The following is a 54,056-nucleotide window of genomic DNA, read 5'->3' as shown; positions in this document are numbered from 1 at the left end:
CCAGTTCTTCTAACGCTTCTTGCTCGACAGTCTTTTCAACAGGTGCAGCAACGACCGCAGGTGTTTGCGGCTGTGTAATTTGCTTCTTAAAAGATTTCAGCAGGTTGTACTGATCTTTAGATAATGAAGAATCGTGTTTACTCATAATGTAAAAACAAGGGAGATGCGGAATTTACAAGAATTATAGTCTGAAAATAGACAAAGGAGAACTGAATTGCGTTCATGACATTGCTGAGGATTTTAAATACGCTCGAGAATCTATGATCTACTTTTCAATATTGAAAATAAAAAAGCCCAATCCTGAGATTGGGCTTTTTTAATGCTTAGGTGAGCATTTACATTTTAAACCGCTTCAGGCTCACCAAACAGATCGCGGAAAGCATGATCCGGACGTGGTTGTTTCATGAAGCTTTCGCCGACCAGAAAGGCGTGAATATCATTTTTCTGCATCATCGCAACATCCGCAGGTGTGGCAATACCACTTTCAGTCACCAGCAGGCGTGAAGGGTCCAGTAATTTTTTCAAACGTAATGATGTGTTTAAATCCACATCAAAGGTTTTTAAATTACGGTTATTTACACCGAGCAGACAACGATCAGAAAGTTTTAAAGCACGGGATAGTTCTTCTTCATCGTGAACTTCAACCAGTACATCCAGATGATGTTCAAATGCAGTTTTAGACATTTCTTCTAACTGCTGGTCAGACAGGCAAGCCACAATTAGCAAGATACAGTCTGCATGCAGGGCACGTGCTTCGATAACTCCATAAGGATCGATCAGAAAGTCTTTGCGCAGTGCAGGCAGGTCGCAATGTGAACGGGCAATCTGAATGTTGTCATCGTGACCCTGGAAAAAGTCTACATCGGTCAGCACCGATAAACAGGCTGCACCTGCCTCCTGATACTGTGCTGCAATTTCCGCAGGGTTAAAGTTCTCGCGAATAATGCCCTTGGATGGCGAAGCTTTCTTAATTTCAGCAATGACACCCGGACGTTTCGACACTAAAGACTGGGCAAAACCACGCACAGGTGATGCACCTTGTGCCAGTTCTTCCAGATCTTTATAGCTTTTCTGCTTTAAACGTAGGGCAAATTCTTCTTTTTTACGGTCAACAATTTTGCCTAAAATTGTATTTGCGATATCCACCATGATCAAAATCCCTGACCGAATTAAGCTTCGTAATGTTTAATAGTTTTGGTAAATTCAGACAGTACACTCATTTTCTCAAGTGCCTGACCGCCATAGATAATGTCATGTGCCAGCGCAACACCTTGCTTATAGCTGCTGGTCAAACCGGAGACATAAATACCTGCGCCGGCATTCAGCGCGATCATATTGGCGGCTTTATCGCCGATGTCTGATTTTTTCTTGCCCAGTGCATCTTTGATTAAAGCCAGACTTTGCGCAGAATCTTCCACAATCAGTCCGGTCAGAGTTTGCGATTCAATATCGACCGATTCAGGAATAATTTCCCATTCGGTGACTTCGCCATTTTTCAGTTCAGCAACATGAGTTGAAGAGGCTATACTGATTTCATCCAGACCATCACGTGAATGTACTACCATCACATGTTCAGCACCGAGCTGTTTCATAACTTCCGCAATCGGACGGCAGAGTTCATTGGAAAATACGCCAATGACCAGACGTTGTACGCCAGCCGGATTGGTTAAAGGACCGAGTAGGTTGAAAATACTGCGAATCCCCAATTCTTTACGTGGGCCGATTGCATATTTCATGGCTTGATGATGATTCGGTGCAAACAGGAAGCCGACACCGACATCACGGATACAGCGTTCAGTCTGCTGCATATTCAGGTCCAGGTTAATCCCGGCCTGTTCCAGTAAATCCGACGAACCTGATTTGGTCGAAACGCCGCGGTTACCATGTTTGGCAATGGTTGCGCCCGCTGCTGCAATTACAAATGCAGAAGCAGTAGAAACATTAAACAGGTTCTGGCCATCACCACCTGTACCCACGATGTCCACTAAATATGGAATATCACTGACATCAATTTTGGTAGCCAGTTCACGCATAACACGTGCAGCTGCAGTAATCTCATCAATGCTTTCGCCTTTTAGGCGTAAGCCCATCAGCAGGGCACCAATCTGGGCATCGGTCGCTTCACCTGACATGATGGCACGCATCACGTCTTGCATTTGATCCTGAGTCAGGTGAATGTTTTTAGTAATATTGCTTAAAGCTTGTTGAATATTCATAAGATGTTCTTAGGCATAAATTTCGAGAAAGTTTTTAAAGATTTGATGACCATGCTGGCTCAGAATCGATTCAGGATGGAACTGCACGCCTTCGACCGGCAATGTCTTATGTTTCACACCCATAATTTCTTCCATAGAGCCATCCGCTTCATTGGTCCAGCAGGTGACTTCCAGACATTCGGGCAAGGTAGCTTGATCAATCACCAGTGAATGATAGCGCGTTGCAGGAAATGGAGAAGGAAGATTGCTGAAAATCCCGGTATCACTGTGGTACATATCAGACAGACGGCCATGCATGACACGTTTGGCACGCACGATATCACCGCCAAATGCCTGCCCCATACTTTGATGACCAAGACAAACGCCCAGTAAAGGAATTTTGCCAGCAAAATGCTGAATGGCAGGAATAGAAATTCCTGCCTCACTTGGCGAGCACGGGCCGGGGCCAATCACTAAATACTTAGGTTGCCATCGCTCTATATCTTCCAATGTCACGGCATCATTACGGACTACTTTTACTTCTTGATTCAGTTCGCCAAAATATTGGACGATGTTATAAGTAAAGGAGTCATAGTTGTCGACCATGAGAAGCATATCGCACGTAACCTCTTGAGAATTATGAAAATGAGTATCTTTATTTCTAATCGTTACTCACTATGTTACTCACTTTTAGAAAAGTGACTGATTTTGCAGGCATTAAAAAGCCGCTAATCAAGCGGCTACTTTACCAGTTTTTGAATGCCTTGTGACAACTTCGTTCACATAACTATTTAGGTAGTAACTTCGTGGACCATCTTTGCTTGGCTGGTCAATTTCTCCTTTTTTGATCCTGTCATATAAAGTCGGCTCACTCATATTCATCCGCTTCGCAAATTCCTTGATACTCACTCGGCGCTCATCTTGATTTGCCATTGCTCTTTTAAGCTCCTGCATTTCATCAAAAATGGCTTGGAGTAGATTATGCTCAGATTCAGTTCCCATCTAAGACACCTCCTTTAAGCTTTGAACTACTGATTCCGGCAACCCAAAAAAATCATTTAGAGTTTTATCAAATTCACCGCTTTCAATGAATTGATCCATCAGATTTACTTGCTTATCAATAGTATTCTTAGGTTTAGCCCACCAAGCTACTGGACCATCCTCTGTGTCGTTAATAGATACCAAGAACCAGTCACCATCTCCTTTAGGTTTACTTGGATTCCAGTAAGCGACTGCTTCAAGCTCCTCCTGATCCCAGTAGCGCTCAGCAACATCTTCCGGAGCATCGAACTCCATCTCAACTTTTGAGAAATCTACATTAAAGTGAAGCTTTAATTCTTCAAATTGCTCACTGGTCATTCCTTCCGAATCACCAATTACACACTCCAGATATTTACTGAATACCGGGTGAGTCCAGAAGCCATATTGATCACGAATAATTTCTGCCGGTTCTAATTGCTTAATCATCCCTTTCTCTCCTTGGCTTCATGAGCCTTCAAGTATTCAAATTTTGCATCTGCCCAGTTCTTAGAATCATATGGGCTTAATCCTTTTTTCTTGCACCAATCAGCGCACCAGAGCCATTGCGCATCGTCATATGGGGTGGGTTCAATTATTTGGTTATTGCTATCCATCACGCCACCTCATAGAAGCGCTTAGCCTCATCAAAATCAGAAGTAATTAACTCAGCACTATCTTTGTAGCAGTGCACGATTTCACCGTACTTAAAAACTTGTTCGGCTTGCTGCATGTTTTTGCATTGATACATCGGCTCTTTAAACCAGTCTTTTGTATAAAACATTTGTTCCTGGTGTTCTTCAGCTGTGCCTTCCCATTCTTGAACCTGAAAGTATTCATCAAATGATTCGATCATGAACTGATTACCTTCAGCTTTAGTCATAGCTCTGTAGCGAGCCAAAGCACGTTCAGCAATTTCCTTGGATGCAGCAGGTGATTGCTCATGAGGACTATCATCTTCAGGACAAATACCTACGCACCACAATTTGTTATCTTCCATCACGCCACCTTTACATCTAAATAATCAGGGTTATCCAGGTGCTCTTCATATTCACCAAATAGCACCTGGCATGCTGCATTGCCTGTTAAATCTTTCTTTAAAAGCACATAACTTAGTGTCTTGCGTGTGCCTTTTCCGCTAAATGTCGAGCTACCATCCGCAAGTTCATTTTTGGTATAACCCAATTTTTCTAGCCAAAGCTTAAAGCCAACTTCATGCTTCTTTTTAATTCTGAAGATCATCTGTACCCCCAGGTGTTCGCAAAATTTCGAAGGCAATCATCAATACCGAATAGGTTGATGTTGCGGTAAGTTCTAACCCGACCTTTGTGCTGCACAAGCAGCACGCGGGTCATAGAAGAGTAGGAATAACTCATGAAGCCTCCCCAGTTTCAGCAGCTTGAATCAAGGCATCTTTGCGCTGTGCATACAGGCTAAGTAGTTCCTGATGATCAGCTGGAAGTAATTTAGCTGCAGGTATTGCTGGTGCCAGTCGTTCTAAAGTTTCAACTGAATCCATGTCATAGATTCGATTGATCAAAACCTGCTTCTTCTTTTTGTCGAACAGATCGATAGAGGCACTACCATGCTCAGCACTTTCCACTGCTGCTTGTTTGCGTGCAGTGTTTTCAATTTGATCAATCAAACTAGGTTGCACGACTTCAATGACTTCATCTGCGATTGGTTCAGGTTCAACCTTCGGCGTGTATTGCTCTGGATCCAGCTCAAGCAATTTATCTTCCGTAAGCTTGCACAAGTGCTGTTGATCTTTTTGATCTAAGTGTCCATTGGCCAGAAATACGTGACGGAATGAAAGAACGTCATCCTCCTTAGTAAACTGATCAATTTGTGCAGTGAACTTTTCAACAAGCTTTACCCGGTCGGTTTCAACTGAATCCGCTTCAATTTCTGTAACTGGAGTTTCAGTATTAATAGTGGCTTCTTGCTCTATGGCTTCAATAGGCTGAATCAGCTCTGGCTCAGGCTGTTTTTCAATATCTGGTACAGCATCACCTGGGCTAGCTGGAATGCTAGCCTGTTCAGTCTCATTCTTAGCTTTGGTTGAGCGTCTCTTTTTAGGTTTGCCTGTATTGTCTATAGTTGGGGGATAGACAATAATTCGACCAAATAGCTCACCCATTGCCACTAATTGTAATTCGGCATTTTCTTTATCCGCCTGAGCAAAACCATTGTCGACAGCTTTGAAATACTCCATGCACTGTTTGCTGTATTTAACCTGTGAGATATGGTCAGGATGAATAATAAAGATTTCCTGATCTTCCACGACATCATCAAGAGTTAAAGGCTTGGTGAAGGTAATACCAGCCAGCTCCATTGTTTCAACCTTGATGCAGAACTCATAGCCTGGCATAGCGAAAATCGTAGCCGGGAATTGAGACAGGTCATCAAAATCCATTAACTCACCAGCTGCACGACACATGATATTTCGGCCAGCCATCATTGCTTCAAAAGCTTCTTTGCTATTTAAAATTTTCATGCTGTCATTGCTCCCTTCGCTACTTGTTCTATTTCATTTTTTACAGCTTCAAATTTAGAAGCTTCTATTTGGTTGAGAGCATCAAGCCCTAAGTGTTCACATACTGTTTTTGCATCAAGGCCACAGGTGTCGATGAAATCCTGTAGATCAGCCAACTGCTCATCAGAAATACCTTTGAATTGAGGTGGATTGAACCAGCGCTTTTTCTCTTTTTCGTAGGTGCATTGCATTTCAGCGCCACGTGCCTTAATAGCAGCCCACATTTCTTTTACATACTTATGCTCAGGCATAAGTGACTCAGTAAGCTGATTTAGATCACCGGCATGACTGGCTTCTTCGCAGACTTGCTTACAATGATTAAGGTCAGTGATATTTTTTAACTCTTCAGCTTGTACTGGAGTAAGAGTATTGATGTGGTCCTTGGCTTGTTTAAGCAGATCTGCAAGGAAAGTAGGGGAATGAGCCAGATCTGGAACAGTAACTTGGCCAGAGCAAACTTCCACACCATTCCCATTTGTATGTATTCGACCTAAGCGACCTGAGTTTTTGCCATGGTGTGACTCAGATGGGTTGAAATAGATCGTACGGAGATCATCTCCGTTCTCATCGGTAGAAGCGTGTAGATAGCCCATAATGTCTGACATGCGATAAAGCATCGCGCTATTTTTGCCAGCCAGATCTGGACGCACAATTTTGATCTTATTCTTACCAGCTTCCTGCTCTACAGCATGAGCAATAAAAACAATATCTTTACCTAGGTTTTCCCACTTACGAACCATTTTCATAAATAGGTTTCCAGCTAGACCCTGCGCCTTTAATGTCAGTGATTTATCACGTTGCAGGTTGTCACTATTCTTGGAAAGATGATCTTTAATTGCATCCAGCATTGCACCTACAGTATCTGAAACAATAGTTTTATAGGGTGCATAGAAGTCATCCTTAAGATTCTCAAGGTCAAGCCAGCTATCAATACGAACAATTGCGCCACGACGCAGCTCAGCAGATACACGATGCTGACCTTTATCAAAGTCAAAAATTAAAGGCTTTTCTGCGGTATGAGCAATGGTACTTTTACCCATACCAGGATCGGTATACAGGTAGCACTTAATACTTTCTACAAGCAGGGTGTTTTCTGGTGTAAATACTTGAATAGCCATCTCAACGTGCTCCTGCAGGACGGTTATTACGCTTAAAGTTCTTATAGTCTTCCGATGCAAAGAAGCCGGTACTTTCTAAAACTTGATGACGCTTGTTTTTGCGCATAGCAACACGCGCATTTTCCAGTCCATCTAAAATCCATTTCGGAGTAAGGGATTTATCCATCTTCCTCAATGAGCCGTCCGGCTGAATGGAATAGATAGTTGTGTTGCAGAAATAGTCAGCAATAGTTCCTGAGCTTTTTACACGTAGGGCAAAATAGCTCACCCGGGTTTTACCCACTCGATAGATTTCAAGTCCTTCAAAGGTCTTGATGTATTCAGAGAAATAACGATGAGTTGAGTTGAACTCAATCGGCATTGGCACTACAGGTAGCTCATCTGCTTTGAATTGCAGGAAACCAGTGTAAAGGTCCACAAAATTAATTTGAGTTCGATCATTTAAAGGAGACCAGTCATCAGAGCCGCATTCACACCAGTAGACCGATTGGCCATTCAAGAGTGCTTCAAAAATTTGATCAGCAGAATTTAAAATCATGACTGAACCTCCACCAAGCGGTGCTTCATGATGTAGCCGGCGATCATTGAATTAATTTCGCGGTGATCCTGGTAGTCTGTGAAGTCTTTATACGGATTGCCATTAGCATCGAATACCTTGATTTCACCTAGTTCAACGACTTCTATATTTGTGAATTCGGAACCTGGTACACCGTAATCATCCGGGTATGCTTCAACTTCAAACGAAGTTATTTCCAAACGGAAACCATCCAGATTTACGACTGCTTCACCGCGCATATCGTCGAGCATCTTTAAAGAGACGATTCCATATTCAGATTGAATATTTTGAGTTGGTGCCACCTGGTCAGTACCAAAGTCAGCAAGATGAGCAAACGCTAAGGCGCTTACAGTTAAGGCAGCGGTAAACAGAGTTACCTTGAAGCTATTGTGTGGAGTTAATTTTGTGTTCATAATTACTTTACTCACAGAGAGAGTGTGGGTCATGCCCCAGGTAGTTACCGCTACGTTGGGGCTTTTCTTTGTTTGTGAGATAAAATATACCTGTGAGGTAAAATAAAGTAAATACCTGTTAGGTAAAAATGGTAAAAATATTTTTACTCTTCAGGTGAAATAAGATTTAATAGACAAAAGAAAACCCATCACAGGGATGGGTTGTTTGGAGTTTGTTAAAATGAGCAAGAAGAAATTTCGAGCTGAATTATATAAAGCTTATGTTGCCTCAGGCATACATGACCATGCCCTTATACAGGAATATATTAAAGTTGCCGAAGCTTTTGTGCTTGATAACCAAGAGATTACTGTTAGCGGTTTTCGTGCACTTACTGAAAAAATTAGCACCAATAACGGCCACTCTAATGGCTCTCGTGCTCTTGGTAGAGAGTAGTTATTTTTTACTCTTTTTTAATGAGCTTACAGACTGCATAGTTAAGCCAATTCCGGCCTCCAGATCATCTAATCGCTTAACAATATGATCTAGTTTAATACCAATATGGTTATGTTCCATTACCGCAATAGGAACCCCGCAATTGGAGCATTGTACAAACCAAAACAAAAGATCTGACTTGCCCAAGTTTTGGCTTGAAAGCTCAAAGCTGTGCGATCCACAGCTACCGCATTTTGTTTCTGCCATATTTTTCTCCACCCGATCCAAGAGCCGCTCGGGTATGCGGCAAGGTATTTTTATGAAATTAGAAACGCTTGTTTTAATAGAAGATCGGCTTCATCCCGGCTCAACCCAGATTTACCTGGAGCACATAAAAGAAGATGTGCCTGAATTTTTTGTGCCAGTAGGCGATTACAATAAGCCGATTGGTTATTTGAAATTTAAAAATATCGCTAAAAAAGGCTGCTTTGAATTAAGCTCATTAGAGAGCCTAGATTATCCCAACCCGCATCCACAATTTTCGTTGACAGGTGTTTTATATTCTCGGCAGGCAGCTCTTGAAGCGCACCACGCAATTTCTGCTTATCAACAGGCGATAAATCAGATTGATCCACCTTAAGTTGAAGTATTGTGCGTATGGTGTCAGCCTCAAATCTTACAGTTACCACACCTAAAATAGCTGAAAGACCACCATCATCTTTTAGAAAATCCAAGCCTTTTTCTGTGATTTCCGGCTTCATGATAAGAATGGAGCCACCACCATCTCCAGATTTACTATGCACCACTTTGGTGGAGTTCTCGGTAAGAAGGCCATGACCCTTGAGATAGTTCAAATTGATAGCAATTTTATGATACTCAGCACTATCTGGCTTTCGCTCATAATCAGTCCATACAAATGGGTAGCACTCTGCGATCTTACTTAACAACTCAAGCTGTAATTCTCGATCCAATATCATATAGCTTCCTGCTTATTGAGCCGCGTCGGGTTCGCGTTTTTTATTAATTAGTCTCAGGTGATTTGCTTAGGGCTTTATCCTGATACATTTTTTCATCTGCCTCTATGATAGCTGCTGATAGACCGTATGCTGGATTTCGCATTGCAAAACCAATTGCAGCACTAATGCCAGCTTTTGCAATAGCAGTTTGAATTCTGGTTGCAAGTTTATCCGCATTTTCTCGGTTGGTTTCAATACTGAGTACAGCAAACTCATCACCACCTAGACGAGCGACAATATCATTATTGCGTACAGTGTTTTTGAGGGTTAAAGCCATTTTTTGAATGAGTTCATCACCTGCAGCATGCCCCAAAGTATCATTGGTGATTTTGAGGTCATTAAGATCAATCATGAGAATAGCAACAGGGTGACCATATCGCTTGCAGCGCTTTTCTTCTAATACAATTAACTGGTCCCAAGCACGACGGTTAAAAAGGCCAGTCATCGGATCGGACAATGCCTCCATTTCAAACCGTTCAGCTTTACGTATGTACTCAGCGGCTTTTAATTCAGCTTGAATATTATAGCTAAGCACTTGTGCTAGCAGCTCAAATAATGGAGCTTCCTCGACCAGATTTTTAGATTGAGGTTCAGGATCGATTGCACAGAGAGTGCCAAAAAGGGACCCATCTTCTTTATACAGAGGTTGGCCGATATAGGCTTTAATTGGGACTAAGTGATTTATAGGTGCGTCTACGTAAACTTGAATATCAGGTGAATAGGGGGCAATGCGGGGCGCATTATTTTGTACCATGTGTGAGCAGAACGAATCTGCCCATCGAAATACTTGTCCTGGCTTAACGTTATAGCCATTATCTTCACTTAGTAAGACAATCCAGTCATCACCTTCAGTACGGGTAATCATCCATAACTTAAATCCAAATCGTTGAGATAAGAATTTTAAAATAGCTTGGCCAGCCTCTTCGAAATTCTTAAAGTTAATATTATTCATTAAGTTAGTCCGTATTTGTGCTAAGAGAGATATGAAAAAACAATTTTTAGACTACAGCGTCATATATTATAATTTTAAACTGATAGGAATATTACTTCATATAATAAAAAGACAACCCACCACTGGGGTAGGTTGTCCTAGAACAATAATCTTATTTTTTGTATTCAGTAATACTGATAGGTTTGTCTTTCATAAACTCTACAATACCTTCACCAGCTTTGAAGTGAATTGAAACACCATCATTATTGGCTAAACGCATACCACTTCCTGAAATAGCTCGCTTAAGGTGATAAACCTTGCCAGAATTATCTGTCATTTCTGCAGTTTCAAAATTATCCGAAGATTTCAATTCAACTGTAAGATCCATTGGACCAGTAAAGTTAATTACCTGAGTTTCAGCCGGAGTATTGCTCACAACTTTTTCTTGTACCACTTCGTTTTTTGGATTTGAAGTACAGCCAGTAATTGCTAATCCTAACAATGCTGCACCTAACAAATATTTCATTGATACTTACCTTTCTATTTATGAATCATAGGTATCTTTATATTAATTGTTATAATGTAACATTTAAAGACAAGGTTACACTTACCTTACATAAAGAAAACCCGCGGATAGCGGGTTAGTGATGCTTTACTTAGTTATTACAGACCTGGTCATGAGAGGTCTTAAGTCCAATATAAAGATTTAATATTTCAGAAGTAAGAAAGCTTTAGCACTGAATAGCATCTTTCTCTTTGTAGTGATCCAAAACCAAATCCATATCAGCCAAAAGTGCAACTTCAGAGTATTCACCGGGTGATAGCTTCAACAAGTTAGGCATATAGTTCTTTTTATACTCACGCGGGTAATCCCTGCATAAAATTTTTATTCGTACATCTTGTGTGGTGAACTCTGAGTCTAACTTTTCTATGTATTTACTAAGAATATTATCTGAGTTTTCAAGAGCTGTTGCAGTTGTGATTGGATCTATATCTTCACTAAGTTGCTTCTCACAACCAGTGAAAGCCAAAGACAAAAGTAGGGTGATAAGCGCAATGTGTTTCATAGTTATAGTTTTATTGTTATTGGAGTTTGAATTATAAGCAAGTTTGTAAAAAAGAAAACCCACCGATAGGTGGGTTGTTTGGAGTTTGTTATGGATAAGAATCAAGAATTAGAACGTGGCATCATTCCTGCCGGAACACGCATCAGACTATATGAAGGCTCAATCACACTCTTGGAGGATGCTGTGGTGGAAGCAAACCAGGAGTGGATTGATAAAGCTATTCAGGATCAGAATGATTTTTATAGTGGAACGGGTCGCACTGGCAATTCACCTCTTACTTCAAGCGATTAACAGCATCAGCAATATTGGTTGGTAAATTTTGAGAGGCTTTATTGTTTAAATTAATCTCGGTGATAAACAACACATCATCATTATCAACATGTTTTGCTAAAAAATCCCTAATTTGAATCGCACTATATTTTGACTTAATAATGAATTGAGAGAGAGTCACCTTAACCCAGACGGTCTCTGATATTTTATCAATCCCCTCATTTAAAAGAGCGTAGTTTTTTACTTGATGTAAATCATAAGTGATTGAGTAGGTCTTCATTTTTTCTCCACCCGATCCAAGAGCCGCTCGGGTATGCAGCATTTGATTAACTGTTATTAATGTTTTATAATCTATACATGGACCGGGGATTCCCAGTCGGCGAAAGGCTCTAGCGTTATGTTAGGGCCTTTTGTTTATTTGTTATCTAGGAAATACTTTTAATCCATAACCGTGGTATCCAATTCCAGCCCCCTTACGGCCATTCGCGCTATAAAATTTATACTTCAACACATCAAATGCTCTATTAACTTGTTCAGGCTTTAGGACATGATTGCCTATAGGGCGTGCAACCAAATCAGCAATTTGTAGTCCTGATGAATTTACTTTTTTTGAAGCCATTTTGATTTCAAACGGGAGGCAAATTTTTTCGTAATTATTCCCGTCACAAACTCTCCTAAACTCAAGCTCTAAATCCCTGTCTTCCTGCAATCCACGCTGCTCAAAAACAATGAAAGTCTTCTTATCTTGTTGATTTTTCTCCACTAAAAACTTATAGATTCTTTCCAAGCCGAACTCTAAAGCAATAAAATATGGATTTTTGGGAACAGTATATCTTTGAATTAGAATATCTTTTCTAACAACACAAGAGATTAGAATAAAATTTGTTTCTTGCATCAGTTCAGTAAGGTCGCTTAAGAGAGCTTCTTTTTGGTCTTTGGATGAATAATTCTTAAAATCCCCCGTACCTTTGAGGATATCCCTTTCATGCATCACAATAATATCGTGACCAAAATGCTTAAATTTAAGTTGCTCTAATTTCTTGATTACAGTTTCTGTGTAATATCTTTTATGAAAAATACAAAAGGCTAGAACAAAGACAGGGTACTTTGTGTTGTAGCCATTTACGGTATGGTCACCACTTTCATCAACATAAACAATATAATCGCTAAACTCCATACCCCACTCCAATACCAACTAAGCCGCATATAGCGGCTTTTTTATTCATACAGCCAACAAAAATTGAGTTGGGATTTAGAGCGCAGAATACTTTTCTAAAAACTCATCTATCCATCCTTGTGCCACTTCAAGATTGGTTATGTCCGCCAACTTTAGATTAGTCTCTTCTGCTTCGTTAAAGCCCTCAATAATAGCTTCAAAGATATTTGCCTCACTAATGACCTCACGTGCTATTTCAGCAGCGTCATAGCTTTGCTTGGCCTTCTTAAGCGAAGCTATTTGCTTATCAACCCCTTCACCGATTTTACCTAATGCCAATTTAAATTCTTGACGATTAATTGTTAGCGCAGTTTTGGATTTATTAAGTGTTGCGATCATTGTGGTTTCCTTCTTAGAGATATTTTATTAAATATTTTCAATCAAAGAGCGGTGTCGGTTCGCATTTTAAAAAGCCATTGAGAACCATGCTATGGCTACTCCTGTAAAGAGTAACCCTAGTCATATTTATTCATCTTTCTTATTAACCATCTTTTGACCCAGTTTTCCTTCCTTGCAAAGTTGAACGATCTGATCATTGGTATACACAGGAATAAAACGGCCTTTCCCAAGTCCTTTAATTAGAACCTGAACATCGAAGGCGGAGAGGGTCACACCTTCATTGTTTTGCGCAGCTTCTTTAAGTCGGTCTACAACTTGATTAATAGGTAGTTGTGAATGATCCATTGTATTATCTCCTTAAGGTTTAACTAGAGCTGATTCCAGGCGACCAATAAAATCAATTTCATTAAGCTGCTCATTGGTAATAAATTCATCTGGATAGCGAATCTTGTCAGGATTATCGCTTGCAAGCCTTACAGTTGTGCTACCTGCATAACTGATGAAAATCCTTTTCATTCTTAGCTCGTAGTTATGTTTAAAAACATATACCGATCCACTTTTAAGCATGCTTGGATCTTTATCAGCCACATCAATAAAGAGAGGGCTATCTGGTGCCACAGTAGGCCACATGCTGTATTCGTCAGAATAAATTACCCGCAAGTTTTCAGGCTTGGCCTGAATACCTAAAATTCTTAATAGTGATGGGTCAATATCTAAATATTCACTTGGATCTTCTAAATAATTCTCTATCCCACTTCCACAAGAGGCCTTTACATCCCTATACACCGGTATTCTCACATTGTTTTTTTTAATCCCTTCAGCACCACGAAATTCAATGGGCGCAATTTGGATCCCGCTTTTATTTGAAATATCACTTAAAGGCATGGTGATGGCATTTGCCTGATCCAAAAAACCTTTAGGCTTACCAAAAGCTTCCTCTATTTTGGTTGCAGTCTCATCGCCAATATTTTTGGTCGGGTTTTTCCCGATGTATTGGCTAACCAAATTATAAGAAATCCCCACCTTTTCAGCAAAATCAGTACGACTCAACCCAGATTCCTTCATTAAGTCTCGAGCATTCTTAAGCCGTATTTCATGAATTTGCATCAAACCAGACATGCCAAACCCCATTATTAAATCCATTACTAAATTTACCTGTTAGGTAGAAAAAATAAATACCCTGACAGGTTGAATAAATTTTACCTAAAAGGTATATTTAATATTAATTTACCTATCAGGTGTATTTTCATGCGAAACCTATATGATTACTGGAAATCCTTAAGCGAGGATGAGAAGCATATTTTTTGTTCTCGTGTAGGGGTGTCTTACGGCTATATGGAATCACATTTGATTCATGGTCGTAAAAAACCCCGCATGGAAACTATCCAAGCAATTGTTGATGCTAGCAATAACAAGCTATCCCACAAAAATCTTTTTGACTTCTTCCTAAAGAAGACCCCAATAGCTGCTTAAACCAATTATCAATCAGTAATCGTTTTAAAGAAACGTGAACAAAAACAGGGATTCACATGATTCTAAAGAAAGAAACAAGAATAGCGATTCATCAGATGATTAATCAGTCCGAAGGATTTGATCCAAAGGATATTGCTCAAGTCACTGGTGATGCGCACAAGACGATTTGCAACTATGGCAATCCAAATATGGAGAACCATGATCCAAGTCTAAAGAAGTTTGAGGCGATCATGCTTTTGACCCAAAACCCGGTAGTTCTGAAAGTTTGGGCGCACATGCTAGGTTTTGTTCTTATGCCGGCAGGTGGAGAAGGCACACATCGTCAGATGACTATCGTAGAGGCATTACTTCAAATGAATTCTGAAACTGGAAAAGCCAATCAAAAGGTTTATGAGGTTTTAGAAGATGGCATGGTGACGCCACAAGAATATGCGGAAGCGAGCGAAATTCTTAATCGCATTATTGAAAACGCTAAAGCGGCGGATATGGCTTTAAGCAAGCAAATGCATAAATTCACACAAAAAGAAAAAGCCTGATTTCTGAGATCAGGCTTTTTAATTCGAATTCGATCGGAGAAAAGAATTGAACATGAAGTCAAATCTAGCACATGAACCACCGCTACCTCAAGGGCAAGTAGTTCATTTCCCAAAAAATGAGCGCAAAGCTATGTCGAATAAAGAAGAGCGCTACACCAAGATGCCTAACACGTTAATTGATAGCCAGATTATGGCTCAACTGAACGATAAGGCATTTAAGTGTTTAATGTTTGTCATGCGTCAAACCATTGGATTTGACCGCGTATCTCACCCAATCGCCATCACTCAATTTCAAAAATATTGCGGTATCAAAAAACGCGATACGGTTATGTCATGTATTCGTGATCTGGAAGAACTCGGCTTAATCAAAGTTGAGAGAACAACAGGCTGTCTAAGCGAATATCAATTTACTCCTGACCAGTACCGCGAAAAGGGACTAGTACCAAATGAAGGTAGTACCCTTAAAGGTGACGGGACTAGTACCACCAAACGGGACGGGACTAGTACCGCGAAAGGTGACGGGACTAGTACCGTTGAACGGGACCCTATTAAAGAAACACTTAAAGAAACATTTAAAGAAAACTTTAAAGAGAAAAACACGCAAGAAAATTCAGTTGATCAGGTTCTAAAACTTTGGACGCCAGATTTACATTCTTTGAATTCCTGGTTACAGCGATCAGGTGAAACTCCGATGACCCAAGAACTGGTGAATCAGATTTTACTTGAAGTGAATGCCCATTACGAACCACGTTTGAATGCAGGTCAGATTACAGACACCCAGATGTATTCAAACTTCGTGAAGTGGATCAAACGTAAATACACTCAAAAACAAAATTCACACTCTGCAGCACCCGCCCAAAACAACCGCAACGTAAATCAAAACTGGGGCCAGGTTCAACAGTACGCACCCGCAACCGATGACATCGACTTGGAGGGCTTAGTATGAATGCAGCAGCTCTACTTGGTTCAAAAATTCAGATCAGCTCTGAATACTGTGACCGCCACCAGATGCAAAAAGTTCAACTGGGTAACCAGTCAATTTGCAAACAGTGTGCATCTGAAATCTTAAATCAGGCCCATCAGGATCATGCAGCCTCTGTCAATCAGATGGTTCGTGAAAAGCATTTTGAAGGCGCGAAGTTACCAGGTCGTCATGCAAACAGTGGTTTTAAGGAATACATCACCACTAACGACGGCCAGAAACATGCCAAAGCTCAGTGTGTGAAATTCACTAAAGACTTTCTGGAAGGCATCACTCGCAATCTGATTATGGTGGGTCGTACTGGTACTGGAAAAACCCATTTGGCATGCGCAGTCGCTCGCAACGTTCTGGAGGCGCGTAAATACGCCCGCTACGTCACTTCTGAAGATATGGCTAATGAGATTGCCAACGCTTGGAAAAAAGCCGATGACAACGAAGCCAACGCAATCTGGCGCTATACCGATTATGACCTTCTGATTCTGGATGAATATGGATTGCATGATCGCCATGAAAACCGCCTGCAACTGGTTCACAAGGTTTTATATGCGCGTTATGACGCAGGTAAGCCGACCATGCTGATTTCAAATATGACCAAGGATGATTTGGCGACTGATTTGGGTGATCGACTATGGTCCCGGTTCCAGCATGACGGATTGGCTGTGGTTGAGTGCAATTGGATGGATCGGCGTGTAGGGGGTGGAGTGTGAATACAACAATTGAAGAATTTTTGAAAAATGGTGGCGAGATTAAGCAAATTGATTCTGATGATCAGTCAAAAATCCATAGGAAAGTTAGCTTTGAAGATCAGATAAGTTTGATGCTTTTTGCTTGTTATGCCACTACGCCATTTTCAGTGAAGGACGTGCAAGAAGCTGTTTTTGATTTCCATAGAACCACTATTTACAGCCTGCTTCAGGAGCATGTCAAAGGTGGTTATTTGGAGCGTGTATCAGAGAGTCATTACCGTGCAACTGCATATGCCAAAGACATTATGAATGTAAAGGGTGAAATTGCCGTATGAAGGATCTAAACAAAACATTGATGTTTATTTTCATGGCAATTGGCGCCGTCGTTTTGAGGATGTGGTGTGAATGACCAGCTACTCAATCGCTGAATACAAGAAGATGGTTAAAGCTACCAAGCCGAAAGGGCGCTCCAAACGCCCTAAGGTGAAAGGCGAAAAAGTACAAAGCGAAGGTGAAGTAAAACTGGCCACTGCGTTAAAAGCTTTAAAAATAGATTTTGAGCAGGAATTTAAATTTCACCCTGATCGTAAGTGGAAAGCAGATTTTCACTTAGTAGACAAAAAGATATTGGTTGAGGTTGAAGGTGGGATCTGGAGTGGTGGAAGACATACCAGAGGCAAGGGGTATATCGGGGACATGGAAAAATATAACGCCGCAACAATGATGGGTTTTCAGGTAATACGGTTTAGTACAGATCAAGTGAAGTCAGGTCACGCGATCCAGCAAATTGAGAAGATGGTAGGGGATTTGGGATGAATGCGATGGTTGAAAAATTTGAACAGTTTGAATGGTTGATTCGGGGTACTACAGCAAAGTCACCTAACTTTGAGCCTGTGGTGCATGGGACTAATGAGAAGCCTTTAACGTATCAGGATAAGTTGGGTGCCATTGCATCAATGGATACCGATCTGGCGAAGGCAATTGCTTCAGTCATCGTATTTGGCCCAGCAGCTAAAGCTGATTTTGATCATGTACAGGAACACCTGGCAAATATCATGATTTTAAATGCGGTCCAAGATAAACGTCGTGAACCAGATGGAATCAAGATTAAGGATTTAGCTAAACGTGTGGCCTTTATGGTGATTCAGTTTACTCTAGATCCGACGTTTGAAGAAAACTTCACAGCTAAAGGCCGTTTATACGCAGCTGGTATTGGTGCTCATCAGATGACACTAAAAGCCTATGATTGCACATGGAAACAGTATGAAAAGTTGATGGCACTAGCGATTGACTCTGCAATAGATGAGGCAGCTAAAGCTATTAGAAAGTACAAGAAAAATACCTACAAAGAATTTGAAGCATAAAGCTAGTAATATTTTTCTGATTCAGGTATTCTTTTTCTATACTGGTCGTATTACGGTTCAACCGAGACCAAGTGTTATCTGATAAAATGTTGACTGCTAGGAAAGACTAGTAAAGGCTCATCGAAAGGTGGGCTTTTTTGACATTATTTATTCATAAAATTAAGTGATAATGCCTTTTTGTTTTTGAGCTCTAATTGAAATGGCGATTTTAACTGTTAAAAAACTAGAAGATACTCTCGGTAAATTAGTGGCTGAAGGCAAAAAGCCTGAAAAGATTTTATTAGGCTATAAAGCGTATGGCGAGCTAATGAATGATCGTAGCTTTTTTGAGGAAGTGGCTGGCTCGGCAATGGATCCAAACAAACGAAAATATAAAAATATTAAAATTAAGGTCACTCAAGACGAATACCAGTTTAACGTGAAATGTCAAAAATAGGTTTAAGCATCAAGGAAAGCTCGCCAAATGGTGGGCTTTTTTAATATTTTCTTAATCAACAAGATGTCATACTTGGAACTATATTCAGAGCAAGTGAGTATAGTTGTGGAACGTAAAAATCTTATGTTTGTAGGCGGAATATTGTTCGCGTCCATATTTTTATTATTTTTCTGCTTCTATCAGTATAAGTCTGATAAAAAAAGACAGATTGAAAATCTTGAGAAGATAGTTGAAAAGATAGAGGCCTCCAAATAGATTTCTTGAGGCTAAACTGAAAGCTCATTTCAATATGGGCTTTTTTTGATGCTTAGAATTTATTACCTGAAAAGAAAATTAACTTAAGTTCAACATTTGAAAACAGTTTCTTAATATTCTCTATACTTTCTGATCAAAGCCTTAGTGCTATATTGTTTTTGCGATAAGAAGAAGACGTAATACGAAGAAAGTGACTACAGCACTGGCCCACTTATTTTGACGAGTAAGTGGGCTTTTTATTGCCTGTAAAAAGGCGACCCAAGCCTACTGGAGTGCTGACCAGCGGAACATGCCTTCGAGTAAACTTCCTTCGGGAATCTAGACTAGGGAGTAGCGTCCCGACCTAAAGAGGATTGAAAGCAAGTAAAGCAGACCGTGCATGTTAGGTGTGTGTGATTGTGAGTAGCGTCTGGCCCTGCGAAAAGGGCTTTTTTATTGCCCTGAGAAATACTAGTGTAATCACACCAAGTTAAAATGCTTGATTAACCAGGAAGGAATCTTGCTTAGTTCGACACAGTTAATGACATTATTTCAGCAATGAATATTATAAATTTATGTTTTATAAGTAAAAATAACTGACATTTCTTGCGACATGATTGCTTGATTGTCCAGGAGTAAAATCATGCTTAGATTACTGATGTGTTTATTCGGCCTACACGGTGCGACTGAGATCGACTACACGATTGATGATGAAGAAATCAAAGTGTGTCGGGATTGTTTGAAAGAAATAAAGTGACTTAATTCAATTTAATCGTTAAAATCACTTAGTAATTAATAGTTTATTTTTAAAACGAGTTAGATCTCAAATATAATACATATTATCTTACCGATTATTCAAAATCTCCACATTTTGGATTTCAAGTTTCGCCCACATCGACCCCAATGATGTGGGTTTTTTTTGACTAAAAATTGCCGAACGTATTACGGCGTATAAAAGCCCCTCGCATTCTAGATGTTGAGGGGTTTTTCTTTTCTTATTGGTGGTACCCATGACAGATAAAGTACAAGCTAAACAAGACTTAGAATTTTGCAGTGCTGAGCTGTCTAAGTATCAGAATCTTAGTCGATCAGGATTGACACTAAATGAGATGCGAACCATTGACGGCATCATGATTAAGTTGAAAGAGCGTATTAAGAATTTGCGTGAAGCGTTGTATGCGTGATGCTAGATGATTTGAAGTGGTGTTGTGTAGAATAGATATTTCAAATTTCAAAAAGCCCATCAGGTAGATAGGCTTTTCTTACTAATCAAAAGATTGAGCGATGATTTACTTTTTATCTGTATTTTCTTTTTGATCATCTTGCTCTTTAGTGGAGGTTGTATCATTTTGATTGGGTTTATCTTGTGTAGGCTTCTGTGTATGGTTTTCTGATTTAGGCTTGTTTTCAGTAGCATTATTTGAAAATTGATTGAAAGAAGCTTTTTGAGCGGTATTTGTATTAACTAACATAGTTTTCTCAATTTTTGTTGCCGAAGATTCGACCTATTCAGAGTGACATACTAGTAGCACTTACAATGGGATGATTTGGAGGGGTAAGTGTAGATATATGTAGGATTTAAATGTTTATATCTTATTTATATTTCAAAGGTTTTTATAATAAACCGGTCGCCAGATTGATCTGTATCACTATTTAAATAGTCAAGGTATTTAATTTATATCTTCTCGATACATTGCTGATACAAGGGGTGTATATGGATGAAAAAGAATATTTCTGGAAAACCAAGAAGCGTCCAATCAAAACCAAACCCCGCAATAAGCCACTACCGAAAGCCAAAGAAAAATACTTAGAAGCAGAAGAAACCCTATTTCAAGAATTAGAAGAACATGCCATTGGTTATCGTCGAAAGTTTCAATTTGAATCAACCAAAAATTGGCGGTTTGATTTTTATATTGTGAAGCTGAACCTTCTTATAGAAATTGTGGGCAGTCCATGGGCGGTTGGTCGTGGTGGGAAAAAGATAGCGAATTCATTTAATAAGTATGATCTTGCTGAAGATCAAGGTTATACATTTGTGCGCCTTGAACCTCATCAGATTGAATCGGGTTATGCAATTAACTGGATTCGAAGTCAGTTAGAGAGATTAGAAGATGGAGCAGTTCAGACCATTCCCGCCGCCGGATCTGATTGATCAGGCTGAGGAAGAAGAAGCCATACGTTTGGCACCGGCACCCGAGCTTAAAGAATGGGTCGTGAATAACTGGTTAACTTTAGGCGGTGAACTGCATAACCCGGATCATGATCATATTGCCGAGCTGCTGCACGACAATGAAGAGTTCCTTGCATTCGCATGGGCTTCATCTGCCGCCGTAGCGAAAAAACGTATGGTGCTGGGCCAATGTGAAAAGGTCATGTTTAACCAAGGTGGCTGGAAGAAAGCACGTCAAGAACAGCAAATGCGTGATTGGTACGGCTTTGTACCTCAGTACCTGATCACTGTGGATGCTGCATTCTGTGAACAGGCTTCAGATCGTGAATTCTGCCGACTGATTGAGCATGAGCTGTATCACATCGGCGTTGAACGTGATGAAGATGGTGAGATCATTTATAGCGACCATACTGGCTTACCTAAGCATTACCTGGCTGGCCATGATGTTGAAGTGTTCTTTGGTGAAACTAAACGTTGGGGAGCAGATGAGTCTGTAAAACGGCTTTTGGAAATTGCCAAGAATGCACCGTTTGTATCTGAAACGAATATTGCTGCGTGTTGCGGGAACTGTGTTATTGGCTAATTTTTTTGCCCATTTAGGTTGACGTAGGTTGACAGGATTAAGGATATGGCAGTTCTTAAAAAAGAGATAAAACTCTTTATAGTTCGATCACTTGCCAGATTTAACACACCTACCGAAACAGCGGAACTCGTCAACCAAGATTACGGGGTGCAGGTTACAAAGCAGCAATGTGAAAAATATGATCCAACAAAGCGTGCAGGTGAAAATCTAAGCGATGAATTGAAAGCTGAGTTTGAAGTAACCAGAAAAGACTTTTTGGAAAAACCTCAAAATATTCCTATTGCAAACTTGACTGTTAGACTTCAGCGTTTAGAAAATCAATATCAAAAGCATGGCAAGAATCGAGTAGCCGCTTTGAATATTTTGAAGCAGGCTGCCGAAGATATGGGTGGTAAATATACCAACCGACAGGAAATCACTGGTAAAGACGGTAAGCCAATAGAAACCATCAATCAGAATGTACCTACGGATAGCTACCTGAAAGCAAGGGAGCAGGTCTTAGATGAATACTGACCCAGCACGTGAACTGGCAATACAGATTGAAGCTCAAGAGGATCTGTATTTCTTTTCACGTTTTATGTTTAAGGAACGGCGCAAGTACAAGTGGCTACATAACTGGCACCACCGTGTGGTATGTGATGCATTAATGAAGGTGTATCGGGGCGAAACTAAAAGACTGATTATCAATATTCCACCCCGATATTCTAAAACTGAGCTCGCAGTGATTAATTTCATGGCCTGGTGTTTTGGCAAAGCGCCTGACAGTGAGTTTATTCATGTCAGCTACTCAGCCACACTTGCAGCCAATAATGCCTTCCAGACGCGAAACCTAGTACAGGAAGAAGCATACAAACGTGTATTTCCTGATTTTGCATTACGTGATGATAGTAAAGCTAAAGATGACTGGCGCACTGCAAAAGGTGGTGTCTGCTATTCACAAGGTACTGGCGGTACCATTACTGGTTTTGGTGCTGGTAAATTTCGAGATTCATTTGGCGGTGCAATCATTATCGATGACCCACATAAAGCCAGTGAAGCACGTTCAGATACGATCCGTAAGGGTGTAATTGAGTGGTTTCAGAATACGCTTGAATCTCGTACCAACTCACCAGACACACCCATTATTGTCATTATGCAGCGTTTGCATGAGGAAGATTTGGCAGGCTGGCTACTTGACGGCGGTAATGGTGAAGAATGGGAGCATCTTGAGCTTTCAGCCATTCAGCCTGATGGATCAGCGCTATGGCCAGAGAAACACAGCATTGAAACGCTTGAACGAATGGAGCTGGCAGCGCCGTATGTTTTTGCTGGCCAATATCGTCAACGACCATCACCACCAGCAGGTGGTTTTTTTAAACCTGACAATATTGAAATTGTGGATGCGCTACCTGCGGATATCACTCATCAAGTACGTGCATGGGACTTGGCTTCTTCTGAAAATGAAGGTGACTTTACAGCAGGTGTACGTGAGGCGAAAAGCCGAGATGGGTATATCTATATCGTCGATGTGCAGCATGCACAGTTAGGCCCTGATGGCGTTGAAAAGCGTATTAAGCAAACTGCGGAGTTGGATGGTAAGTCAGTTGCTATTCGATTACCTCAGGATCCAGGTCAGGCAGGTAAAGCTCAAGCAAAGAACTTTATTACCAAGTTATCTGGTTTCAATGTAAAAGCTGAAACAGTCTCGGGGGATAAGATTACACGGGCTCAGCCTTTTGCAGCCCAAGTCAACGTAGGAAATGTGAAAATGCTGCGCGGCGACTGGAACAAGGCATTCATTGAGGAATTACGCAACTTTCCCAATGGTAAGCATGATGACCAGGTGGATGCTGGTAGTGATGCATTTAATGAATTAAATGAACCTCCACGAGTAAGACCGGGCGGGGGTGGCTCACGCAGTTTTTAATCAAGGTTTTTAATATGGCAAAATCCAAAAACAAGCAGAAAGAGACCAAGCCAAAATCAGCCGGTTTGTTGACCGAAGTTGCTGTTGAAAAACTGGCATTCAGTATGGGGCGTGCGGCTGATGTTGATGAGGTCTTGCGCAAGGCTGGGGTTACCCGACAGCGCTTAAGTGTGCTCATGGCAGATGATGAAATATCCCAGGCTATGGAAACCCGGCTTGATTCGGTGATTAATGCGCCATGGCGATTGAAAGAGGATCATGGGGAGCAAACCGAGTTTTTAAAGGAGCAGGTTGCTTATTGGCACAATGAAATTATCACCGGTGCATGGGAAGCATGCCCATTTGGCTACTCAGTCATGGAGGCCAATTACCAGGTTCTTGAGGATGGCAGGTTTACACTTAATGGCATTCAAGTGAAGCCACTTGAGTGGTTTGAGCCAAAGAATAACGGTGAACTAATTTATCGTGAGCCACAGGCCAATACAGAAATCAATGTATTTCAGAAGTGGCCATTAAAGTTCTTTTTAACTCGACGCAAGCCTTCATTCAAACAACCCTATGGCGATCCACTACTATCAAAGCTGTATTGGTTATGGTTCTTTAGAACAAACTCCACTAAGTTTTGGGTTAAGTTCTTAGAGCGATTTGGATCTCCGTTACTTGTGGGTAAGGTGGGTGGCGGCAGTCGAACCCAAGATGATATTGATGCCATGACCTCGGCATTACTAAATGCTCATTCACAATCAGTTATCTCGATTGGATCTGAAGATGATGTAAATACAGTAGGTACAAACTTCTCGGGTGCAGGTAGCTCAGCATTTGAGGCATTTGATACTGTTTTAACGCGCCGTATTCAGAAGGTTGTATTAGGCCAGACCCTCACATCGGGAACTGATGGCACAGGGAGTCGTGCGCTGGGTGAAGTACATGAAAATGTACGGATGGATAAGCGTAACTCCGACTTACGCATGATCACCCCGACCTTTCAGGATATTGTTGATGCAATTTGCTTCCTAAATGGATTTGAAAAGCACACGATTATTTTGGGTGGTGAGCAGGATTTAAATGTCAAAGTAGTTGAGCGTGACCTAAAGCTTAAAAACTTAGGTGTTGAGTTTACTGATCAGTATGTAATTGAGACGTATGGCATCAAGCCTGAGCACTTCAAAATGCGTTCTGAGCAGCTACCGGCGAATACTCAATTCTCTGCATTACCTCGCCAAGCATTCAACTTTAAAGCATCAGCAAACAAACTATCACCTGAACAGCAAGAAGTTGAAGAATTGACTGACGGCCAGGATGAATTACAGCTACTGAAACCGGATCAGGTCAAGGAGTTGGTATTCAAGTCTGATAGCCCTGAAAGCTTGGCTTATAACTTGATGCAGTTAATACCTGATGCAACTCAGACTCAGTTCACGGCCAATCTGGATCAGGCTTTGTATGCTGCGGATGTACTGGGATATGTGACGGCTCAAAACGGGAAGTAAGTTATGCAACCAGTCACATTCCTTGAGGCGCTTCGATTTGCTCACAATAAAAAGATCGTGCTACCTGATGAGTTCTATTCAATGGACTTAAAGACCCGACAGATGGCAACTACGGTTAGCTTTTTATCGAGTCTTGAGCAGATTGAGACGGTTATTAAGGCCGTGAATAAATCAATTGCCGACGGCGGTACTTTTAAAGATTTTCAGAAGCTGATTGAAGAATCTGAAATCATTCTGCCAAAGCACTACCTGGATAATGTATTTCGTACCAATATCCAAAATGCTTATGGTCATGGTCGGTGGCAACAACAGCAACGAAATAAGGCCAAGCGACAATATCTGATGTACTCGGCAATCAATGATAGCCGGGTACGTCCTAGTCATTTGGCTCTGAACCGGATTGTATTACCGATTGATCATCCATTTTGGCTGACACATTATCCACCTTTAGGCTTTCGTTGCCGGTGCACCGTGATTGCCTTAACTGAGAAACAGGCACTGAAATACGGTATTACACCTGATGATCTGTTGCCAGAAATTGCCGAGGCTTTGGATTGGAGTTCTCACCCATTGCAGTTTGGTGAACTTGAATCACTGGTGGATAAGAAAATCAGTGCTTCAAGTTTGGATAAGGAATATCTCCTCGAGCAGAAAGAAGTTATTAAGGCTGAATGGACGGTGAGTAAAAAGCTCACCAGTCTGTTTGCTCCGATGGATGAAAAGACTAGGGACTTATTCGATACTGTGGCCAATACAGTAATACCACTTGATCCAAGCATTCGACCAAGTGCGATTCGCACCTTCTTGGACTATGTGCAGGGAAATGATGCCGCACTGACTGGCTATTTAAACTCTGCTACAGGCTCACTAGCTGATGATGTACTTAAGCGCTGGCTGAGTGCAGACATGGCAGCGATTCAAACTGTGGCAAGCAATACGGCTTCAACCGTAGTGGGTGCTGCGACACTTAATCAAGTAGCGGCTTATCAGGTGGGGCAGACAGTTCAATTGAATGCGCCGTTGCTGATGGCTGATACAGCTTCAGATATCGTGATTAAGATTGAGAATGCTAAAGGGCTGGGCATTGATCTGGATATGTTAAATGCTGGTAATGGTGTTCTCATGCCGATGGGGCTATCTTTTGAGGTTGTTTCGATTGAGACGGTTGAAGGGCAAATGGTTTATACACTAAAGCCTTTATTAAACTAATTTAAAAATGAATATGACCGCCTTCTGGGCGGTTTTTTTATGGAGCATGAAAAATGCCAGATCCAAATGAAGAACGGCTGAAGTATTTATTCAATGCCTCAGCAATCGAAGTACCGAAAGCCGAAGAAGGGCAAAAACGAAAATTCAAAGGCACTGCCTATGCCGGTGGTCGTGTAGATGGTCACTGGTATTGGGGACGCTCTGGCGTGGTCTTTGATCTTGATGGTATCGAGATTGATAAGCCGACAGCCTTATTAGAAGAACACTTTGGCTCAAGTCGAATCGGTGTTGTTCAAACGGTAGATACAAACGGAAAGATTGATGTATCTGGTGATTTCCTCACTAATGCCAAAGCACAGGAAATTGTCCAGGACTCTGATGATGGTTTCCCGTTCCAGATGTCGATGATGATTGATCCGGGATCGATTGAAGAAGTGTCTCAAGGCAAGACAGTCACTGTGAATGGTCAATCCTTTGAAGGCCCGCTCACAATCTTCCGTCAAAACCGTATTCGTGAATTTACGATCTGCTCGACCGGTGCTGATCGCAACACATCAATCAAAGCCTTCTCGGGCAAAGCAAACCCAAACCCAACCAAAGAGGACACAGACGTGACCGAATTAGAAAAAACACAACAGGCCAAAGAGCAGGCAGAGCGTGAACGTGATAATGCCCTAGCTGAACTTAAGCAATTCAAAGCACAAAAGCGTGCTGATGAAATTGCAGCTTTAGAAACTGAGCTGAAAACACAGTTTAGTGCTGAAGATAAAACAGCTTATACCAATATGGACGATTCAGTTTTTGCCTTCACGGCTAAGCAACTTCGTCAGTTCTCGGCAGGTAGCCAACAGCCGCCAGCTACACCACAGGCACAACAAACACCAAGTGTGAATCCAGCATTTGCTCACTTGTTCACTCATCAAGCCAATCCGGGGCAGGGTGGCCAGTCGAATAATACCGACACTCACAAATTCACTTCTGGTGCACAAGCATTTGCAGAACAAAAGGGGAAATAATTCATGGCTATTCACTATGTACCGCCTATTTCGGTCACTTCAAAACGACTGATCCTGGACAATGAAAAATTACGTCGTGCTAATGCCAAGGTGCCAACCGCTACAGCATTTAAATACGGTGATCTATTAACGCTGTCAGATACTAATGTGCTGGCCCATGCTACTGATGAAAAAACATGGGATGTAATCTGCGGTCAGGATGTGTCGGCTGCAGAAGCCACAATCAAGGCCGCTGATGGAATCGAAATTCCAGTGTATTACGGCGGAGTGTTCAGTATTGAAGCTGTATCTGTAAATGGAACCTTGCTGACTACTGCTCAATATGACGCAGCGCGTGCACAGGCAACTAAAAACAAAATCGAACTTTCTAAGGTGTAATTAACATGCCACAGTCTTTTAATCTTGAGGGCACTCCCCTCGAACTTCTTGATGTGGGTGAACTCGCACTGATTCACTCGAATTACCGTCCGATGGATACCTGGCTTTTAGACAAGCTTTTCCCAAATCGCCCGTTATTCACCCGTGATGATGTACCTTTGGCTGAAGTATCTGCCGAACATGATCTGGCACCACTGGTATCTCCGCAACAGCCTGGTAAGCCATTTGATACTACTCAATCTGGTGAAGTACGCCATGTTAAACCGGCTTACTACAAGCCAAAGAACCAAGTCACTCCGGCTGAAACTTTTGAAATTGCCTTGCTGGAACGTTTACGTACCGCAGGCATCATCTCTACTGGCAACCAGCGACTGTCTGAGCAAGAGCAAATGATCATTGCTCAGATCTCGGTAATGAAGCGTAACCATGATGCGATTGATAACTCGGTCCTCATGATGGCAATTGATTTACTGAAAAATGGTAAATACGCGCTTCACTCCGATGATTATGAATACAACCTGGTGGATTACCGTCGTGATGCTTCTTTGACATATACGCCGTTGGTCAAATGGAATGAAGCGGGTGCCAAGCCAGTAACGGATATTCGCACCATGCTTGAACGTCAATTGGCTGCTGATGGTGGTGAAGCTAAGCTGTCTGTTATGTCTGGCTTGGTTTGGGCGGCTCTCTGGAACAATGAAGAGTTCAAAAAAGAATTCATCACGCCGTATGCCGGTATTTCTGTTCCAGTGAATCCAAGTTTTGGTGTTAAGGAATCGGCGACCTTCAAAGGTACTTTTGATGGAATCGAATTCTGGGTATATGACGCAACTTACCGCAACAAGGGCAAGGTGAATCGTTTTATTCCTAAGGATTACTTCTCTTTGATCTCTGATACCAATGGTTCAGTTGCTCACTGTAAGATTAAAAACATGCTGGCCAACGGCGTTGCTCAGCAATACTTTGATCGTCAGTGGTACTGCGAAGATCCAAGCGGCATCATGCTGATGACTGAATCTGCTCCACTGGTTGTGCCGTCTAATAAGAACGGTGTAGTTGGTGGTACTGGCTTTATCACTCTATAAGGAGCAAGACATGCCGAAGTACACAGCAAAACAATCCATCGGGCACTTTATGCCAGGTGATGAAATCAAAGGGCTTGAAGCTAAACAACTTCAGGCCCTTTTAGCATCTGGGGCTATTGAAGAATATCAGGAGCCGGAAGAGCCAGAAGCAGACAATACCGCTGCACGTTTGGCTGAGCTTGAAAAGGCCAATGCTGAACTGACAGCTGCGAATAAAACCTTAACCGAAGCCAATCAGACAGCAGCTGCTGACAAGGCAAAGGTAGATCAAGAAGTTACCGAGCTAAAAGCTAAAGTGGCTGAACTTGAAAAGGCAAAGTCTGCTGCAAAACCTAAAGCAGATCCAAAGCCTGCTGACGAAACCAAATAGGTGATTTATGTATGCGACTAAAGCTGATTTAGTCGCTCGATTTGGTGAAAACGTACTTAACCTTGCACTCATGTTTCCTGCTGATGCTCCAGATCCATTAGAGACAGCATTGCAAGATGCTTGTGAGGAAGTGGACGGATATCTAGCAGTACGCTACCCATTACCCTTGCCAAATGTGCCTAACAATTTAAAGCGAATAGTGTGTGAAATTGCTCGCTATAAACTTTATTTCGAGGAAGCACCTGAAGCTACCGAAGTCCGTTACAGGATGGCGATAGATTTCTTAAAGGGTGTACGGGATGGCAAAAACTCACTGGCAATTTTAGATACCAGTAACCAAATTAGCGACGACCAACCCAAAGGCAGACCTTCAACAGCACCGGTCGGTACTTCATATACCGGTGGCGTATTTGGGGATTCTATCCTGGATCAAATGCCCAGCATGAAGTGAGGTGCTTATGGCTTTTGCAATAACCATTCAGGCAGATAGTTCACCGATTGAAGCAATCCTTGCTCGCTTAAACCAGTTCGATGTCGATAAGTCAAAGATGTTTAACGACATTGGCGATGCCATGCTTTATGCGACAAGAAAGCGATTTCAATATCAACATGATGTTGACGGTAATCCATGGAAGGTTTCATGGCGTGCTCGCTTGCAAGGCGGGGAGACAGGACGTAATGATGGGCATTTACTCAATGGTATGAGCTACAACGTTCTGAGCAATGGCGTAGAGTGGGGTGCTAATCAAACCTATGCGCATGTTTTTCATTATGGTGCTCATATCACCCCTAAGAACGGTCAATACATTACGTTTGCGGTGGCAGGGCAATATCGAAAAGTAAAAGAGGTGAACATTCCATCCCGTACTTTTCTTGGTATTAATTCGGAAGATGAGGCGAAAGTCTTAGACATTGTCGGGAGTTTTATAGATGAGCACCTTCTTCGCGGTGCGTGATGAGATTGCAGAAAAACTGAAAGAGATTCCAGAATTTCTAAAGATCTATACGCCGTTGAATTCAGTCAGCGTAACAGAGATGTCGCAAGTCACGCCGTCGGCACACGTCAATTTTGTTCGTATAGATAAAAAGGCAAGTGCAGGTCGTGGAAGTATCAACCAGATCGGTCAGCAATGGGCGGTTACGGTGGCATGTCGCAATGCTCAATCTCAAATGACCGATGGACGTGCTGTAAGTGATGAAGCGGGGTTTTTGACTGAGAAGGTGATTCAACTGCTTTCCGGCTGGCAGCCTCAGGCATCACGAACGGCACTAGAAATGATTTCGGTTCGGGATGGGTATAGTCCAGGCTTTGCATACATCACCATAATTTTTGAATCACAAAAATTCATTTAGGAGCCAGTCATGGCAAAACAATACAAGGCAACGCAGCCTGTCGGTCGCTTTAAAAAGGGCGATGTCGTTGGCGGACTGGACGATGCTCAAATTAAAAAATTAGTGGCAGATGGTGTGATTCAGGAAGTACCTGAACCTAAATCTGCTCCAGCCAAGAAAACCACAGGGGATGAAAAGTAATGGTTAAATCAGATTTAATCTCGCTTCAAGGTGAGCTTCATTTGGCGAAGATGGTTAATAGTGTGCCATCTGCCTTATTGCCCGTTGGTAATACACCGGAATTACAGATTGCAATCTCTAGTGAATCCACGGATCACTATGAAAGTAAAACCGGCCTCCGTGCTAAGGATGCGGTACTACGCAAACAAACTGCAGTGGCTATCTCTGGTACGCTTGAAGAAGTAACAAAGCAAAACTTAGCAATGGTCCTAAGTGGCAAATCAATCGAAATCCCTGAAACTCAGCTGACTGATATTACTCTGGGTGCTGTAGAAGCTGGCGCCATGATTGATTTAGGTCACCGCAATTTAAGTGAAGTGGATTTTAAAGACAGCTCGGATGTTGCCATTACTTCAGATAAATATGTACTGGATGCAGTTTACGGCACAGTCATTTTTAATGAAGCTATTGTTGGTTCAGTTAAGTTTTCTGCCAAAGCCGGTGCTAAGACACGTACTACAATTGCAACTAACCTAGGTAATGAATATCGCTTGCTGTTTAAAGGCATTGATACTGTTACAGGCGATAAGGTGATCTTAACTTTATGGCGCGTCGAATTTTCGCCAGATACCGAGTTTGATCTAATTCATGAGGACTTCGGATCTTATTCAATTGAAGGTGAAGCACTGGCAGATATCTCTAAAGCTAATGATGAAGAGCTAAGTGTATTTGGTCATATTGAGCGTTTTAGCGTAGCTGCATAAACCCATAAACCATACAGGCACAAAGAACTCCACGGCGCTATGCGTCTTTTTTTGTGCCTGCCTTATAGTAATAAGTCTTAAAACATTTAAGATGAAACTTAATAAATAGTAAAAAATAAAGATTATGTAATCTTTTGTTATTCTAATTTTCATCTGATGGGGATATAAAAGATATTCAGTTCATGTTAAGAATAAAACTGCTATGACTAAAATAGAAATATTTGTCTCCATCCTAGCCGTAATAATTATTTCTACTTTTATTTATCTTGTATGTCAGTAAGTTAGTAAGCTAAGAACCGCCTTTGGGGCGGTTTTTTGATAAGTGGAAGTTTCACCTGGCTATATAGGGTCAATTTTAAAAAGACTTAAAATAGTAAAACATAACTTTACAAATCCACTCTCCCGAGGCTTTAAATAAGATTGAAAATTAATGTAAAGTGTCGCCCTTAATACATGGGGATATTATGAAAAATTTAAGCTTATTCTTTTTTATTATGATTTTAGCTGGGTGTGGACACGGGGAATCTATTGGTCAGCATCTTGATTTAGAAACAATCAAAAAGGAACAGCTCGAATTTGCAAAAGAAGCTACAAAAGAATTCATTCCCAATCCTGATTCAGCTAAGTTCCGCAATCAAATAGGAGAGTGTGGAGAGGTAAGCTATAAAGAAGCAGACGGCACAGATATTGGTTTTCAACGTTTCATTGTGCTTCAGAAAAATATAGTGCTTGTAGAAAATCAGACGGATCAAAAGCAATTTGAGTTGTCATGGAAGAGTGCTTGTACGCCAAGTTGGAATAAATAATTATAAGGCCCTCATTTGAGGGCCTTACTTTATTCACCAGATGATTCAGATTTTTGATCTTTTTCATTTCCATACTCTAAAGCAACCTGTTGCGCTTCAGCTGCAGCAGTGGCTTCTATTGGAATCGAGTCAGCTGCGATAGCAACGGTACCGGTAAATCCCATTAAAGCTAAGATTAGAATTTTCGAATACTTTTTCATTTGAATTTCCTCTACGTTTCTAAGACTTAATTTCAGTGTAGAGAATGATTTAAATCGTGGATGTAGCAGCTATGTCGGGATATGTAAGATATTCAGGTCTAAAGTTATAGGTTTCTAGGTTTGCGTAAGAATGCTTTTCGGTTGAAACTTTTTGTTGAGTTGCTTAACGAAATGTTTGAATGCTTCAGTAGGTAGCTACACTCTAAAGAAACTTCCCTAACTTCTAAATCTTTGTAACATCCAATAATTTTTTTGTAATCTTTATGTTATAAATTGTTTGCTTTGCTTATCATATGAATAATGAAAAGTGGAGCACCGAAAATGCTAACAAAAACAGAAATCATTGTTGTCATTCTAATGGTAGTAGCCTTAATTTTCATCGTGTATGAGATGGGACAAGGTGGTAGTTGGACTTTATAGAATTTAGCCTTTATCAACGGTAAAAGAAAAGCACCTCCGGGTGCTTTTTTAATGCCTAAAATTTAAATCGAGACATCATCATGAATGATTTTTTCCTAGCAACAAATCGAAGCATCAAAATCAATGACATTGAAGTGCGTCAGATCCAGATGAAAGACTTCGACACCTGGGCAATGCATGCTGAGTCGTTAAAGAACTTCATCAAAGACCAAAATCATTCAGATGAGATTTTGACAGAGCTGTTCAAAGCTCATGGCGTGCAGGTGATTTCGACCATGGCGTGCGTTACCGATCTGGACAGTGAATCACTGGTAGAACTTGCCGCTGATGAGCAAGGATTTAAAGAGCTACTTAAAGCAGTGCTTCTGATCAACCAGGCTTACTTCAAATACGAAAAGCCAAAACGCGGCATCAAAAAGAAAGATGACTCCACCTGGTTTGATTCATTCCAGTTTCTAGTATCAATGGGCCATCAGCATAGCGAAATCATGGAAATGACCTATGGTGCATTCCAAGGCTACGTTAAGGCTGCAAATAAGCTGTATAAGCAGGGAGTCTTCAATAACGCCGTTGCAGCGCGTGTAGCCCAGTCTGATAAGAAAGGTTTTGAGTCATTTAAGAAAGAAATGGTTTCTGATTGATAAAGAAATAAGCAAACAGTAGTATGGCCATATTAAATCAATACTTATAAGGGGTCATATGGGAAGTTATATTGAAGAGAACTTGGCTAGAGATGAGAAAATCATTATCAAAGCACAAGTGACATGGTTATCTCAATTCTGGTATTTGTTGTTCGGGGGGCTATTTATTTTATCTGCGCTGGGATCAAAGAGCGGAGTTTCTTTGTTTATCGGACTAATTTTAATTGGGATAGCTGCTATACATGTTCTAACAACAGAGCTAGCTCTAACAAATAGACGTATCATTGCTAAGTCTGGATTAATTCGAAGAAATACAATTGAATTAAAAGTAAATCGTGTTGAAAGTTTAGGGGTCGATCAAGGCATCTTGGGGCGAATTCTTAATTTTGGGTCTATTGTAGTTAAAGGGGTGGGTGGCTCACATGCACCAATTCCATATATTTCACGACCAATGGAATTCAGACAGCAAGTAAATAATTTTCTCGATGAATTAGATGATGCTGATAAAAAAGTATCGTAAATCAAAAGCACCCTAGGGTGCTTTTTTGATGCTTCTCATATTTGAGAATCGCTTTTAGATTCTCAAGCCCTTCATAACAACTTGCGTGTAATTATGGTTAAGGATTAGAACTAACCTGAAAATTGATTATATAGTACAAAAGGCGAAAAGATTTCTCTATCACATGAAGAGAAATTGCAGCAAGGTTTAAAAAATTATAGGGATAAATATGAAAAACGGTTTATTAAGAGTGCTTGTTGTTAATGCAAATGATTCTATCGTTGTAGAAAAGAAGCAAACACTACCTATTACTTTAAGTGTAAATGGCCAGTTGATTAGTGGTGAATTAATATCAAGAAGTGAGTTTTTCACTCTCGAACAGAATGTAATCTTAAAACATCATATAGATATTATTGATGCACAGATAGTCGAAGAAAAAGGCGAAATTCCAGAAACGCCAATGGATGAACTTCAATATCTTCATCTAAAAAATGCTGCGTATTGGGTGAATGGGGTTAAAGTTCCTTCAAGCCAAACAAGTATAATAGTCAACATAGACTCGGTAGATGCATTTAATCTCGGAATGCTGCAATCTAGCCAATAGACTCTTTTAATTATTGCATAAGCTCACTTCGGTGGGCTTTTTTTATACCCAAAAAAAGCAAAAAGCCCATGATTACGAGTCACGGGCTTTTTTGTGTTCACAACCTTATGGCAGAAGGAAGCAAACCATAGATGAATTTTAACCTAGATTTAAAGGTTGATAAAGCAATGAATCAATTATCAGAAAGTAAAGCATTAAGGCGCTGGACCTACATTGTCTGTTTCTTGGTGATTGTAGGTGTAGGGACATGGCAATTAGCACCCATACTACAAGCCATAGCAAAATTAATAGAAGTTCTTAAGTAAGCCGACCCAATAAGAGGTCGGTTTTTTATATCTGCTGCGCCTCAAGGCGCTTTTTTAATGCCTAAAATTTAGAGGTCAGCATGTCTGGTAAGAATTTAACATTCAAATTAATCATGGATGCCGACACCAAAGGATTTGTTGGCAATATCAAGCAGTCCGAAGATGCGGCAAAGTCTGTTTTTAGCGCAATAAAGCAAGAATCAGAGCGTTTAAAACAAGCAACCACTGATGCTTCCAAAGAGATGGGAAATATTATTCCTAAAGGCACCAGTGAGTTAGCAGACAAGCTTACCCAGTCCCTAAATGCTGCTACAGGCATTATCAAAGATGCTGGTGACAACGCAAAATCTACAGCAGGGAATTTTACTGATTTTGGTAATAGAACCGAAAAAGCTTTGGGCCAACTTAAAGGGGATTTAGCTCAAGCCAAGCAAAACCTTGAAGCGTTTTCAAAAACTAAAGCTTCACCTGCAGATATTGAAAAAGCACAAGTCCAGGTTGACCAACTAGAAAAAGAAGTACAGCAAGCAGATCAGGCTTTTGATGGATTTCAGGCAGAAGTGGGCAAAGCCAATACAAGCCTAAAAGAAACGGATACAGCTGCTCAGACGGCACAGAAGGGAATAGGGGTACTAAAAACCGGATTTACCGCCCTTATTGGGGTTATGGGCGGTATTGGTATTGGTTTGGGCCTTCGTGAATTAGCAGAGGCCGCGGATTCCTATACCAACCTTTCAGCTCGAATCAACATTGCAACCAGTGATGGTGGAAACTTCACCCAAGCCATGGCTGGGGTGCACCAAGTTGCGTTGATGACCAACTCAAGTCTGGATGCCACCGCGGGTCTATTTACGAAAGTGAATGATACCGGTAAGCAGATGGGGATGACCCAACAGCAAAGTCTTGATCTGGTCAAAACAATTAATATGGCCATTCAGACTGGTGGTGGATCGGCAGCTGCAGCTGATGCAGCAATTACCCAGTTCACGCAAGCATTGCAATCAGGTGTGTTACGTGGTGATGAGTTTAACTCAATCATGGAGCAGGCTCCGGGCATCTCTAAGGCCTTAGCTCAGTCATTAGGTGTAACCACCAGTGAACTGCGTAAAATGGCTGAGAATGGTGAACTATCGGCCGAGAAAGTTATTAAGGCCCTGCAAAGCCAATCAGCAGCAATTGAGGCTGATTATGCAAAATTTCCTACCACCATCGGCAATGCTTTACAGAGAATCGCTACACAGTGGCAAATCCTAATCGGTGAGATGGACCAGGTAAACGGCGCATCAGCAACGGTAGCACAGTGGCTGGTAACTCTTGCTGACAATATGAGTGTGGTGGAGACCATACTCGAAGATATTGGTGAAGGCTTTATCTGGGTAGGGGATCAGCTTAAAAAAATCGATCCAGCCACAATTGAGGCACTTAAAGAGGCATTAAGCACTACCTACGAGACTATTCAGTCCATGGCTGGTTCTTTAGGCAATGGAATTGGAATCGCCGTAGACCAGCTTGATACGTTGCTTGGAGCAATATTTAATTTTGAAAGCGGCATAGATACAGCAACAGATAAGACTAATGGCTTCACCAAAGCCTTGCAGGCTCTCAATGTAGTATTTGGATTCATTGGTGATGGTTTTGAAGCAATTAGTATAGTTGCCAACCTGCTTGCTGGCGTGTTTTATGATGTTGGTGCTGCATGGATAGGGTTTAAAGCCAATTTCAAATGGGGCGATGCCAAGGATCAGGCTATTGCAGATATGGATGCAATGGCCAAGAAAGCACAGGACTATTATGACCGTGCAACTGCTGGTGCAATGGGCTTTAAATCTGCAGGTATTGCTGCTATTGAAGACATTGGAAAGACCCAAGATCAGAAAAACCAAGAATCCCTGCAGAGCAACAATGCCACCTTTGCAGAACTAGCAAAGCAGAATCAAGAATTTACCCAAAAGTCTAAAGATTTGGCAGCAGAACGTTCTGCCATCGATGCGCAATTAAATCAAGCGCGCAAGGATGGCAACCAGTCGACCATTGATGCAATCATTCAGAAATCTAATGAACTGGAGGGCCGCGAAAAGGAGCATGCAGCCAATAAAGCCGCATTAGATAAGGATATGCTGGCTTCTGCTCAGGCTTATGCCGAGGCAGCTATCAAAGCCAATGGCGGTGTTATGGACGGCGTGATGCAGGCCGATCTATTAACCAAAGGCTATATCGTCACTATTGATGAGGCTGGAAAGGTTAGTGTTCAGGCAAGCCATAGTGCAGAGCAGGCTGCCGAAAGTGCTGCTAAAAAGGAAGAAGCTCTCAAGCTGGCCAAGGAGAATGTTAAGAAAGCCGATGAGGAATATCTGGCTTATCAGAAACAGGCTGCAGCTGAACGTGCACTCCTGGAACAACAGATTGAGCAAGCCAAGAAGACTGGTGATCTAAATGCCTTAGCCTCCGCTCAAGCTTCAATTAATGCCATTAATACCAAAGAAGCTGAGCTAGCCCAAAACCGTGATTTACGTATAGCTGAACTCAATAAGGCTAATACTGGATCCGGTCAGGTGGCTGAAACAGCGTATTCAAGAGCATCTGCTGCTGCTAAGCTGTTTGGTGTGGATCTGGATGTTTCGCTAAATAAAGTTTCTAAGTCTTTTTCTAGTTCCGGAAATGAACTGGATGGACTTAAGACCAAGTTGGGTGAGGCAGGGTATACCGGCAAACAGGCTGGTGATGTTCTTTACCAGGCATGGGAGGATTGGCTTAGCAAGGCCAAAAGCCAGGCGGAGATTGATGCAGCAAATGCAAAAATGCGTGAGTTTGAGGCCCAAGGGGTATTCTCAACCAAGCAGGTTGAATTAGGTATTGTTGCAATAAAGAGAGCTACTTCTAAGCTACCTGATACCTTGGATGAAACAGGGAAGGCCTTTGAGCGTCTCGGTATTAAAACCAAAGAGCAACTTCGATTGTCAGCTCAAATGGCATTGGCTGATTTTGAAACAGTACGCCAGAGTGGCCAGGCTACCCAAGCGGATCTTCAAAAGGCCTATGAAAAAACAATTCAACTAGCTTATGCCTCGGGTGATGCTCAAAGTATTGCTGCAGCAAATGCCAAAGCCGCTTCACTAGGTCTATCGATCCAGGTAAGTGAAACCGGCCAAGTTTCAGTGAAAGCCAACAATGCTGTGGAAGAAAGCTTACACCGTGTTCGTAATGCCACAGGTAATGCGGGTGATGGCTTCGATGATCTAGGCCGTAGAGGCGTTAGAGCAGGTAACGATACTACTGAAGCGTGGGAAGAAGCTCGCAAAGCAACGGAAGCAGCCATGGCTTCTCAGGGCAAGATGAAGGCATCCAAAACCGGAACGACCGCTAAACACGGGCTTTCTGTTGAAGAAATTGAACAGAGACTTAAGGATATTGGTTATGAAGGTGATACCAAGCAAAAAGCCAAAGAGCTCTTCCAAGATGCCGAACCAGTGGCGGGTGGTTATTACAAATCTGCTTCCAATGAGTGGGTCAAGAGAAAGTATGGGACCACTGCCTATGACAACCAGAAGGCTCTTGGTAATGCCATGTATGTTATGGAGCAGATTGAACGGCTGGAGCAGTATGTTGGCAAGAATGGTAGATCAATCGGATCTAGTAGCCTAAATGACTATGCGCCGTCTATTCCTTCCGTACCATCAACTAAAGACTATGGTAAGGGTGGTGATAGTGTGAATTACAACATTCAATTCGGAGGTCAAACCCTATCCCTTACAGGCGATGCAAGCCAAAAGGATGTGATGACCAGCCTGGTAAACCAATTAAAAGGTATAGCGAAATCAACATGAAACTCATTCGCTTAAGCACATCAGAAACCGTCCCATTAGAGGACGGTTTTTTATGGCCTGATGAATTCTCCTGGAAGGCTATTGAGCAGAATCAAGCCTATGCCATGGATGGCACTTTGCATATTCAGGAAGGCAAAAAGAAGTCGGGCCGGCCAATCACTTTACAGCCGGCAGATCCGCAAATGGGCTGGATCAAGTTACGTGAACTACGGACTGTTTTGGAATGGTCCAAGCTGCAGAATGAAAATTTCAGACTGCAGTTTGAGCAACCACATGATAGCCGGCAATTCACCGTCAAATTTAACCACCAGGATGGGGCTTTAGAGGCCGCACCGGTAAAAGGAATTCCAGCGGTATCACTGGATGATTATTTTAATGTGACTTTACGCTTTACGGAGTTAGACGATGGCGATTGAAACTAAAGATTTAGTGATCTACAAGTCTGAACGCTTGACTGATAACTCTGATGGCGGTGGTAAGTATTCCGGTGTTGTGGTCCAGGATGGTATCAGTAATAACCTATTCAATGATGTGTCGGAAATGGATCGCACCATGGGCGATGTGTCCATGCGCAAGGTCTTTCCGGCAGTCACGACTGAAGATATTGATTTACTCATGGGAGCAACAGTATTTGTCTCTGAACTGCCAGAAGATCCAAACGTATCGGCATTGCTTTTCAGTACCAAGAACTGGACGGATGAGCGCCAGTCAGCACAGAACCGGGTGGAAAACTACCTGGCTAAAGGCGGTCAGATTGCTGGCACACCACTGGATACGCACTGGAAAGGCATGTCATCACTTCAGGTGGCTATGTTTCCACAAGAAACCGAATCATCAGTGGGCGATACGATTGTCCTGATCAGTGATGAAGGTAAGGCTTTGGAGCGTGAACAGTATGTTCGCATCACAAAAGTTGAGACTCGCACTGCCATTATGGTAGTGGATGGCAAAAACGTGGAATACAAGATTGCCACTTACTCATTAAATGATGCTTTGGAAATTGATTTTGTTGGTTTGTCTGCTCGGCAGTGGTACAACGGTGAGAAATCCAAGACCATTATTCGTGACACACTTGTGGCTGATACCGGCCTGTATTACTCATCGACAGCGCTGGCATCTGATGCAAACGTGGGTGAGTTCACAGTCAATGCTAAAAGTATCTTTGCTCAACTCATTCCATCCGCCCAGACCGAAACCCCGATTATTGATGTGAATGCTGCTGGCGAAAGCGTGGTGCTGGTAGCGGGTAATGAAGGCACGATTACAGTCAATTATCCGAATATGGTGATTGGTGTCAGTCAGAACCTGTATATCGGTTCAGCAGCGATTCCGTCGAGTATGTCTTTCACCTTGCAGGGTCAGCAGATTACCGACCAAGGCGGATTGCTTAAAAACACTCAAGGCACTCAGGTTGGAACGATTGATTATCAGCGTGGTTTGATTCAATGGACTGCAGCAGCACCAGCTGGAACTATAAGCCTGAATATTACATTTAAGCCGGCAGCTGCACCAAATCAGTATTACCAAAGTCACGCCATTCCAGTGACTCAGAATAATCAGAGTACCAACTGGACCGGAGTATTGATTCCAATTCCAGCACCAGGCGCTTTGTCAATCTCGTATATGTCACAAGGCAAGTTCTATGAACTCAAAGATGATGGCTCGGGGCAGTTAAAGGCTGCGAGTTCGTCATTTGGTTCGGGCATGATCAATTATGAAACCGGCTCATGGCTATTAACGACTGGCGCACTGCCTGATGTGGATACGCCGATCCTGCTGAACTGGGGTACACCGATTGTCACTTTTGTGCGCTCGAATTTAACTGTTGAAAAAGCTGCGTTTGATTTTGATTTAGGACGACCAGGTGTGTTGCCGGGCATAACTATTAACTGGATGCTTGAAGGTGAAGAGAAAACGGCAACCTCTAATGCGCAGGGTAAGTTTACTGGTGATGCTACAGGTGAAATCAACTATGCAACCGGTATTGGCAAGATCATTCCAAACAAGTTGCCTCAAAAAGGAACAGCTTTCTCCGTGATCTATAACTATGGATCCTCACTTGAACAAACCAAGATGGATGTTACGCCTGCAAATCAAAAGCTGACCTTTACCATTGGTACCGGACCAGCAATTCAGCCAAATAGTGTTGAGTTAAAAATTCCACTTCAAAGCAGTGAGGGGATTGCAGGGTCTGTAACCCTGACAGATGTGCCGGTGAATGCCACCATGGGGAATTTAGTGAATAGCCGTGGTCAAGTGCAAGGCACCATTATCTATGCTACTGGCGCAGTTGAAGTCACACCAAAAAGTTCAGCGAGCAGATTTGTGCAAACCTTTACACCTATGGCTACCTATGCGGCTGCCTAGCGAGGAAATATGTCTTTTTATTCTCCACAAACGTCAGATATTCAAGGCGAACAGGTTGAGCTGAAGGCCTTTAATGCTGTTGATGTTCAAGTGAAATACCGAGATACATCTGGATCTAACTCGGCAACGCATACAGTGACGGCAAACAAGCTCAAATTGGATTTATCCTCCGGTTTTGATGAGCAGATCCTCACGGGTTCAGCCCGCTTTAAAGTGGGTGTCGATACCTTTTTGGACCGTACTGGCTTGCTGTATCGTAATGTAAATCCAGCCAATAATAGCGGGATTCAGTCGGGTGTCATTCAATACGGTACCGGGATCGTTGAAATTGACTCCTGGACACCGAATGCAGATAACACGATTACTCTGGAATCCTTAACCACCACAACCGACCTACTACCGGTCAATAAAATCAGCTTTAGAACGCCGATCATGCCGATCCGGCCACAATCTTTAACTGTGGTGGTTGGCACCATTGAATTTGGCCAACTCACACTGACCGCCGATGAAAATGGCGTAATTGAAACCAGTCGGGCGCATGGTCAGGTCAATTGGGAAAATGGCTTTGTCACGATTTACTTTTACAGCAAAACCAAAATCACCGAAGCCAATCGGGCGGAAATTGAAGCGAATGACTGGTATGACCCATTGCTGGAATATCAGGAGGGAGTCGATACTTATATCAATGTGCCAGTTTGGGTAGATGCTTCATCAGTACGCTATAACGCAGTAGCTTATACCTATATCCCACTAGACTCTGAAATTCTAGGTCTGTCTGCTACACGTTTGCCGATTGATGGCCGTGTACCGATTTTCCGTGTCGGTGGTATCGGGATTGTCAGCTCAAGCAAAGCTCAGGAATTACCAAGCGCGATTGCAGGGACTACATACGATCTCAATGATCAGCGCATTTCATGGGCCGAACTTGAAGATGCTAATGGAGCGAAAGCCGCTTTCGATTTGTACACAGTTGATTATGATTATGGCCGTGTGACGTTGGGCGGTGACTTCGCACTGGGTAATCTGGTTGCACCACTGACAGTTAAATACCGCTATCAGGACATGGGCCTGATTCGTGACGTACAGATCAATGGCCAACTGACATTTACTAAACCACTGACACATAACTATGATGCAGTGGATACCATTGTTGGGTCTGCATTAGTGATTGGTGATATGCAGGCGCGTTATACACGGAAATTTGTACAGGGTTCGTGGAGTAATGCCTGGGCAGATGAGCCAAGCTCAAGCATTTTAGCGAACTACAATGACTCGCTCTATCCACTTCAGGTTAGCAATAAGGGTGCGATTCAGGAACGCTGGGCTTTGATTTTCACGGATAACACGAATTTCCGTTGTGTTGGTGAATACTCAGGTCAGATCGGTACAGGAAGTGTGAATGCTGATTTTGCACCAATTAACCCTGTGACTGGCTTGCCATATTTCACAGTGAAAAAAGAAGGTTGGGGTGCAGGTTGGGCGAATGGTAACGTCTTGCGCTTCAATACAGTGGCAGCAAACTTTCCGGTCTGGGTGATTCGTACAGTGAAACAGTCAGAGCCAGCAGTACTGTCAGACCAGTTCCAGATCATGTTGCGTGGTGATATTGATCGGGTTGTTTAAAATTTAAATCAAATATGACCGCTTTGTGCGGTCTTTTTTATGAGTGAAGAAAAATGGTCGGATTAGTAAAACATTACGCAAATACAATGAAGGGAATTCCTCAGTTGACGAACAATTGGGGTGCAATGATTACGTTATTAGATGCAGTCTTAGTGAATGGTTTCAACCATGTGCCAGTGATTAGCGTGAGCAAGTCAACACCCACAGCTATTACCGCAACAATTAACCTGGGTAGTGGTCATGGTTTTATTGACCGTCAAGTGGTGCGCATTGCAGGCTCAATAAACGGATGGGATGGGGATTATAAAGTTTTAAGTGTAGATGGTGCGTCAATTACAGTTGAATGTACCTCAGATCACCCAATTGTGATTTTAGGCACAGCAACATGTTTCACCGCGCCTCTCGATTTTGAAATTGTGTATCAAACACATGCAATATCAACTGAGCCAAAACGTGCATATCGATCAACCGATCCTGAATCGCTCGGCTTGATTTTGCTTGTACATGATTTTTGTGTAAGCGGTGCGTTAGTAACGGGTGCTAAATTTGCAAAAGTTGGTATTACTGAAAATGTGGACAGCAATGGCAATGCGGTTGGTAATTTTATGCCGTTTAGCGCTGAAAACATCAATGAAAATTGGGAATGGGATGGCACACACCATGGTCGTGCAAAATGGTACTATGCGGCAGCTGATTACTTAAGTACAAGCTACTCATACACAGACAGAGATAACTCATCCAACACGAATCGTGGTTTTACTATTGTTGGTGATGGTAGCTCTTTTGCAATTACAATTGTGAATAACAATACACCTTATCTCTACGGTGTTTTTGAGTTCTTTGATTGTGAGATTCAGGGTCGCAATCTGCTGTTTTCGGCAGCAAATATAAATAGCAGGATTGCTCAAAATACAAGCGTTTCAATCACCTCGCGGTGCGGATTGTGTGCTGGATTTTTTGAAGGTGATGCATCCCAAAGAGGTCTACTATGGTATGACGAGCAGGCGATTAGACAAGACAAAACACTCACAAGAGCTGTAATGCTGGGATTTATGAGTGCCAGTGTTCAGCCAGCAGCAATCACCACGAATAGTCCTGTTTTTATGCAAATGCCAATTGTTGATTCAAGTTTTAAGCTGCGCGGTGTTGTGCCGTTTGTGCGTTTGCAGTTCGGGCAAATTACTGGCGATAGGTACACGGATGACGGTTTAGTGCGGTCATATAATCACAGCGCAGGGGCAAACGGCTATGTTAATTTTGGATTAAGTTTGGAGATGCAATAGTGCTATTTAGAATACTAAATACAGGTTTATCGAGCAGTAAGATTGCAGTTATTGCTGGTCAAACACGTGAAATGGGGGTAGTAAAATCAAAAACTATTCGCATTTACAATCGCAGCAATGGCGCACTGTTAAAGCAAATAAAAAGTGATGCGGATGGTTATTATAAAGCTTATCTGCCATACGATTTATCATACTTGATTGTGGGTATTGATGAAAATAAAATATTTAACGCGACAGTGCAAGATAACGTGAGACCGAAATGAGTAAAACTTCAGTCAAAGCCCGGCTTGGTATGATTCAAGCCTTTGCCAATTTTATGGATAACGGTAGCCAAAGTGCTACCGTTATTTTTTATGAGGGTATGCAGCCCGCCAGTCCTGCTATTGCAGCAGATTCAAACAATGCCCTAGTGACACTGACATTTCCCGAGCCGTGCATCAAAGAAACTACGGCCACTTATGTAGAGCTTCATCCGACCGACACAGCAACGGTCATCAAAACCGGCACTGCAACCTGGGCGCGTATTTTTAATGGTGCAGGTGAAGTCGCTGCTGATCTGACAGTGGGTACTGATATATCGTTGGCTAATACCAATTTAGCTTTGGGTGGCACATTGTCGGTTACCTCAATAAAACTCAGACCTTAAATTAAAAGGGTGCTCATGTGGATTTTAAAAATAAGCTCGGCACCGTTGATGCGCACAACCTAAACTTAAACTTTAAGCCTGAAAATACCGACAGTCACAACATCATTCTCAATTTTGAGCATCTAGCCGATGGCTCGACTAATCTCAACTTTGGGGATGATGTATCTGCAATTATTGATACGGTTTTAGAGACTGGTTTTAGCTTTGAAGTCACTGCGATCTATGCGGATAGTGGCGCAAATACTGCAGTTATAGACACGGTACTGGACACTGAATTTAGCTTTGAAGTCGTTGCGGTCTTTAAGGAAAATACTGATGTAATTGGCGAGATAGATACCGTCCTAGACACCAGTTTTAGCTTTGAAATTGTTGCAGAATTCGCTGAAAACCTATGCACGATTGATACTGTTTTAGATACCGCATTTCAATTTAAAGTTGAGGCTGTATTCGACATCAATCACTTGCCGGGTATATCCCTAGGTTTAGGTTTGCGGTACAGGAGAGCTATTACAGCTTTAAGTAGCATAGAAATACCATGGGCCAAGCCAATATTAAGAGTCTCAAATGAGGCTCTTTTTTATGATGAGGGTTTGGCGATTTCTAATCAGGCAAATATTCAGTATGAGCAGGCAGGATCATTAACCCGGGCGGTTAGATCCATACATGAGCAAACGACCGGTTTAAGTTTGGATGCGTATGTAATCTGGGAGAAAGGCGATAAGCGCTTTATTCACCAGCGCTACCTGCATGAAGAAACCATTAAGCTGCGTCATAACCGGGAAACGGTCTGGCAGGAAATGATCCGCAGGCGTAAAACTTTTACCTATTCGCATGACGTGGCTCAATCTTTTGAGCACCGCTTTTCATTCGAGTGGGATAAAAGCCTAGAGATTATCACTAGGTCAGATTTGCCCTGGGATAAAGCTAAAGCAATTCATTATCGCAAGCACTCGGTTCAACCTTGGCCAAAGCCTGAAATACCCAAATACGAAGGCACAGGTGATTTAAATTTTGTCTGCCTCTGTCATGGTGTTGATTCACACAATGTTGTTTTAAATTTTGGTGCAGATGACTGTATTCCAGCACTGCCAAAAAGGAACTGGTGGTATATCGTGAATGTATTAATAGCCGAGCGATTGGATACCGGCGAGAAGATTAAAGTCATGGATGGTACCTACAGTACCAGTCGGTCTCAATGGTGCTGGACCTATTCCATCACTGTTGCTCACACGGAAAAAGATAAGCTGCAGCCTATTGATGGGCAGCCGGTAATACTGAAAGTCATGATCAATGGTTTTGAGCATCATATTCTGCTGGAAGATCCAGAAGAAACCCGACGTTTTGCCAGTGTTCTTTACACTTACCCAGGGCGAAGTGTCACAGCGCTGAACTCTGATAAATATGCGCCTTCACGCTCATTTATTCAGGATAACGAGCGAACCTCTGTGCAACTGGTGCAGGCTGAACTAGATCGAGCAAATGCAGGCACAGGTCTGGATTGGAAACTGATTGATGAATTGGGTTGGATTGTACCTACTGAAAGCCTGAGTTATGCAGAACTAGCACCGATCGATGCAATAAAGCAGGTTGTTGATGCAGGCGGCGGCTTTATCTATAGCCAGAAAGCAGGTAATACTTTGACCATTTTGCCTCGCTACCAGAAAGGCTACTGGGATGCGATGACAGTTGATGATTACGACATTCTGTTATCTGAAAGCCTAGTGATGCAGCAGAACATCAAACAGAATGATGAGTATATCGCCGACTTTAATGCCATCACTGTGGTGAATAGTCGAAGTGGTGAGAGCTTGAAAGTACAGCAGCGGGGCACTTCTGGTGATGTGCCTTTAGAAACAGTCACTGGTCCATTATTTAATGTAGTGTCAGGTGCGAGTTACGGTAAAAATGAACTAGTGAAAGCCAATATTCAGGAATTACATACTTTCTCAGATATTCCGGTCAGTCAGGAAATTGGCGAGATGCTACCGGGTAAAACGATTGCCTTTAATAGTCAGTGGTGGGGTGTAATTGATGGAGTGAGTGGCAGCTTCTCACATGAAAAGGTCAATGAAACCATTACTGTGGAGCGTATCAGTCGTGACCAATCCTTTATTTGAACTGCGTAAGTTGCTTAATCCAACTCATGCCGAATACATTGGCACCATCACCTCAGTGAAGCATCCAGAGTATCGGGTACAGATTGATGGGGGATCTGGTCCAGTGCTTTGCACATCTGGCACAGCTTATAATTTAGGCGCAAGGGTATTTGTCGCCAATCAGGTAATTTTAAGGCCAGCACCAACTGGTCAGCACTCAGAAATAGAAGTTTAAGTAAAAAATACCAATCGCACCCAACCGGGTGCTTTTTTATTGCCAAAAAATAGGGGTATGTATGACTAAAGGGGATGTATATGGACTTTCTTAGTCAAGTATTGGAAAGCATAAAGAGTCATTCACACATCCTTTTTACAGGTGTGCTGGGTGCAACTTTTGGCTTTCTATTAAGCAAGGAGCCGACCCGGGATCGCTGGATAGGATTCTTTGCCGGCTTCATTTTATGTGTGGTCTTTGCTAAACCGGCAAGTTTATTTCTTGCTAGCGGTAACTACCCAGAACTATTTGGTTTCATTCTGGGCGCTGCTGGTAAAAGTACAGCTGAAGCATTGCTGAGTTTGGCTCGATCAAGAGTTCTTGGTTTAGTCAAAAAGGAGAATGAAGATGCTGCTAATCATAAGTAAGACGGCATTGGTATTGTTTATATTTTCGTTTGCAATCATGGCATTTCATCCAAAAATCCAGCTCCCAAAACACATCGATTTTCTATTGGTGTTGTCGATCCTTTTTGGAGCCGCACTTTTTGTTAAAGATGAGTATTCGCCAAGTCCGGCCGGAACCCTTTTTTACACTACAGTAAGTATTTTATTCGCACTATTTACCCGACAACTCTATATTTGGGGTAAGGGTGGTGCACGTCCTAAATTTTTTAATACGGATAAAGATGGTGACAACCCATGAAACATATTTTTGATTTCTTGCGAAAGATTAGCGGCGGCAAACTCACCCAGAAACAGGTTGATGCTGCTGACAAACTGATTGCAACTGCTTACGATGATGTCACCAGTATGCTGGGTATCGCTACGGATGAAATGAGCATCAGCCCAAGTGGTATTGATCTGATCCGTAATTTTGAAAGCCTACGGCTCAATGCCTACGATGATGGCGTGGGGGTATGGACCATTGGTTATGGCACCACAAAATACCTAAATGGTATTCGTGTCAAAAAAGGGGATACCTGCACACTGGAACAAGCCAAAAGCTACATGCAACATGACTTGAAAAAATTCGAGCAAACCGTCAATAGCGCAGTCAATGTTCCGATCAATCAGAATCAGTTTGATGCCTTGGTTTCATTGGCCTATAACATTGGACCTACCGCATTTGAAGAATCCACTTTGGTCAAAAGGCTGAATGAGAAAAATTATAAGGCGGCAGCTGATCAATTTGGCTTATGGGTAAATGCTCGTGGCAAACGCCTGCAAGGTCTGGTGAATCGCAGGAAAATTGAAATGGAGTTATTTTTAAAATGACTCTAAATCTATTATGGAAATATAAACACTGGATCGCAATTGCGGTCTTTTTCTTTTTATGGCTAGGGCAAGTTGCTTACACCAATCACTTAAGCGGAAAGCTGCGCAAGGCTGGTGAGCAGTGCACGATAAAAATTCAGAAAATAGAGCAAAACCATCTCAAAGCTCTAACCCATAAACAAAATCAAATTAACCAGATGAGTGCGGATTATGAAGCAGCAAAATCAGAGCAGCACGTGCAAGTCGAAACAGTTACGCGTGAAGTGCAAAAGATCATTGATCGTCCTGTGTATCTCAACCATTGCTTTGATGATGATGGCCTGCAGCAACTCAACTCACTTATCACCAGTGGTGCCAGTAAACCTCCTTGAGTCTTGCCCTGATTTGCAAAAACTGGAATCAGGGCAGGGTAAGGTTGTTTTGGTCTGGTCTATTGATACAGTAGCTAAATATAGCGACTGCAAAGCGCGTCATGCTGCTATTGTGAAAGTTCTTAAATAAGACTGAATAACTCACTAGAGAACAATATTCTAATAAAATAGATAAATGCCCTCAAATGAGGGCTTTGTTTTTTACTTTAATAAATAATTCCTCAATAATAAAAATAAGGGTCTTGATTATTTCTAGCCACTTTATTGCACTCTTTACACCTAATACTCTCTATAGAATAGAGTCCACGAGTTTGCTTACCTTCGGCAGCAGCAATAAGATAAAAGTGCTGAGTATCGTTAAAACTATAGTCATCCCATGCTCCACAAACAGAACACTTAATAATTTTTCTATCGCAGTAAATGTGCGGCTTTTCCATTATATTTCCTCATTATTAAAAAATTTCTAAATTCTTCTATAAATATAAAGCTCACAGTTAAGGGTATCGACTTTAACTTAGTCGGAATTTTGATATAAAAACCTTAACTTCAATTTACTCCCTCCATCCATCCACAATATCAGCCCAGTCCTGCATCATTTTTCTACGATCTGCTAAATACTTGGCATGGTTATACGATGCACGTGTTTTATTCTCATCAGCGTGAGCCAGTTGAGTCTCGATCCACTTTTCATCATAACCAAGCTCATTCAATAGGGTGGATGCCGTAGCGCGGAAATCATGTGCCGTAACGTTCTGCATGATGTATTGCAGTGCACGATTGATTGTAGTGGCTGGCATCATCCCGCCCTTATAGACACCTTCAAAAACATACTTCTTGCGGCCAGTGAGCTTCTTCTGCTTAAGTAAAAGTTGATAAACCTGTTCAGACATTGGCACTACATGCGTCCTATTCTTCTTAGTTAGTCGCATGCCTTTTTTAAGCTGCTCCCGGGTTTGTTTTTCAAAAGTAATAGTTCTTTCTTCGAAGTCAATAAATGACCACTGCAGTCGACGCACCTCAATTGTGCGAAGCATGGTATAGAACAAAAATAAAATAGAATTGACCGTTGACTCAGCACCACCATAACTATCGATCCGCGCTCTAAACACCTTTCGTTCAGCCAAACTTAATGGTCTTGCATGTTCAACATCAGGCCGTGCAATGACTTCACGCACCGCATAAGTTGGATCATTCTCAGCTCTTAATGTCGCAATGGCATATCTCATCACAGAGCCAATTTTCTTCCTATTTTCAATTGCAGTAACTTCACCAGTGCCGCGATTATCCTGACTCTTAACACGCTTTACTGTATTTTGCATAATCTTCAGAACGTCAGCAGAGGTCACATCTTTAATATTTTTGTGGCCAATAACTTTATAGATATCCTTTTCCATCGCCCGATGAAAAGCATCAACATAGGTTTGAGATTTGTCCTTCAGTCGATCCGCAGCATATTCTTTTGCAATCGCCTCAAAACTATTTTCATCACAAAGCATGGCGGCTTTTTCTTGCTGACGATGCACAGCTGGATCAATATTGTTTGCAAGCAGTGATTTGATTTCATCTTGCTTTTGACGAGCCTCGGCTAAGCTTACAATAGGGTATTCACCCAGACTGATCATTGAGGCTTTTCCTGCATACCGATAACGCACACGCCACAGTTTTGTACCGGTCGAACGAACCTCAATACACAGCCCACCCTGATCAGCAATACGGTATGCTTTTTCCATTGGTTTTAGTTTTTTTAGCTTGGTATCGTTAAGCATGTGAGTAACGCAAAAGATTAAATATTGTTACTCACTATATTACTCACAAAAGTGATTAATACAATTTAATTCTATTTTATGGTATTTAAGCCGAAACGATTGATAATAAAGACATGTAGATTTTAGTTTAATGGTATTTTACAGTATTTAATTATTATGATAATTCTCGACCATTAAAAGCATGAGCTTAACCTATTGAAATTAATGCACTTAAATGTGCTAATGTTGTCCAGATCGTACTTTATTTATACGTGTTGCAAGCACTTGCCTGACACAACTAAATCATTGATTTCATTGTGTGAAAATAAAGCACGCTTCATCATAGCAAAAAATAGCCCCATTCGGCGCGACAATTTCGCTCAATTTATTGGCTTTAAAAACCTGTAGAAAATTAAATAAAATTTTATAATGATTTAAAGTAATAGGCTTACTCATAGAAAGATTTAAAAGGCTATTTTTTAGAGTAAAACTTAAAAATGAAAAAATTAAGGTCAAAGAGAGGTAAAATGCTTGATGAAAAAAACATCACTTGAATAATTAAGCTTTATATAAACTTTTCTATTGAAAGTAGATTTAAAGAAAATGCCTCATAATAGGCATACAATCCCAAATGAATCGCAAAATTTTCTTTACTGATATCTACTAAAAAAAGCTCAATTTTTATCCAAAAACAAGTAAAAATATAACAAAAGTAAGAAAAAGCAGCATATTTGCTATAAAAAGCTATGTTTCTTATACATTTTTATAGATACATGCACTATTTAGGTGCGCTAAAAAATAAAGCTGAAATAAAATAAATGAAGAATGCTTGAATATAGTGCATTTAGTTTTGCAGCTAGTATAATAGCCGCAAAGTATTTTTGTCACTTCATGATTTCTTATAAAGATTTCAAGATTTTATCTATACTTTTAAAAGTTGGTACGGTAATTGCTTAATAACTATCAACTGCTAACACGCACTTCACGGGTGCAACAAAAACATCGGAGCAAAATGAGCATGGCGAACAAGGTCCTTCAACTCATACAAGAAAGTGGCGCAAAATGGGTCGATTTTCGCTTTACTGATACCAAGGGTAAAGAGCAACACGTCACTTACCCAGCAGACAGTATTGATGAAGATACATTTGAAGACGGCAAAATGTTTGACGGTTCTTCAATTGCAGGTTGGAAAGGCATCGAAGCATCGGACATGATTTTACGTCCGGATGCGGCAACAGGTTTTATCGACCCGTTCTTTGCAGAGCCAACAGTTGTTGTAACTTGTGACGTCATCGAGCCATCAACTGGTCAAGGTTATGATCGTGACCCACGTTCGATTGCGCGCCGTGCAGAAGAATATTTGAAATCTACCGGTATCGGTGATACTGCATTCTTTGGTCCAGAACCAGAATTCTTCGTATTTGACGAAGTAAAATGGGAAATCGACATGTCTGGCGCGCGCCATACATTGATCGCTGAAGAAGCTGCTTGGTCAACTAACAAAGACTACGAAGGCGGTAACTCTGGTCACCGTCCACGCGTAAAAGGCGGTTACTTCCCAGTTCCTCCTGTAGATTCTTCACATGACATGCGTGCAGACATGTGTGCGCGTATCGAAGACATCATGGGTCCAGGTCGTGTAGAAGTACATCACCACGAAGTTGCTTCTTGCCAGTTAGAAATTGGTGTGAGCTTCAACACTATGGTGCGTAAAGCAGACGAAGTTCAACAGTTCAAATATGCGGTTTGGAACGTTGCGCATCAATATGCAAAAACAGCAACCTTTATGCCTAAACCAATGGTTGGCGATAACGGTTCTGGTATGCACGTGCATATGTCGATCTCTAAAGACGGCAAAAACCTGTTTGCTGGTGATGAATATGCAGGCCTTTCAGAAATGGCGTTGTACTTCATCGGTGGTGTAATTAAACATGCCCGTTCTTTGAATGCGATCACTAACCCTTCTACAAACTCGTATAAGCGTTTGGTTCCACATTTCGAAGCACCGATTATGCTTGCTTACTCAGCGCGTAACCGTTCTGCATCTATCCGTATTCCTTACGTGTCTAGCCCGAAAGGGAAGCGTATTGAAGCGCGTTTTCCAGATCCAATGATGAACCCGTACCTAGGTTTCGCGGCATTGTTGATGGCTGGTCTTGACGGTATTCAAAACAAGATCCACCCAGGTGAAGCTGCTGACAAGAACTTGTACGATCTTCCACCGGAAGAAGAAGCAAAAATCCCTACAGTGGCGCATAGCCTGGATATGGCGCTTGAAGCACTTCAAGCGGATCATGATTACCTGTTAAAAGGTGGCGTGTTCACGAAAGAAATGCTTGATGCTTATATCGAGCTTAAAACTGAAGAAGTTCGTCGTCTAAACACGACTACTCACCCAGTTGAATTTGATATGTACTACAGCTTGTAATTCATCACGAATTAAAGCGAAGAAAACCCGCGCATGTCGCGGGTTTTTTTGTATCATCTATTTATAATTTTAAATGATTGATGGGCTTAAATGGCACAACGTAAAAAGCACACCAGCTTTTATCCATGGATTGATCCAAAAGATCATAACAAAGGTTTTAAGTTGAACTTCTCTGAAGTGACTTATCTTGAAGTGGGGCGGACTCCCGAGGGTTATAAGCAGGCTCAATTTGTGGCGCTGAAAAATCCTGAAATAGCGCTGGATTATGCTTATCCAGAATCATTTTATTTGAGTGCTGAAGGTTTTATTTTAATTAAAACCCCACAAGGCAAATATGAAATCATTGCAAAAACAGATAACTGTTAACAATGAATAGTCGTTCTAGAAATCAAAATCAGCGTGTGCTGCTGTCAACTCTGCCTGTTGAGTTAAAACCGTGGCTGTATGCATCGGGTTCACTCACGCAACAACTGACCGATTTGGCGCAAGGACAATTCCATGTCGAGCCAATTCAAGAGCATTTTCAGCGTTTAAGCTTTGCCAATGCCAAATGGATGCAGATGTCACATCAGCATACTTCCTGGGTGCGTGAAAGTTATCTCTACGGCTCGGAACAGTCTCCTTGGGTGAAAGCCAAAAGCATCTTTCCGATTTTAAGCCTGCAAAAAAAAGCCCGAATTTTTCAGCATATTGGCACCAAACCGATTGGCTGGTTTCTGTTTCAGCGCACTAATCCACTGTGCCAGCGCCGGGTGGTACTTTTAGATGAGGGCTGGACCCGTCAGAGCTGCTATACTTGGCACGGCTGTAAATTTATCGTACAAGAAACATTTTTACCGGCATTTGAACACTTTATACAAAATTCACGGGCTTGATTTTTATGGCAACCGCACAAGCAATCACCTGGCGTGAGCGTCTTAGCGCCTATTATTATCTTTGTCGTTTTGATAAACCGATTGGGACTGAACTGGTTTTTTGGCCTACCATGTGGGCGCTGTGGATTGCAGCTCAGGGCATGCCACGTATTGAAATTTTAATTCCCATGATTTTGGGTGTGATTTTTATGCGGGCGGCAGGCTGTGCCATTAATGATTTTGCTGACCGTAAAGTCGATGCACATGTGGAGCGTACTAAAAACCGCCCATTAGCGACCGGGATTATCAGTGCCAAAGAGGCCGTAATGGTATTTCTGGTTTTGGTGGCTGCCAGTGCCTGCTTGCTATTTTTTCTGCCAATCGAAACTTTTTACTGGTCATTTGGGGCTTTATTTTTAGCGTTTATTTATCCTTTTATGAAGCGCTATACCCATTTACCTCAAGTCTTTTTGGGTGCAGCATTTTCCTGGTCGATTCCGATGGCTTATACCGCAGTTGGACAAACGCCGGATTTAACCTGCTGGCTTCTATATTTTGGTAATCTGGCCTGGA

74 protein-coding genes (2 of these 74 only partly in view) are annotated in these 54,056 nt (G+C 41.8%); 48 read left to right on the top strand and 26 right to left on the bottom strand.

Annotated elements, in window-relative coordinates:
• From F891_RS04110 to F891_RS04055, 13 genes are all read right to left on the bottom strand, one after another.
• On the bottom strand, positions 1-145 hold the 5' portion of the coding sequence (locus F891_RS04110; protein WP_004279587.1) for a Smr/MutS family protein. It extends 539 nt beyond the left edge of the window; only the first 145 of its 684 coding nucleotides appear in the window; the start codon lies at positions 143-145; its stop codon lies beyond the left edge, outside the window.
• Positions 146-342: 197 nt separating this feature from the next.
• A complete protein-coding gene (trpC, locus tag F891_RS04105) occupies positions 343-1,149 on the bottom strand; it encodes an indole-3-glycerol phosphate synthase TrpC (RefSeq protein ID WP_004279588.1) in 807 nt (268 codons plus the stop codon).
• Positions 1,150-1,169: 20 nt separating this feature from the next.
• A complete protein-coding gene (gene trpD, locus F891_RS04100; RefSeq protein WP_004279589.1) occupies positions 1,170-2,216 on the bottom strand; it encodes an anthranilate phosphoribosyltransferase in 1,047 nt (348 codons plus the stop codon).
• Between the two features lie 9 nt (positions 2,217-2,225).
• Entirely contained in the window at positions 2,226-2,810 is a 585-nt protein-coding gene (locus F891_RS04095; RefSeq protein WP_004279590.1) for an anthranilate synthase component II, read from the bottom strand.
• Positions 2,811-2,927: 117 nt separating this feature from the next.
• Positions 2,928-3,197, bottom strand: coding sequence for a helix-turn-helix transcriptional regulator (locus F891_RS04090; RefSeq protein ID WP_004893778.1), 270 nt, complete (start codon positions 3,195-3,197; stop codon positions 2,928-2,930).
• Complete coding sequence (locus F891_RS04085) at positions 3,198-3,662, bottom strand: hypothetical protein (RefSeq protein ID WP_004893781.1); 465 nt, start codon at positions 3,660-3,662, stop codon at positions 3,198-3,200. It abuts the gene before it with no gap.
• The gene (locus F891_RS18030) at positions 3,659-3,829 is read right to left on the bottom strand and encodes a hypothetical protein (protein ID WP_004893783.1); all 171 of its coding nucleotides are present in this window, start codon (positions 3,827-3,829) and stop codon (positions 3,659-3,661) included. Before F891_RS18030 ends, F891_RS04085 begins: the two co-directional genes overlap by 4 nt.
• Positions 3,829-4,212, bottom strand: a complete 384-nt coding sequence (locus F891_RS04080) for a hypothetical protein (protein WP_005262281.1) — start codon at positions 4,210-4,212, stop codon at positions 3,829-3,831. Before F891_RS04080 ends, F891_RS18030 begins: the two co-directional genes overlap by 1 nt.
• Positions 4,212-4,454: a hypothetical protein gene (locus F891_RS04075; protein ID WP_005262278.1), complete on the bottom strand. Its 243-nt coding sequence runs from the start codon at positions 4,452-4,454 to the stop codon at positions 4,212-4,214. The genes F891_RS04080 and F891_RS04075 overlap by 1 nt, the downstream gene beginning before the upstream one ends.
• A gap of 130 nt (positions 4,455-4,584) precedes the next feature.
• Positions 4,585-5,709 carry a hypothetical protein gene (locus tag F891_RS04070; RefSeq protein WP_005262276.1) on the bottom strand — a complete coding sequence of 375 codons (1,125 nt, stop codon included), beginning with the start codon at positions 5,707-5,709 and terminating at the stop codon, positions 4,585-4,587.
• A complete protein-coding gene (locus F891_RS04065) occupies positions 5,706-6,866 on the bottom strand; it encodes an ATP-binding protein (RefSeq protein WP_005262274.1) in 1,161 nt (386 codons plus the stop codon). Before F891_RS04065 ends, F891_RS04070 begins: the two co-directional genes overlap by 4 nt.
• 1 nt (position 6,867) lies before the next feature.
• Entirely contained in the window at positions 6,868-7,404 is a 537-nt protein-coding gene (locus tag F891_RS04060; RefSeq protein ID WP_005262272.1) for a hypothetical protein, read from the bottom strand.
• The gene (locus F891_RS04055) at positions 7,401-7,835 is read right to left on the bottom strand and encodes a hypothetical protein (protein ID WP_005262271.1); all 435 of its coding nucleotides are present in this window, start codon (positions 7,833-7,835) and stop codon (positions 7,401-7,403) included. The genes F891_RS04060 and F891_RS04055 overlap by 4 nt, the downstream gene beginning before the upstream one ends.
• Positions 7,836-8,055: 220 nt before the next feature.
• On the opposite strand from F891_RS04055, the gene F891_RS04050 reads away from it, so the two are divergent.
• Positions 8,056-8,268: a hypothetical protein gene (locus tag F891_RS04050; RefSeq protein WP_004893802.1), complete on the top strand. Its 213-nt coding sequence runs from the start codon at positions 8,056-8,058 to the stop codon at positions 8,266-8,268.
• Here F891_RS04050 and F891_RS04045 read toward each other — a convergent pair whose 3' ends face one another.
• From F891_RS04045 to F891_RS04025, 5 genes are all read right to left on the bottom strand, one after another.
• Complete coding sequence (locus tag F891_RS04045; protein WP_004893803.1) at positions 8,269-8,514, bottom strand: hypothetical protein; 246 nt, start codon at positions 8,512-8,514, stop codon at positions 8,269-8,271. It lies immediately after the preceding gene.
• A gap of 206 nt (positions 8,515-8,720) precedes the next feature.
• Complete coding sequence (locus F891_RS04040; protein ID WP_005262270.1) at positions 8,721-9,224, bottom strand: hypothetical protein; 504 nt, start codon at positions 9,222-9,224, stop codon at positions 8,721-8,723.
• Between the two features lie 43 nt (positions 9,225-9,267).
• Entirely contained in the window at positions 9,268-10,215 is a 948-nt protein-coding gene (locus F891_RS04035) for a GGDEF domain-containing protein (protein ID WP_005262269.1), read from the bottom strand.
• Positions 10,216-10,366: 151 nt separating this feature from the next.
• Positions 10,367-10,720 carry a hypothetical protein gene (locus F891_RS04030; RefSeq protein WP_005262268.1) on the bottom strand — a complete coding sequence of 118 codons (354 nt, stop codon included), beginning with the start codon at positions 10,718-10,720 and terminating at the stop codon, positions 10,367-10,369.
• 205 nt (positions 10,721-10,925) lie between these two features.
• Positions 10,926-11,261, bottom strand: coding sequence for a hypothetical protein (locus F891_RS04025; RefSeq protein WP_005262266.1), 336 nt, complete (start codon positions 11,259-11,261; stop codon positions 10,926-10,928).
• Positions 11,262-11,351: 90 nt separating this feature from the next.
• Here F891_RS04025 and F891_RS04020 point away from each other — a divergent pair, with 90 nt between their 5' ends.
• Positions 11,352-11,552, top strand: coding sequence for a hypothetical protein (locus F891_RS04020; RefSeq protein WP_005262263.1), 201 nt, complete (start codon positions 11,352-11,354; stop codon positions 11,550-11,552).
• Here F891_RS04020 and F891_RS04015 read toward each other — a convergent pair.
• The 5 genes from F891_RS04015 to F891_RS03995 form a co-directional block, all read right to left on the bottom strand.
• Positions 11,536-11,853 carry a hypothetical protein gene (locus F891_RS04015; protein ID WP_228129144.1) on the bottom strand — a complete coding sequence of 106 codons (318 nt, stop codon included), beginning with the start codon at positions 11,851-11,853 and terminating at the stop codon, positions 11,536-11,538. The genes F891_RS04020 and F891_RS04015 overlap by 17 nt on opposite strands.
• Positions 11,854-11,952: 99 nt before the next feature.
• Positions 11,953-12,708, bottom strand: a complete 756-nt coding sequence (locus F891_RS04010) for a DUF3800 domain-containing protein (protein WP_005262249.1) — start codon at positions 12,706-12,708, stop codon at positions 11,953-11,955.
• Between the two features lie 75 nt (positions 12,709-12,783).
• A complete protein-coding gene (locus tag F891_RS04005) occupies positions 12,784-13,086 on the bottom strand; it encodes a hypothetical protein (RefSeq protein WP_005262247.1) in 303 nt (100 codons plus the stop codon).
• A 126-nt stretch (positions 13,087-13,212) separates the two neighbouring features.
• On the bottom strand, positions 13,213-13,431 hold the full coding sequence (locus F891_RS04000) for a hypothetical protein (RefSeq protein ID WP_005262245.1): 219 nt from the start codon (positions 13,429-13,431) through the stop codon (positions 13,213-13,215).
• 12 nt (positions 13,432-13,443) lie between these two features.
• Positions 13,444-14,217: a LexA family transcriptional regulator gene (locus F891_RS03995; RefSeq protein ID WP_005262244.1), complete on the bottom strand. Its 774-nt coding sequence runs from the start codon at positions 14,215-14,217 to the stop codon at positions 13,444-13,446.
• Positions 14,218-14,334: 117 nt separating this feature from the next.
• Between F891_RS03995 and F891_RS03990 the strand changes: the two genes are divergently transcribed.
• The 9 genes from F891_RS03990 (at position 14,335) to F891_RS18025 (ending at position 19,981) form a co-directional block, all read left to right on the top strand.
• Positions 14,335-14,559, top strand: coding sequence for a hypothetical protein (locus tag F891_RS03990; protein ID WP_005262243.1), 225 nt, complete (start codon positions 14,335-14,337; stop codon positions 14,557-14,559).
• Positions 14,560-14,615: 56 nt separating this feature from the next.
• Positions 14,616-15,095 (top strand): phage regulatory CII family protein, encoded by a 480-nt coding sequence (locus F891_RS03985; protein WP_005171431.1) that lies wholly within the window; start codon positions 14,616-14,618, stop codon positions 15,093-15,095.
• Positions 15,096-15,147: 52 nt separating this feature from the next.
• Positions 15,148-16,041, top strand: a complete 894-nt coding sequence (locus F891_RS03980; protein WP_005262242.1) for a replication protein — start codon at positions 15,148-15,150, stop codon at positions 16,039-16,041.
• Complete coding sequence (locus tag F891_RS03975; protein ID WP_005262240.1) at positions 16,038-16,784, top strand: ATP-binding protein; 747 nt, start codon at positions 16,038-16,040, stop codon at positions 16,782-16,784. Before F891_RS03980 ends, F891_RS03975 begins: the two co-directional genes overlap by 4 nt.
• Positions 16,781-17,098, top strand: coding sequence for a hypothetical protein (locus F891_RS03970; RefSeq protein ID WP_004730172.1), 318 nt, complete (start codon positions 16,781-16,783; stop codon positions 17,096-17,098). Before F891_RS03975 ends, F891_RS03970 begins: the two co-directional genes overlap by 4 nt.
• A gap of 70 nt (positions 17,099-17,168) precedes the next feature.
• The gene (locus tag F891_RS03965) at positions 17,169-17,579 is read left to right on the top strand and encodes a DUF559 domain-containing protein (RefSeq protein ID WP_005262237.1); all 411 of its coding nucleotides are present in this window, start codon (positions 17,169-17,171) and stop codon (positions 17,577-17,579) included.
• Positions 17,576-18,127: a hypothetical protein gene (locus F891_RS03960; RefSeq protein WP_005262236.1), complete on the top strand. Its 552-nt coding sequence runs from the start codon at positions 17,576-17,578 to the stop codon at positions 18,125-18,127. The genes F891_RS03965 and F891_RS03960 overlap by 4 nt, the downstream gene beginning before the upstream one ends.
• 199 nt (positions 18,128-18,326) lie before the next feature.
• Positions 18,327-18,563 carry a hypothetical protein gene (locus tag F891_RS03955; protein WP_005262234.1) on the top strand — a complete coding sequence of 79 codons (237 nt, stop codon included), beginning with the start codon at positions 18,327-18,329 and terminating at the stop codon, positions 18,561-18,563.
• A 1,244-nt stretch (positions 18,564-19,807) separates the two neighbouring features.
• On the top strand, positions 19,808-19,981 hold the full coding sequence (locus tag F891_RS18025) for a hypothetical protein (RefSeq protein WP_005262230.1): 174 nt from the start codon (positions 19,808-19,810) through the stop codon (positions 19,979-19,981).
• A 105-nt stretch (positions 19,982-20,086) separates the two neighbouring features.
• Here F891_RS18025 and F891_RS03945 read toward each other — a convergent pair whose 3' ends face one another.
• A complete protein-coding gene (locus F891_RS03945; protein ID WP_004646436.1) occupies positions 20,087-20,269 on the bottom strand; it encodes a hypothetical protein in 183 nt (60 codons plus the stop codon).
• Between the two features lie 242 nt (positions 20,270-20,511).
• On the opposite strand from F891_RS03945, the gene F891_RS03940 reads away from it, so the two are divergent.
• The 16 genes from F891_RS03940 (at position 20,512) to F891_RS03870 (ending at position 32,086) form a co-directional block, all read left to right on the top strand.
• Positions 20,512-20,949 carry a hypothetical protein gene (locus F891_RS03940; RefSeq protein WP_005262228.1) on the top strand — a complete coding sequence of 146 codons (438 nt, stop codon included), beginning with the start codon at positions 20,512-20,514 and terminating at the stop codon, positions 20,947-20,949.
• A complete protein-coding gene (locus F891_RS03935; RefSeq protein ID WP_005262227.1) occupies positions 20,909-21,550 on the top strand; it encodes a putative metallopeptidase in 642 nt (213 codons plus the stop codon). Before F891_RS03940 ends, F891_RS03935 begins: the two co-directional genes overlap by 41 nt.
• 45 nt (positions 21,551-21,595) lie before the next feature.
• Positions 21,596-22,063 carry a DUF2280 domain-containing protein gene (locus tag F891_RS03930; protein ID WP_005262226.1) on the top strand — a complete coding sequence of 156 codons (468 nt, stop codon included), beginning with the start codon at positions 21,596-21,598 and terminating at the stop codon, positions 22,061-22,063.
• Positions 22,053-23,456, top strand: a complete 1,404-nt coding sequence (gene terL, locus F891_RS03925; protein WP_005262225.1) for a phage terminase large subunit — start codon at positions 22,053-22,055, stop codon at positions 23,454-23,456. The genes F891_RS03930 and terL overlap by 11 nt, the downstream gene beginning before the upstream one ends.
• 14 nt (positions 23,457-23,470) lie before the next feature.
• The gene (locus F891_RS03920; protein ID WP_005262224.1) at positions 23,471-24,946 is read left to right on the top strand and encodes a phage portal protein family protein; all 1,476 of its coding nucleotides are present in this window, start codon (positions 23,471-23,473) and stop codon (positions 24,944-24,946) included.
• 3 nt (positions 24,947-24,949) lie between these two features.
• Positions 24,950-26,155, top strand: coding sequence for a phage head morphogenesis protein (locus tag F891_RS03915; protein ID WP_005262223.1), 1,206 nt, complete (start codon positions 24,950-24,952; stop codon positions 26,153-26,155).
• A gap of 53 nt (positions 26,156-26,208) precedes the next feature.
• On the top strand, positions 26,209-27,171 hold the full coding sequence (locus F891_RS03910; RefSeq protein WP_005262222.1) for a hypothetical protein: 963 nt from the start codon (positions 26,209-26,211) through the stop codon (positions 27,169-27,171).
• Between the two features lie 3 nt (positions 27,172-27,174).
• Positions 27,175-27,549: a hypothetical protein gene (locus F891_RS03905; protein ID WP_005262221.1), complete on the top strand. Its 375-nt coding sequence runs from the start codon at positions 27,175-27,177 to the stop codon at positions 27,547-27,549.
• Between the two features lie 5 nt (positions 27,550-27,554).
• Positions 27,555-28,634, top strand: a complete 1,080-nt coding sequence (locus F891_RS03900; protein WP_005262220.1) for a major capsid protein — start codon at positions 27,555-27,557, stop codon at positions 28,632-28,634.
• Between the two features lie 10 nt (positions 28,635-28,644).
• Positions 28,645-29,004, top strand: coding sequence for a hypothetical protein (locus tag F891_RS03895; RefSeq protein ID WP_005262219.1), 360 nt, complete (start codon positions 28,645-28,647; stop codon positions 29,002-29,004).
• 7 nt (positions 29,005-29,011) lie between these two features.
• Positions 29,012-29,455, top strand: a complete 444-nt coding sequence (locus tag F891_RS03890; protein WP_004893875.1) for a gp436 family protein — start codon at positions 29,012-29,014, stop codon at positions 29,453-29,455.
• 7 nt (positions 29,456-29,462) lie between these two features.
• Positions 29,463-29,960 (top strand): phage virion morphogenesis protein, encoded by a 498-nt coding sequence (locus tag F891_RS03885; protein ID WP_005262218.1) that lies wholly within the window; start codon positions 29,463-29,465, stop codon positions 29,958-29,960.
• Entirely contained in the window at positions 29,935-30,357 is a 423-nt protein-coding gene (locus F891_RS03880; RefSeq protein WP_005262217.1) for a phage tail terminator protein, read from the top strand. The genes F891_RS03885 and F891_RS03880 overlap by 26 nt, the downstream gene beginning before the upstream one ends.
• A 9-nt stretch (positions 30,358-30,366) precedes the next feature.
• Entirely contained in the window at positions 30,367-30,537 is a 171-nt protein-coding gene (locus F891_RS18020) for a hypothetical protein (RefSeq protein WP_005097140.1), read from the top strand.
• Positions 30,537-31,280: a phage tail tube protein gene (locus F891_RS03875; protein WP_005262215.1), complete on the top strand. Its 744-nt coding sequence runs from the start codon at positions 30,537-30,539 to the stop codon at positions 31,278-31,280. Before F891_RS18020 ends, F891_RS03875 begins: the two co-directional genes overlap by 1 nt.
• 464 nt (positions 31,281-31,744) lie before the next feature.
• Complete coding sequence (locus tag F891_RS03870) at positions 31,745-32,086, top strand: hypothetical protein (RefSeq protein WP_005262214.1); 342 nt, start codon at positions 31,745-31,747, stop codon at positions 32,084-32,086.
• 29 nt (positions 32,087-32,115) lie between these two features.
• On the opposite strand, the gene F891_RS18015 is transcribed toward F891_RS03870, so the two are convergent.
• Entirely contained in the window at positions 32,116-32,286 is a 171-nt protein-coding gene (locus F891_RS18015; RefSeq protein WP_005262212.1) for a hypothetical protein, read from the bottom strand.
• 500 nt (positions 32,287-32,786) lie between these two features.
• Here F891_RS18015 and F891_RS03865 point away from each other — a divergent pair, with 500 nt between their 5' ends.
• The 17 genes from F891_RS03865 (at position 32,787) to F891_RS03795 (ending at position 48,456) form a co-directional block, all read left to right on the top strand.
• The gene (locus F891_RS03865; RefSeq protein ID WP_005262209.1) at positions 32,787-33,347 is read left to right on the top strand and encodes a hypothetical protein; all 561 of its coding nucleotides are present in this window, start codon (positions 32,787-32,789) and stop codon (positions 33,345-33,347) included.
• Positions 33,348-33,405: 58 nt separating this feature from the next.
• Positions 33,406-33,867, top strand: a complete 462-nt coding sequence (locus tag F891_RS03860) for a PH domain-containing protein (protein ID WP_004893891.1) — start codon at positions 33,406-33,408, stop codon at positions 33,865-33,867.
• Positions 33,868-34,075: 208 nt separating this feature from the next.
• On the top strand, positions 34,076-34,450 hold the full coding sequence (locus F891_RS03855) for a hypothetical protein (RefSeq protein ID WP_005262205.1): 375 nt from the start codon (positions 34,076-34,078) through the stop codon (positions 34,448-34,450).
• Between the two features lie 131 nt (positions 34,451-34,581).
• Positions 34,582-34,755 carry a hypothetical protein gene (locus tag F891_RS18010; protein ID WP_004279628.1) on the top strand — a complete coding sequence of 58 codons (174 nt, stop codon included), beginning with the start codon at positions 34,582-34,584 and terminating at the stop codon, positions 34,753-34,755.
• 80 nt (positions 34,756-34,835) lie between these two features.
• On the top strand, positions 34,836-38,579 hold the full coding sequence (locus F891_RS03850) for a tape measure protein (protein WP_005262203.1): 3,744 nt from the start codon (positions 34,836-34,838) through the stop codon (positions 38,577-38,579).
• Entirely contained in the window at positions 38,576-38,995 is a 420-nt protein-coding gene (locus F891_RS03845; RefSeq protein WP_005262201.1) for a hypothetical protein, read from the top strand. The genes F891_RS03850 and F891_RS03845 overlap by 4 nt, the downstream gene beginning before the upstream one ends.
• The gene (locus tag F891_RS03840; RefSeq protein ID WP_005262199.1) at positions 38,985-40,946 is read left to right on the top strand and encodes a hypothetical protein; all 1,962 of its coding nucleotides are present in this window, start codon (positions 38,985-38,987) and stop codon (positions 40,944-40,946) included. The genes F891_RS03845 and F891_RS03840 overlap by 11 nt, the downstream gene beginning before the upstream one ends.
• Before the next feature lie 9 nt (positions 40,947-40,955).
• A complete protein-coding gene (locus F891_RS03835) occupies positions 40,956-42,569 on the top strand; it encodes a hypothetical protein (protein ID WP_005262198.1) in 1,614 nt (537 codons plus the stop codon).
• 53 nt (positions 42,570-42,622) lie between these two features.
• Positions 42,623-43,852: a hypothetical protein gene (locus tag F891_RS03830; RefSeq protein WP_005262195.1), complete on the top strand. Its 1,230-nt coding sequence runs from the start codon at positions 42,623-42,625 to the stop codon at positions 43,850-43,852.
• Positions 43,852-44,115, top strand: coding sequence for a hypothetical protein (locus F891_RS03825; protein WP_005262193.1), 264 nt, complete (start codon positions 43,852-43,854; stop codon positions 44,113-44,115). Before F891_RS03830 ends, F891_RS03825 begins: the two co-directional genes overlap by 1 nt.
• Positions 44,112-44,498, top strand: coding sequence for a hypothetical protein (locus F891_RS03820; RefSeq protein ID WP_005262184.1), 387 nt, complete (start codon positions 44,112-44,114; stop codon positions 44,496-44,498). The genes F891_RS03825 and F891_RS03820 overlap by 4 nt, the downstream gene beginning before the upstream one ends.
• A gap of 17 nt (positions 44,499-44,515) precedes the next feature.
• Positions 44,516-46,615: a hypothetical protein gene (locus F891_RS03815; protein ID WP_005262182.1), complete on the top strand. Its 2,100-nt coding sequence runs from the start codon at positions 44,516-44,518 to the stop codon at positions 46,613-46,615.
• A complete protein-coding gene (locus F891_RS17260; protein WP_005262180.1) occupies positions 46,596-46,829 on the top strand; it encodes a hypothetical protein in 234 nt (77 codons plus the stop codon). The genes F891_RS03815 and F891_RS17260 overlap by 20 nt, the downstream gene beginning before the upstream one ends.
• 80 nt (positions 46,830-46,909) lie before the next feature.
• Positions 46,910-47,236: a hypothetical protein gene (locus tag F891_RS03810; RefSeq protein ID WP_005097122.1), complete on the top strand. Its 327-nt coding sequence runs from the start codon at positions 46,910-46,912 to the stop codon at positions 47,234-47,236.
• Entirely contained in the window at positions 47,217-47,513 is a 297-nt protein-coding gene (locus F891_RS03805) for a hypothetical protein (protein WP_004646471.1), read from the top strand. The genes F891_RS03810 and F891_RS03805 overlap by 20 nt, the downstream gene beginning before the upstream one ends.
• A complete protein-coding gene (locus F891_RS03800; RefSeq protein WP_004646472.1) occupies positions 47,510-48,085 on the top strand; it encodes a lysozyme in 576 nt (191 codons plus the stop codon). The genes F891_RS03805 and F891_RS03800 overlap by 4 nt, the downstream gene beginning before the upstream one ends.
• Entirely contained in the window at positions 48,082-48,456 is a 375-nt protein-coding gene (locus F891_RS03795; RefSeq protein WP_004279637.1) for a hypothetical protein, read from the top strand. The genes F891_RS03800 and F891_RS03795 overlap by 4 nt, the downstream gene beginning before the upstream one ends.
• Positions 48,457-49,007: 551 nt before the next feature.
• On the opposite strand, the gene F891_RS03785 is transcribed toward F891_RS03795, so the two are convergent.
• Complete coding sequence (locus F891_RS03785; protein ID WP_005262177.1) at positions 49,008-50,222, bottom strand: tyrosine-type recombinase/integrase; 1,215 nt, start codon at positions 50,220-50,222, stop codon at positions 49,008-49,010.
• Positions 50,223-51,213: 991 nt separating this feature from the next.
• Here F891_RS03785 and glnA point away from each other — a divergent pair.
• The 4 genes from glnA to ubiA form a co-directional block, all read left to right on the top strand.
• Entirely contained in the window at positions 51,214-52,629 is a 1,416-nt protein-coding gene (gene glnA, locus F891_RS03780) for a type I glutamate--ammonia ligase (RefSeq protein ID WP_004279641.1), read from the top strand.
• 90 nt (positions 52,630-52,719) lie between these two features.
• Positions 52,720-52,995: a hypothetical protein gene (locus tag F891_RS03775; RefSeq protein ID WP_004279642.1), complete on the top strand. Its 276-nt coding sequence runs from the start codon at positions 52,720-52,722 to the stop codon at positions 52,993-52,995.
• Positions 52,996-52,997: 2 nt separating this feature from the next.
• Positions 52,998-53,504, top strand: a complete 507-nt coding sequence (locus tag F891_RS03770) for a chorismate--pyruvate lyase family protein (RefSeq protein WP_004279643.1) — start codon at positions 52,998-53,000, stop codon at positions 53,502-53,504.
• A 5-nt stretch (positions 53,505-53,509) separates the two neighbouring features.
• Positions 53,510-54,056: the 5' portion of a 4-hydroxybenzoate octaprenyltransferase gene (gene ubiA, locus F891_RS03765; RefSeq protein ID WP_004279645.1), read on the top strand. The gene runs 332 nt beyond the window's last position; 547 of the gene's 879 nt are visible here — the first part of the coding sequence; its start codon is at positions 53,510-53,512; its stop codon lies off the right edge, out of view.

Origin of the sequence: Acinetobacter sp. CIP 101966 (genome assembly GCF_000369725.1) — a bacterium.
Classification (GTDB): Bacteria; Pseudomonadota; Gammaproteobacteria; order Pseudomonadales; family Moraxellaceae; genus Acinetobacter; species Acinetobacter lwoffii_Q.
This window is presented reverse-complemented; position numbering and strand designations above follow the sequence as displayed.

Excerpts from the sequence above, each read along its gene's own strand:
- F891_RS04095 (WP_004279590.1), bottom strand. The coding sequence starts at position 2,810 with ATGCTTCTCATGGTCGACAACTATGACTCCTTTACTTATAACATCGTC.
- F891_RS03995 (WP_005262244.1), bottom strand. The coding sequence starts at position 14,217 with ATGGGGTTTGGCATGTCTGGTTTGATGCAAATTCATGAAATACGGCTT.
- F891_RS04020 (WP_005262263.1), top strand. The coding sequence starts at position 11,352 with ATGGATAAGAATCAAGAATTAGAACGTGGCATCATTCCTGCCGGAACA.
- F891_RS03805 (WP_004646471.1), top strand. The coding sequence starts at position 47,217 with ATGCTGCTAATCATAAGTAAGACGGCATTGGTATTGTTTATATTTTCG.
- F891_RS18010 (WP_004279628.1), top strand. The coding sequence starts at position 34,582 with ATGAATTTTAACCTAGATTTAAAGGTTGATAAAGCAATGAATCAATTA.
- F891_RS03875 (WP_005262215.1), top strand. The coding sequence starts at position 30,537 with ATGGTTAAATCAGATTTAATCTCGCTTCAAGGTGAGCTTCATTTGGCG.
- F891_RS03905 (WP_005262221.1), top strand. The coding sequence starts at position 27,175 with ATGGCTATTCACTATGTACCGCCTATTTCGGTCACTTCAAAACGACTG.
- glnA (WP_004279641.1), top strand. The coding sequence starts at position 51,214 with ATGAGCATGGCGAACAAGGTCCTTCAACTCATACAAGAAAGTGGCGCA.
- F891_RS03785 (WP_005262177.1), bottom strand. The coding sequence starts at position 50,222 with ATGCTTAACGATACCAAGCTAAAAAAACTAAAACCAATGGAAAAAGCA.
- F891_RS03835 (WP_005262198.1), top strand. The coding sequence starts at position 40,956 with ATGTCTTTTTATTCTCCACAAACGTCAGATATTCAAGGCGAACAGGTT.
- F891_RS03890 (WP_004893875.1), top strand. The coding sequence starts at position 29,012 with ATGTATGCGACTAAAGCTGATTTAGTCGCTCGATTTGGTGAAAACGTA.
- F891_RS04005 (WP_005262247.1), bottom strand. The coding sequence starts at position 13,086 with ATGATCGCAACACTTAATAAATCCAAAACTGCGCTAACAATTAATCGT.
- F891_RS03770 (WP_004279643.1), top strand. The coding sequence starts at position 52,998 with ATGAATAGTCGTTCTAGAAATCAAAATCAGCGTGTGCTGCTGTCAACT.
- F891_RS04040 (WP_005262270.1), bottom strand. The coding sequence starts at position 9,224 with ATGATATTGGATCGAGAATTACAGCTTGAGTTGTTAAGTAAGATCGCA.
- F891_RS04050 (WP_004893802.1), top strand. The coding sequence starts at position 8,056 with ATGAGCAAGAAGAAATTTCGAGCTGAATTATATAAAGCTTATGTTGCC.
- trpC (WP_004279588.1), bottom strand. The coding sequence starts at position 1,149 with ATGGTGGATATCGCAAATACAATTTTAGGCAAAATTGTTGACCGTAAA.
- F891_RS04090 (WP_004893778.1), bottom strand. The coding sequence starts at position 3,197 with ATGGGAACTGAATCTGAGCATAATCTACTCCAAGCCATTTTTGATGAA.
- F891_RS03820 (WP_005262184.1), top strand. The coding sequence starts at position 44,112 with ATGAGTAAAACTTCAGTCAAAGCCCGGCTTGGTATGATTCAAGCCTTT.
- F891_RS04080 (WP_005262281.1), bottom strand. The coding sequence starts at position 4,212 with ATGGAAGATAACAAATTGTGGTGCGTAGGTATTTGTCCTGAAGATGAT.
- F891_RS18030 (WP_004893783.1), bottom strand. The coding sequence starts at position 3,829 with ATGGATAGCAATAACCAAATAATTGAACCCACCCCATATGACGATGCG.
- F891_RS04070 (WP_005262276.1), bottom strand. The coding sequence starts at position 5,709 with ATGAAAATTTTAAATAGCAAAGAAGCTTTTGAAGCAATGATGGCTGGC.
- F891_RS04025 (WP_005262266.1), bottom strand. The coding sequence starts at position 11,261 with ATGAAACACATTGCGCTTATCACCCTACTTTTGTCTTTGGCTTTCACT.
- F891_RS03860 (WP_004893891.1), top strand. The coding sequence starts at position 33,406 with ATGGGAAGTTATATTGAAGAGAACTTGGCTAGAGATGAGAAAATCATT.
- F891_RS03775 (WP_004279642.1), top strand. The coding sequence starts at position 52,720 with ATGGCACAACGTAAAAAGCACACCAGCTTTTATCCATGGATTGATCCA.
- F891_RS03940 (WP_005262228.1), top strand. The coding sequence starts at position 20,512 with ATGGATGAAAAAGAATATTTCTGGAAAACCAAGAAGCGTCCAATCAAA.
- F891_RS03980 (WP_005262242.1), top strand. The coding sequence starts at position 15,148 with ATGAAGTCAAATCTAGCACATGAACCACCGCTACCTCAAGGGCAAGTA.
- F891_RS03930 (WP_005262226.1), top strand. The coding sequence starts at position 21,596 with ATGGCAGTTCTTAAAAAAGAGATAAAACTCTTTATAGTTCGATCACTT.
- F891_RS04030 (WP_005262268.1), bottom strand. The coding sequence starts at position 10,720 with ATGAAATATTTGTTAGGTGCAGCATTGTTAGGATTAGCAATTACTGGC.
- F891_RS03945 (WP_004646436.1), bottom strand. The coding sequence starts at position 20,269 with ATGTTAGTTAATACAAATACCGCTCAAAAAGCTTCTTTCAATCAATTT.
- F891_RS04035 (WP_005262269.1), bottom strand. The coding sequence starts at position 10,215 with ATGAATAATATTAACTTTAAGAATTTCGAAGAGGCTGGCCAAGCTATT.
- F891_RS03830 (WP_005262195.1), top strand. The coding sequence starts at position 42,623 with ATGGTCGGATTAGTAAAACATTACGCAAATACAATGAAGGGAATTCCT.
- F891_RS03900 (WP_005262220.1), top strand. The coding sequence starts at position 27,555 with ATGCCACAGTCTTTTAATCTTGAGGGCACTCCCCTCGAACTTCTTGAT.
- F891_RS03810 (WP_005097122.1), top strand. The coding sequence starts at position 46,910 with ATGGACTTTCTTAGTCAAGTATTGGAAAGCATAAAGAGTCATTCACAC.
- terL (WP_005262225.1), top strand. The coding sequence starts at position 22,053 with ATGAATACTGACCCAGCACGTGAACTGGCAATACAGATTGAAGCTCAA.
- F891_RS03800 (WP_004646472.1), top strand. The coding sequence starts at position 47,510 with ATGAAACATATTTTTGATTTCTTGCGAAAGATTAGCGGCGGCAAACTC.
- F891_RS03955 (WP_005262234.1), top strand. The coding sequence starts at position 18,327 with ATGGCGATTTTAACTGTTAAAAAACTAGAAGATACTCTCGGTAAATTA.
- F891_RS03885 (WP_005262218.1), top strand. The coding sequence starts at position 29,463 with ATGGCTTTTGCAATAACCATTCAGGCAGATAGTTCACCGATTGAAGCA.
- F891_RS03975 (WP_005262240.1), top strand. The coding sequence starts at position 16,038 with ATGAATGCAGCAGCTCTACTTGGTTCAAAAATTCAGATCAGCTCTGAA.
- F891_RS03960 (WP_005262236.1), top strand. The coding sequence starts at position 17,576 with ATGAATGCGATGGTTGAAAAATTTGAACAGTTTGAATGGTTGATTCGG.
- F891_RS04055 (WP_005262271.1), bottom strand. The coding sequence starts at position 7,835 with ATGAACACAAAATTAACTCCACACAATAGCTTCAAGGTAACTCTGTTT.
- F891_RS03910 (WP_005262222.1), top strand. The coding sequence starts at position 26,209 with ATGCCAGATCCAAATGAAGAACGGCTGAAGTATTTATTCAATGCCTCA.
- F891_RS04045 (WP_004893803.1), bottom strand. The coding sequence starts at position 8,514 with ATGGCAGAAACAAAATGCGGTAGCTGTGGATCGCACAGCTTTGAGCTT.
- F891_RS03845 (WP_005262201.1), top strand. The coding sequence starts at position 38,576 with ATGAAACTCATTCGCTTAAGCACATCAGAAACCGTCCCATTAGAGGAC.
- F891_RS03985 (WP_005171431.1), top strand. The coding sequence starts at position 14,616 with ATGATTCTAAAGAAAGAAACAAGAATAGCGATTCATCAGATGATTAAT.
- F891_RS18015 (WP_005262212.1), bottom strand. The coding sequence starts at position 32,286 with ATGAAAAAGTATTCGAAAATTCTAATCTTAGCTTTAATGGGATTTACC.
- F891_RS03865 (WP_005262209.1), top strand. The coding sequence starts at position 32,787 with ATGAATGATTTTTTCCTAGCAACAAATCGAAGCATCAAAATCAATGAC.
- F891_RS18025 (WP_005262230.1), top strand. The coding sequence starts at position 19,808 with ATGACAGATAAAGTACAAGCTAAACAAGACTTAGAATTTTGCAGTGCT.
- F891_RS03915 (WP_005262223.1), top strand. The coding sequence starts at position 24,950 with ATGCAACCAGTCACATTCCTTGAGGCGCTTCGATTTGCTCACAATAAA.
- F891_RS18020 (WP_005097140.1), top strand. The coding sequence starts at position 30,367 with ATGGCAAAACAATACAAGGCAACGCAGCCTGTCGGTCGCTTTAAAAAG.
- trpD (WP_004279589.1), bottom strand. The coding sequence starts at position 2,216 with ATGAATATTCAACAAGCTTTAAGCAATATTACTAAAAACATTCACCTG.
- F891_RS04085 (WP_004893781.1), bottom strand. The coding sequence starts at position 3,662 with ATGATTAAGCAATTAGAACCGGCAGAAATTATTCGTGATCAATATGGC.
- F891_RS03855 (WP_005262205.1), top strand. The coding sequence starts at position 34,076 with ATGAAAAACGGTTTATTAAGAGTGCTTGTTGTTAATGCAAATGATTCT.
- F891_RS03965 (WP_005262237.1), top strand. The coding sequence starts at position 17,169 with ATGACCAGCTACTCAATCGCTGAATACAAGAAGATGGTTAAAGCTACC.
- F891_RS03840 (WP_005262199.1), top strand. The coding sequence starts at position 38,985 with ATGGCGATTGAAACTAAAGATTTAGTGATCTACAAGTCTGAACGCTTG.
- F891_RS04075 (WP_005262278.1), bottom strand. The coding sequence starts at position 4,454 with ATGATCTTCAGAATTAAAAAGAAGCATGAAGTTGGCTTTAAGCTTTGG.
- F891_RS03870 (WP_005262214.1), top strand. The coding sequence starts at position 31,745 with ATGAAAAATTTAAGCTTATTCTTTTTTATTATGATTTTAGCTGGGTGT.
- F891_RS03850 (WP_005262203.1), top strand. The coding sequence starts at position 34,836 with ATGTCTGGTAAGAATTTAACATTCAAATTAATCATGGATGCCGACACC.
- F891_RS03935 (WP_005262227.1), top strand. The coding sequence starts at position 20,909 with ATGGAGCAGTTCAGACCATTCCCGCCGCCGGATCTGATTGATCAGGCT.
- F891_RS04000 (WP_005262245.1), bottom strand. The coding sequence starts at position 13,431 with ATGGATCATTCACAACTACCTATTAATCAAGTTGTAGACCGACTTAAA.
- F891_RS04010 (WP_005262249.1), bottom strand. The coding sequence starts at position 12,708 with ATGGAGTTTAGCGATTATATTGTTTATGTTGATGAAAGTGGTGACCAT.
- F891_RS03920 (WP_005262224.1), top strand. The coding sequence starts at position 23,471 with ATGGCAAAATCCAAAAACAAGCAGAAAGAGACCAAGCCAAAATCAGCC.
- F891_RS04065 (WP_005262274.1), bottom strand. The coding sequence starts at position 6,866 with ATGGCTATTCAAGTATTTACACCAGAAAACACCCTGCTTGTAGAAAGT.
- F891_RS04060 (WP_005262272.1), bottom strand. The coding sequence starts at position 7,404 with ATGATTTTAAATTCTGCTGATCAAATTTTTGAAGCACTCTTGAATGGC.
- F891_RS04015 (WP_228129144.1), bottom strand. The coding sequence starts at position 11,853 with ATGCTGCATACCCGAGCGGCTCTTGGATCGGGTGGAGAAAAAATGAAG.
- F891_RS03895 (WP_005262219.1), top strand. The coding sequence starts at position 28,645 with ATGCCGAAGTACACAGCAAAACAATCCATCGGGCACTTTATGCCAGGT.
- F891_RS03795 (WP_004279637.1), top strand. The coding sequence starts at position 48,082 with ATGACTCTAAATCTATTATGGAAATATAAACACTGGATCGCAATTGCG.
- F891_RS03990 (WP_005262243.1), top strand. The coding sequence starts at position 14,335 with ATGCGAAACCTATATGATTACTGGAAATCCTTAAGCGAGGATGAGAAG.
- F891_RS03880 (WP_005262217.1), top strand. The coding sequence starts at position 29,935 with ATGAGCACCTTCTTCGCGGTGCGTGATGAGATTGCAGAAAAACTGAAA.